We start from the raw sequence: 56,080 nt of genomic DNA, 5'->3' as shown, positions 1-56,080 counted from the left end.
GCACCGGAGTGCTGGCCTGCCTGGAGGCCATCCGGGCCGGCGAGGTCTACCAGGCCTGCGTGTGCACCCAGTTCACCGGCACGATCGCCGGCGACCCGCTGGACTTCTTCCTCGACGGCGTCGCGCGCACGGATCCGGCCCGGGCGGCCTACGTCGCCGGCCCCTGGGGCGCGGTCGCGTCGCTGTCACCGGAGTTGTTCCTCTGCCGCCGAGGTGATCTGGTGACGTCGAGCCCGATCAAGGGCACGCTGCCGCTGTACGCTCCCCCGTCGGCATTGCGGGCGTCGAGCAAGGACGTCGCCGAGAACGTGATGATCGTCGACCTGGTCCGCAACGACCTGGGGCGGGTTGCGGTCACCGGTTCGGTCACGGTGCCCGAGCTGCTGGTCGTCAGGCCCGCGCCGGGCGTGTGGCATCTGGTGTCGACGGTGTCGGCGCAGATTCCCGTGCAGCTGCCCACCGCGACCCTGCTCGATGCGACCTTTCCACCGGCGTCCATCACCGGAACACCCAAACTGCGTGCCCGAGAGCTGATTTCGCAGTGGGAGCACAACAGCCGTGGAATATACTGCGGCACAGTTGGATTGGCGTCACCGGTAGCCGGCTGCGAACTGAACGTCGCGATCCGCACGGTGGAGTTCGACGCGGTCGGCAACGCGGTGCTGGGCTCCGGCGGCGGAATCACCGCCGATTCCGACCCCGATGCCGAATGGGAGGAGTGCCTGCACAAGGCCGCCCCGATCATCGGGCGCGCAACACCGCGTCGTAGAGCTCACGCCGTGACGTCGCACCTGGTGTAGCCGAGATCACCTGCGCGCACGCGTCTTTGACGCCCATGCCGCCGTCGGCCAGCGCGATCACCTGGGTCACCAGCGTGGGCAGGTCAGCCTGCAACACCGCGCCGGCCAGTACCACGGTGATCTCGCCGAGCACGCCGTCGGCGGCCCAGGTGGCCAGCTCGTCCAGCGACCCGCGCAGCACTTCCTCGTGCACCTTGGTCAGCTCGCGGCAGACCGCGGCCCGCCGGTCTCCGCCCAGCTGCTGGACCGCGTCGAGCAGGCAGGCGTGCAGGCGGCGCGGCGATTCGAAGAACACCGTCGTGCGCGACTCGGCTGCCAGTGACGACAGCCAGTTGCGGCGCGCGCCCTGTTTGCGCGGCGCGAATCCCTCGAAACAGAACCGCTCCGAAGGCAGGCCCGAGACGGCCAGCGCGGTCGTCACCGCAGACGGTCCGGGCAGACACTGCACCGGAATGCCGGCTTCCACGCACGCCGCCACCAGCCGGTGGCCCGGGTCGCTGATCAACGGCATTCCGGCATCGCTGACCACCAGAGCGGTGGCCCCGGCGGTGAGCTGCTCGATCAGAGCGGGCACCCGGGCCGCCTCGTTGTGGTCGAAGAGGCTGACCACCTTCCCGGCAACCACGACGTCGAGGGCCTTGGCCAGCATCCGCAACCTGCGGGTGTCCTCGGCGGCAACGATGTCGGCGGTGGCCAGTGCCGCGACCAGCCGTGGCGACGCATCGGACGGCTGGCCCAGCGGGGTGGCGCCCAGCAGCAGTCGGCCCGAGCTCACGTGCCGCTCCTCCTCATCGCTTCGCTCTGCATCGTCGACGGCACGGCCCGAGCTCACGTGCCGCTCCTCCTCATCGCTTCGCTCTGCATCGTCGACGGCACGGTCCGAGCTCACGTGCCGCTCCTCCTCATCGCTTCGCTCTGCATCGTCGACGGCACGTCGTCATGGGCGACAGCCTACGATCAGTTCTGATGACCGCCTTGACCGACGACGTCGTCGCCGATGACGAAGCACCGGTGATCAGCCCCGGACCCCTGGTGCCCGCACCCGATTTCGGTCCGGTGGACCGGCTCGAAGGATGGGTGGTCACCGGCGTCATCACGGCGCTGGCGGCGCTGACCAGAACGGTGAACCTGGGTTCGCCCACCGATGCCGGAACACCGATCTTCGACGAGAAGCACTACGCGCCGCAGGCCTGGCAGATGCTGCACAACCACGGAGTGGAGGACAACCCCGGCTACGGCCTGGTCGTGCACCCGCCGGTGGGCAAGCAGTTGATCGCGACCGGCGAGGCGTTGTTCGGCTACACCGGACTGGGTTGGCGCTTCACCGGCGCGATCCTCGGCACGATCATGGTGGCGCTGGTCGTCCGGATCGTGCGGCGGATCAGCCGTTCGACGCTTGTCGGGGCGATCGCGGGACTGCTGGTGATCGCCGACGGGGTCAGCTTCGTGGTGGCCCGCACCGCGTTGCTCGACGGTTTCCTGGCGTTCCTGGTGCTTGCCGCGTTCGGCGCCCTGATCGTCGACCGCGACCAGGTCCGCGAACGTATGTATGTGGCCTTCACCGAGGATCGCATCGCCGAGACGGTCTGGGGACCGCGGCTGGGCGTGCGGTGGTGGCGGTTCGGCGCGGGCGTGCTTCTCGGATTGGCTTGCGGGACAAAGTGGTCCGGGCTGTACTTCGTCGTGTTCTTCGGGTTGATGTCGTTGGCGTTCGACGTGGCGGCCCGCAGGCAGTACCGGGTGCTGCGGCCGTGGCTGGGCACGGTACGGCGCGACCTGTTCCCAACGGCGTACGCGCTGTTGCTGATTCCGTTCGGGGTCTACCTGGCCAGCTATGCGCCGTGGTTCGCGTCCGAGACGGCGATCGACCGCCACGAGGTAGGTCAGTCGATCGGTAGACACTCGAATGTCCCACTGCCCGATGCCATCCGCTCGCTGTGGCATTACACCGCGAACGCGTATCACTTCCACGCCGGGTTGACGAATTCCGCAGGTAACTACCACCCGTGGGAATCCAAGCCGTGGGCCTGGCCGATGTCGTTACGGCCCGTGCTCTATGCGATCGATCAGCAGAACGTGCCGGGTTGCGGTGCGCAGTCGTGCGTCAAAGCGGTGATGCTGGTGGGCACACCGGCGCTGTGGTGGATTTCGGTGCCCGTGCTGTTGTACGCCTGCTGGCGGATGCTGGTGCGCCGCGACTGGCGCTACGCCGCGGTGCTCGTCGGGTACTGCGCGGGTTGGCTGCCGTGGTTCGGTGACATCGATCGGCAGATGTACTTCTTCTACGCGGCGACCATGGCGCCGTTTCTGGCGATGGCGATCGCCCTCATCCTCGGCGACATCCTCTACAAACCCAATCAGGGACCGGAGCGGCGCAGCCTCGGGCTGATCGCGGTGTCCTGTTACGTCGCAATGGTTTTGACGAACTTCGCCTGGCTGTTCCCCATTCTGACCGGTCAGCCGATTTCGCAGAACACCTGGAACATGGAGATCTGGCTACCCAGCTGGCGCTAGCGCCCTCCCGCGAAACAGAATCCAGGGCTGTCGATGCCGCTTATCCACAGCCCTGGCTTCTGCCTGGAGCCGCAGCTGATCACCAACCAGCATCATCGCGCCCATGGAAGCTCCGACTGTCGGCAGCGAAGCGATCGCCCGCGGCGCGCTCACCCGCGGACAACTGCGCTGGAACTACCGGCCGATATTTCCGGATGTCTACATTGCCAAAGGCGGCGAACAGACATTGGCGGCGATGACCGTCGGGGCATTCCTGTGGTCCCAGCGTCGGGCAACCATCACCGGCCGAGCCGCCGCAGCACTGCACGGCGCGACGTGGGTTCGCGAGACCTCACCGATCGAGATGCTCTGGCGGAACAACCACTACCCGCCGGGCATCATTGCGCGTAACGAGCGGATCGCACCCGACGAAGTGACCGTCATTCGCGGTGTGAGGGTGGCGACGGCGGCGCGCACCGGTTTCGATCTCGCGCGACACCTACCGACTACGACGGCCGTGGCACACCTCGGCGATCTCGCTCGCGCAACACGAATAACGAAGCACGACTTGACTTATCTCGTCGACCGCTACCCGGGAGCTCGAGGAAACAACCTCGCGCGTTCGGCGATCGACCTGATGGATGCCGGAGCGGAGTCACCAAAGGAAACCTGGTTGCGACTCGTCCTGATCAAGGCCGGCCTTCCGCGGCCGAGTACACAGATCCGGGTCAGCGACGGCGAATTCGTCGCCTACCTGGATATGGGTTGGGAGGCTCCGATGGTCGGCCTCGAGTACGACGGCGAACACCATCGCCTCGATCGACGCCAATACGTGAAAGACATCCGGCGAGCGGAACTGCTCGACGATCTCGGTTGGCACGTAAACAAAGTGGTCAACGAGGACCGTCCCCGCGACGTCCTCGCGCGCACCGTCCGCGCCCTTGCCCAACGAGGCTATGCACCCTCACCTGTAACGCGAAACAGAATCCTCGGTCGCGGAGCCGCCTGATCACCTGCCCTGACTGCTGTTTCGTGCTTCCGGGTCAACCCAGTGCGCAGGCTTCGCGCAGCTTCGGCGAGTAGGTGACATCGCCGCACTCGCATTCCCAGGTCGTGTGCCGACCTCGACTGCAGGTGCACCCCCTGGTGGCGACGATCATGTGCCCGGGCAGCAGCCAGTGTCCGTTCGCGCAGCGGTAGGGCCTCTTGTCCGTGTACAGAGCCAACTCGTCGTCCACATCCATAGTCACGCCTACGACAGTGACAGGTCGGGTCCGGCAGCGGCAGGTCGGCGACCGGATCGTGATCGTTCGGTGTCCGGCCCGGGGCGTGTCGGTGACCTTCTCCGGACGCCTCGGCCTTCGTCGCCACACGTGAAAATCGAACAAGCGTGCGATAGAATCGCCCGCGTGGCGATGGAGGTACAGCAGTCGTTGTTCGAGTGCAACGAACGCCGGTCGCTGGATCACGGTGCCTGGATCGACGTTCGCTCCGGGTGGTTGACCGGGGCCGACGAGACGTTGGGCGAGCTCCTGGAAACCATCCCCTGGCGCGCCGAGCGCCGACAAATGTACGACCGGGTGCTGGATGTGCCTCGCCTGGTGAGCTTCCACGACCTCTCCGTCGACGAAGCGCCGCATCCGCTACTGGCCCGAATCCGTCGACGGCTCAACGACATCTACGCCGGCGAACTCGGTGAACCGTTCACCACCGTCGGCCTGTGCTGGTACCGCGACGGATCCGACAGTGTGGCGTGGCACGGCGACACCATCGGACGCAGCAGCACGCAGGACACCATGGTGGCGATCGTCAGTCTCGGCGCCACCCGCACCCTCGCGTTGCGGCCCCGGGGCGGCGGTGCATCACTGCGACTGCCACAGGCACACGGCGACCTGTTGGTGATGGGTGGCTCCTGCCAGCGCACCTGGGAGCACTCGGTGCCGAAAACGTCGGCCAGCACCGGGCCGCGGGTCAGTATCCAATTCCGGCCGAGAGACGTCCGCTAGCGATCAGTTCTTGATCGCGGCCACCGACTTAACCAGCAGATCGCGAGCCTGTTTGGTGTCGACCGGCTTCGGCGGCTGACCCGGAATGGGCATCGGGTTGGCAGTGACGATCACCTGGTAGTCGCCGAAATGCGCGGTGTAGTTGTACAACTCGCCGCTGCGCGGCTTGCCCTGCACCACGGTTTGCAACAGCCGGTGCACGCCGAGCGTCTGGGTGCCGTCGATGTGCGGCGTCTCGACCACCTCGATCAGCCCCCGCACCCGACCGCCCTGGAACGCCACCTTGGCGCAGTTTCGCGGGGGTTCTTTGAACGGCACCGACGCCGACGTCTGGACGGCCATCGCGATGAAGCGCCCGCCCTCACCCTCGGCGGCCACCGCGGCCATGTTTCCCTGCAGTCCCGCCGGCATGTCGTCACCGATGACGAACTCCGCGCAGTCGGGCGGATCGAAAGTCAGCCCCGGTGGCAGCTTGTGCGTCGCCAGCACCTTGGGATCGATTGCGGTTTTGGCGGTTTCCTTGACTTTGTAGCCAGGCCCGAAGTCGGACTTGACCTGCGTGATCTTCGAGATATCCGCCGACGGTGGCGCCTCCGAGGAACCATGGGAGCACGCTGCCAACACGCAGACCGTCCCAAGGGCAACAGCAATCCGCATCATTGAGGCCAATCTAACGCACCGCCGTCACCCGCGTACGGCTGATACCGTTTTCACCAGCAGGTCCGCCGCGAATTGCGGCGTCAACGCCGGATGCGGCGAGCCGGGATCGCTGATCAGCGTGGTGAAGGCATAGTAGTCACCGAGGTACGCGGTGAAGGTGCTTGCCTGCGAGGCGATTTCATTGCCGCCCTCGACGGAGGTCGCTATTCTCGCCGCCATTCCCAGCGTCTCGGCGGAGTCGATGTGGGGCGCGTCGACGATGCTGATACGAGCGCGGGCGCGGCCATCGGTCATGCTCCACTGCCGGCACTGGTCCACCACGGCGTGATCCAGTGCCACCGTGCCGGATGCAGCGAGGACGACCACCGCATACACCGTGCCACCGGCACCCGACCCGGAAATGCCCTGGGCCCGCTGGCCATGACCACCGGCCGGGTCGGCCAGCTGCGCGCAGCGCTCCGGGCTGGCCGCGCCGGCACCCGCTAGCCCCCAAATACGTTGCGGTGAAGCCAGATCCGCTATCGGAGCCACTTCGTAGCCCGGCGGCAGGTCGCGCCGCACCCGTCTGATGTTGCCCGGGTCGACGTGGCGCGCCGATGCGCCGGCCGACGGCGCCGCTGGGAGCTCCGCCGGTTGGGCACACCCGGCGAGCAGTAGCAGTATCGCCGCTCCGGCAAACCGCCGCATGTCAGCTGACGGCCCGAATGACCTGACGGGCAACATGTTTGATGCTGGTGATCATGTCGCGATCCAGTGACAGGTGCGCGGAATCAGGAACGTCGACGACGGTGGTGACCACCCCGACGTCATCGCGCTGCCAGAACGCGCCATAGTGATCCATCAGTGTGCGCATCGCCACGTTGTCGGCAAGCATTCGCCCCGAGAACTTCTCCACCCCGGCCACCCGCGCGGCAACGGCGAGGGCGTCGATCAGAAACGACCCGATCCCCCGACCCTGGTAAGCGTCGGCGACCGTGAACGCGATCTCGGCGACGTCGGGATCGTGGTTGTCGCGCACGAATCGCGCATCGGCGATCGGATTGCCGTCCCGGTCGGTCATCACCCAGACGAAGTGGTCGACGTAGTCGACCTCAGCCAGATAATCCATCAGCGCCGGACTCGGCACCCGCGCCGACATGAACCGCCGGTACAAGGTGTCGGCGGAGAACCGGACATGCCCCTGCAGGGTGCGGGCGCTGTCTCCGGGCAGCACCGGACGCAGCAGCAGCTCGGTGCCGTCGCGGGTGCGGACCGGGATCGGCGTGAGAAACGCCGCGAGCCGCTGGCGAACCGTGCGCACCAGCCGGGTCATGATCCCGGGAATGTGCACCAGCCGCGCGAAAGCGTCGCTGTCGCCGACCCAGCCGGTCAGCACGTTGGTGGTGGTCACCGTCGCGGTCCGCGGGATGTTGCGCAGCAGCGCGATCTCGCCGACGATCGTGCCGGCCGCGACGTGCTCGACGGTCACCACGTGGTCCTCCGCGACGTGCTGGATCTCGGCCGCGCCCGACGCGATGAGCAGGAACGACACCGCCCTCTCGCCCTGGCGCATCAGGACCTGTCCCGCCGCGGCCTGCAGCGGTTGCAGGCTGGCCGCCAGCGGCATGAGGTCCTCGGCGGCGCGCCCCTTGAAGATGTCCAGCGCCGCGAGTTCATCGGCGCGCAGCGTGGTCAACTCGCTCACCATGCCGCCCCCGTCGCCGTTGAAGATGTTGCCAGGCTATGGGTTGTGCGCGTGTTGCAGCAAGAACACGCGCCCCGGCAGACTCACTGTCATGACCCGCACCGATGATCCGCTGCAGACCACCCGTGCCTTGCTCAACCGTGAGGCGAGCCTGCGGCACGGCTTTCTCGACGTGCTCGGCGAGTCGGTGGCCAGTGAAACCCCGACGCTGGCCCAGGCCGCGATGAACAGCCCGCTGGTGGCGGGAGTGTACGAACGGCTGTGGCGGCCGGTGGCATTTTATGTCGCCAGCGGCGTCACCACCGGCTCCGAACAACGTCGCGCGGCCGAGACTCTCGGCCTGTCAGGCGCCTCTCGCTTACTCGACATCGCCTGTGGCCCAGGCAATTTCACCAGCAAGCTGGTTGAACAGCTGCCGCCGGACGGGCTGGCGGTCGGACTCGACATTTCGGTGCCGATGCTCAGCCGCGCCGTGCAGGACAACAGTGGACCGCGTACCTGCTATGTGCGCGGTGACGCGGGATCGCTGCCGTTCGACGACGAAACCTTCGACGCCGTTTGCTGTTTCGGCGCGCTGTATCTGATGCCTGAGCCTTTCAAGGTCGCCCGCGAAATGGTCCGCGTGCTGCGGCCCGGCGGTCGGGTGGCGATCTTGACCAGCTACGCCACTCAGCTGCCAGGCGTCCGGCAGGCGACGCAGGCAAGCGCAAAAGTGATCGGGCTGCGCCTGTTTGACCGTGACGTCTTCGTCGACTTGTTCTCCGACGCCGGCCTGACCGACATCGATCAGCAGATCCAGCGCAACCTGCAGTTCGTCTCGGCCGGCAAGCCGGCCTGACGCTCACGCCATCGAATAAAAGCCCTCGTCGGCGCGCTGGGACGCCTGCATCCCGCCGGCCATCAGGGCCTGGGATTTGAAGACCTGGGCGGCCGCACTCGGCTGATGCCGGGCGGCGACGAAGGTGCGGCCGAAGGTCGTCGGGTGATGCCGGCCCCAGAGCAGCACGGCGGTCTCGCCACCTTTGCCGACCTCGAGCACACGACGGCGCACCGCATCGCTGCGGACCATGAGGTCGGTCGCGACAGCGAGCAGGTTCGGACGGTCGTCGTCTGCGTCCGGCGACCGGGTGACCACCCGCGCGCCCAGAATCTTGATCGGGCGGTGGTCCACCCCGCGATCAGGCTCACCGTCGACCACGACGCTGACGTCCCAGCCCGCCATCGCGCGGTCGAAGATCAGTCCACCGATCGACATCACCGCGTCGGCGATGCCGGCGGCCATCACCTGAAATCGATACGTTCCAGTCACTTTGGGCGCCTCGCGCGGCGACGCCTGCGACCGGGATAGCGGGCGGTGCAGTTGATCGAGCGTGCTGGCGGGAGCGGCCACGTGTTGTCCGTTCGACGGGTAAATCAATTCGACGCTAACACTACGAATATAGAGTAGCGCCGATCCCGGCCAAAACCTGGCTCGTCCGGGACGTCAAAGCCGCGGGTGAATCGCCGCTACACTGCCGGGATACCTAGACGACGCAAGCCCAACCCCGATCAACGCCGGCGCGAACTGTGCGATGCGGCGATACAGCTGCTCGCCGACGACGGCTCCAAGGGGCTGAGCCATCTGAAAGTCGACGGCCGTGCCGGTGTGCCCGACGGCACGACGTCGTTCTATTTCCGCACCCGGTCGGCGTTGCTGCACGCCGTCGCCGAGCGGATGGTCGAACTCGACCTGGCGACGTTGCAGACGGTCGCCGACGGCGCCGCCCTCGAAGACGGGTCGTCGGCGTCCACACTGGCCAAGGTGGTCATCCAGAGCGGCGAAGAACCCCAGCTCAGCCGTACCCGGGCGCGTTATGAGCTGACGATCCACGCCACCCGCGATCCGGCAATCGGTGCCACCCTGCAGCGTGCCGTCGACGCTTTCACCAAGCTGCACCACGACATCCTGGTCCAGCTGCTGCCGCACGGCGCCGAGCTGGCCCCCGACGTGGTCGACGACCTCAGCAATGTCACGCTGACTTTCATCAACGGTCTGATGCTGCGGTTTGTCCATGGCGACCGGATCATCGACACTCCGGAGCAACTCGACGGCGTGCTGTCGGCGATCGTGGCCGGAGTGTTGGGCAGCGAGCGCCAAGGTCAACTCACCCACGACGGCGCCGCCCTGCAACCGCGGGCACATTAGCCGCCGAATCCGGCCCGTTTACTTCTCTACGGCAATAGAGTTGCCGGTGGCGGGTAAGCGCGCGCCCGGTCCGGTTAAGCGAAAAGTACAAATCGCCCAAACCGCCCGAGACGCTGACACACTGGCGGCATCGACTCGGTGTGCGGCCCATCCGGATCACCGAAGTTGAGGCGAAAGGCAAGATTTCGTGACGATCAGCACCGACGCGAATGTTCAAGACGTCAATTACGACCCCTACGACGTCGTCGTCAACGCGGACCCCTATCCCACCTTCGCGCGACTGCGTGAACGGGCGCCGCTGTACTACAACACCGAGCACGACTTCTACGCGCTGAGCCGATTCGACGACGTCGACAAGGCGCTGGTGAATCACGCGACTTTCAGCTCGGCGCGCGGCATCATCGTCGAGCTGATCAAGGCCAACCTCGACATCCCGCCGGGGCTGCTCATCATGGAAGACCCGCCGGTCCACGACATCCACCGCAAGCTGCTCTCCCGGATGTTCACCCCGCGCAAGATCGCGGCGCTCGAACAGCAGATCCGCGACTTCTGCGCCCAGTCGCTGGACCCGCTGATCGGGACGGGACACCTCGACTTCGTCGCCGACCTGGGCGCTCAGATGCCGATGAAGGTGATCAGCATGCTGCTCGGCATTCCCGAGGACGACCAGGAATTCATCCGCGACCACACCAACGCGCAGATGCGCACCGAGGCCGGCAAGCCGATGAACGCCGACCACGGTCTGGTCACCGGGGAGATCTTCGCCGCCTACATCGACTGGCGCGCGGAACATCCCTCCGATGACATCATGACCGAGCTGCTCAACGTCGAGTTCGTCGACGAGACCGGCACCACCCGCCGGCTGTCCCGCGACGAGTTGCTGATCTATCTCAACGTCGTCGCCGGCGCCGGCAACGAGACCACCACCCGGCTGATCGGTTGGGCCGGAAAGGTTCTCGCCGAACATCCAGACCAGCGCCGGCAACTCGCCGACGACCCCACCTTGATCCCGCAGGCGATCGAGGAGTTACTGCGCTTCGAGCCTCCGGCGCCGCATGCGGCCCGCTATGTGACGCGCGACATCACTTACTACGGCCAGACCGTCCCCGAGGGCGCGGTGATGATGATGCTGATCGGCGCCGCCAACCGCGACCCCCGCCAATTCGGTTCGAACAGTGAAGAATTCGATATCCACCGGCAAACCCGACAGCACCTGACCTTCGGCGTCGGGACCCATTTCTGCCTGGGGTCGGCGCTGGCCCGGCTGGAGGGGCGCATCGCGTTGGAGGAGATCCTCCGGCGCTTCCCGGAATGGGAGGTCGACCTGACCAGAGCCAAACTCAGCCCGACGTCGACGGTGCGGGGATGGGAGACCATGCCGGCCTCGACCTCATGAGCGGTCGCGACATCTCGAGCATCTCCACCCCTGGTGTTACATCACAGGCGTTTCGCTTCCCGCCCACGCTGGCGGCCAGTTCAAATAATCAACGACACACATTGGAGACGGCCCATGGTTGAGTACGACTACGAAAAGCTGAAGAAGGAAGCCGAGCAGTTCATCAAGTTCGAAAAGGACAATAAGAACCGCATCGCCTACATCACCTTCGACCGGCCGGAGGCGCAGAACGCCACCAGCCTGGGCATGCGGCAGAATTACGCCGACCTGATCCACAAGTGCAACGTCGACGACGATGTCAAGGTCGTCGTGATACGCGGCGAGGGCGACGATTTCGGCAGCGGTGGTGATCTGCCCGAGCAGCGACCGATGCTCGAAAATCCCGGTCTGCCGTTGCACCACGAACTCGCGATCAACGACGACGACGTCAAGTACCCGCCCGGTGGCTCCTACCGCTATCTGTCCACGGTGACCGATTTCTACGCGAAGGCCAGGGCCGGAAACCGCCCGCTGCAAGAACTTCGGAAGATCAGCATCATCGAGGCCAAGGGTTACTGCTACGGCTGGCACTTCTACCAGGCCGGGGACGCCGACCTGGTGATCTCCTCCGACGACGCCCTGTTCGGGCACCCGGCGTTCCGGTACGTGGGCTGGGGACCGCGGCTGTGGTGGTGGGCCGAGACGATGGGCCTGCGCAAGTTCTCCGAAATGCTCTTCACCGGAAGGCCGTTCAGCGCAAAGGAGATGTACGACTGCGGCTTCATCAACAGCGTGGTGCCGCGCGACAAGCTGGAAGCCGAGACCGAGAAGTATGCGCTGGCCTGCTCGCGGTCCCGGCCTACCGACACCGTCGCCGTGCAGAAGACGTTCCTGGAGTTGTACAAGCAGCACAAGGGCGAGTACTTCGGCAGCCTGCTCACCGGCATGGTCGAGGGCATGCTGCCGCTGATCAAGAACGACGCCGAAGAGGTCGACCTCACCGGTGGCACTTTCGAAAAGGGCCTCAACAACGTCGTCAAGGACAACGACCTGAACTTCCCGCCCGAGTGGCGGCTGAGCCGCTCAGGGCGCGCCAAGCCCTGACGTCTCGAGGTCGCGCATGTCGGCACTGACGGGGATGCGGATCGTCGAATTGGCCGAATCGGTTGCCGGCGAATACTGCGGAAAGTTGCTCGCGGACTTCGGCGCCGACGTGATCAAGGTCGAACGCCCGGGTGGCAGCCCCACCCGGGCGATGGGCCCGATCATCGGCGACGGCGGCCCGGAGCGCAGCGCGGTGTTCGCCTACCTCAACACCGGCAAGCGATCGGTGATTCTCGATCGCGACCGGGTAGACACCCTCGTAGCGTCGTCTGACGCCGTCATCGACGACCATGTGCCGCCCCGGGTCGATCCGGGCCGGCACCCGGGGGTGGTGTTCTGCTCGGTCACCCCGTACGGGGTCGACGCACCGCCCGAGCTCCAGAATGCGCAGAGCCTCAACGTCTTTCACAGCAGCGGCTGGGGTTTCCACACCCCGAGCCACGCCGACCCGGCCAAACCCCCGTTGAAGGGTCCCGGCCGCTTCCTCGCCGACTACGAGGCCGGCCTGGACGCGGCGCTGTGCGTTGCGTCGTCGTTGTTCCGACGTCTGCACACCGGTGCCGGTGAGACCATCGACGTATCGGCGCACGCGGTGTTGACGTCACGCGCGGACTGCGTCCTGGGCCGCTACATCACCGGCGAGATCTCTGCGGAGAACAGCCGCGACGATTACGACCAGCAGGGTCCCGCGTGCTTCTCCGCCTGCGCGGACGGCTTCGTCTACCTGTACATGACCAGCCGTAGCCACTGGGCCGCGGTCAAAAAGCTGATGGGACAGCCGGACTGGCTCGACCAATTCGAGGACGACTGGCTCGAATTCTCGGTCACCCGGCAGAAGGTCGCGCGGTTCCGGCACGGATTCGCCGACTGGGTACGCGGCCTGAACAAGGACGCGGTGTCCGAAGATGCTCAGCGGCTTGGTGTTCCGTTGGTGCCCGTCGTCAGTGCCGCGGACCTCGAGGACTCGCCGCAGTACCGGCACCGTGGGTTCTTCTGCGACGTCACCCATCCGGTGCTGGGCACCGCGACCTACCCCGGTGTCCCCTACCTGCTGAGTGCGTCACCGGCCCGGATCACCGGCGCGGCGCCCATCCTCGGCGAGCACACCACTGCAGTGCTCGACGACGTCGCGACGACACGTCCGGCGCTCAAAGTAGTTCAGGCACAACTCAAGCCACCGAAGATCCCCCGCGGCGGACCACTGGAAGGGGTCCGCGTCGTCGAACTCACCAAGGTGTGGGCGGGCCCCTACGCGGGCAAGCTGCTGGCGTTGCTGGGCGCCGAGGTGATCAAGGTGGAGAGCTCCGGCCACCCCGACGAGATGCGCGCTTACGGCGGCACGGACATCGACCACGCCCCATTCTTTCTCAGCATCAATCCCGAGGTGCTCAGCGTCGAGCTCGACCTGAAGTCGGCGGCCGATCTGGACCGGCTCCGCGCGCTGATCGCGCGTAGCGACATCGTGGTCAACAATCTCCGGCCCGGCGCGATGGAGCGGATGGGCCTGGGCTACCAACAGCTGAAAGACGTCAAGCAGGACATCATTTCGGTGTCCATCAAGATGTGGGGCAACGACGGACCGCTTGGTTATCAAACCGGCTACGCGCCGTCCTTCGCCGCACTGGCCGGGGTCGCATCCCTGGTCGGATACCCCGGCGGGCCGCCGCTGGGCACCAGCATGCGATACGGCGACTCCACCGTGGGCGCGGCGGCCGCGTTGTCCGCGGTCGCAGCGCTGCTGCATCGCGAGCTGACCGGCGAGGGGCAATTCGTGGATGTCTCGGCGGTCGAGACGCTGACGTCGATGATCGGCGATTGCCTGCTCGCCCGGGAGCTGACCGGCGACGAGCTTGCGCCCGACGGCAACCGGCACGCCGACATGGCGCCGCACGGTTGCTACCCCTGCACCGGGGGTGACTGGATCAGCATCGCCACCGCCGACGACGCGCAGTGGCGTCAGCTGTGTGACGTGCTGGGCGCAACCGCGCTGGTCGACGACAAGCGGTACACCACAGCGAGATGCCGGCTCGATCACACCGACGCCCTCGACTCCGACCTGGCCCACTTCACCCGCCGGCACGACGCCGTCCGGCTGGGCGAACAACTGCGGGCGGCCGGGGTGCCGGCCAGCAAGAGTGCCACCACAGCGGACATCATCAGTGACCAACGGCTGTGGGACCGCGGGCTCTATCGCTTCGTCAGCGATCACCGCGAGGGCCAGCGACCGATACTGGCGGCGCCATGGCGGATGTCGGCCGCTGAGGCCGAGATCGCACGGGGCGCACCCACTCTCGGCGAGCACGACGACTATGTTCTCAACGAGATCCTGACGGGGGGCAGATGACCGCGAACACCACGATCCTGGCCGGCACCACCGCGCTGGTCACCGGCGCCAGCAGCGGCATCGGCGCCGCGACCGCGCGCGCCCTGGCATCGCAGGGCGCGGCCGTGGCGTTGCTGGCCCGCCGTGCCGACCGACTGGAGCAACTGAGGCACGACATCGAGTCGGCGGGTGGCACAGCGCTGGCGGTGGCCGCCGACGTCACCGACGCCGACCAGGTCGCCGCGGCGGTCCAGCGCACGGTCGGGGAGCTGGGCCGGCTCGACACGGTGGTCAACAACGCGGGGCTGATGCGAATGGCACCGGCTTCCGAAGCCCGCCTGCAGGATTGGGACGACCTGGTCCGGGTCAACATTCAGGGCGTCCTGTACGTCACCCGGGCCGCGATCCCCCATCTGATCGACGCGGCCGCAGATTCACCCCGCGGTGTCGCCGACGTGGTCACGATCAGCTCGACGGCCGGCTGGGTGGCCCGGCCCAACACCGCCGTCTACTCGCTGACCAAGTTCGGCGTCAACGCTTTCAGCGAGGGCATCCGTCAGGAACTGATCGGCAAGCGGGTCCGGGTCGGGGTGGTGGGCCCGGGCACGGTTGACACCGAGATCAGCGACCACCTGCCCGCCGAGACGCGCGCCGCATTCGACCGCCAGACCGCCGACATGGTCAAGCTGGCTTCCGAGGACATCGCCGACGCGGTGCTCTACGTCGTCACCCGCAATCGCCGGGTCGCGGTCAACCACATGCTGGTGCGCGCCGCCGAACAGACCTGGTGATGTCGGGCGATCGCTGGGTCACCGGAGACCACCTCGGCCTTTCGATGCCCGCCGACCCCGCGGCGTTGCGATCAGGTGGCACAAACTTTCTCACCCAGGCCTTTCGCCGCTACGGAACCGCTGACACCGTCACCCGGATCGCCCATTTCGAAGAAGTTGCCGGCGGGAGCACCGGCCGTAAAGCCTTGCTGCGAGTCGAGTACGAGCAGCCCGGCACCGCGCCGACCGACTTGTTCGTGAAGTTCTCCCGCGACTTCGACGACCCGATCCGCGACCGTGGCAGAACACAGATGGAATCCGAGGTGGCGTTCGCCGCGCTGACGGGCGATCCCGGATTCCCGGTCACGGTGCCGGCCACCCAGTTCGCCGACTACCACCGCGAAAGCGGCACCGGTCTGCTGATCTCGGAGCGAATCCCGTTTGGATTCAATGGAATAGAACGCCAATATCACAAATGCCTCGACTACCAGATGCCCGATCCGCTAGAGCACTACCGGGTGCTGATCGCGACGCTGGGCCGGCTGGTCGGCGGTCACCTATCGGGACGCATACCGGTCGGCGATCGGTTTCCGGTCGACATGCAGGCCGCGCAGGTGGGCGAACGGGTCCCGGTCAGCGCGGAGAAGCTGAACCGTCGGCTGGACCAGCTCGCCGAGTTCGCCGCCGCAAGCCCCGCGCTGTTGCCGCCCAATATTCGCTCCCCCCAATTTCTTTCACGTCTGCGCGACGATGCGCCGCGCTTCCTGGAAGAGGATCATGACGGTGGCCTGGCTACTCGACATTCCCGCACTGATCCAGAGACGTTTCGGCGATGCCGCCGCGACGATGACCCGCAAAGACCCCGGCATCAGGGATGACGAGAGCGTGCGAGCACCCCTGCAGATGCTGACCAACGCGCTGAATCTCTGGGAGACACAGCGATTCGGTGCGCTACTGCCATGACGGGCTGGCCGTCAACACCTGCGGGCCGTCGTCGGTGATCACCACGCTGTCGCGGCGCAGCACGCCACCGATTCCTTCCTGCCAGACGTAACCGGTGAGCGAGAGCACCATCCCGGGATCCAGGCGCTCGGCGTCGGCGGTGGCCGGCAACCGCCGGGAGATCACCGGCGGGTCGAAGCCGAGGCCCAGCCCGTGCGCGACCGCCATCGGGGGTGCCGGTTCTCCGGCCGCCTCGTAAGCGGCCAGCAGGTCTGCTGCCCGCGATCCGGGCCGGCACGCGGCAATCAGCTTCTCCCACAGGTCGTTCGAACGTTGGTAGAGCTCCCGCGTCGGTTCTGTGACCTCCCCCACCGGCCAGGTCCGGGCCACCTCGGCGACATACCCGTCGGCCAGCGCCCCGGCACTGAACACGATCAGGTCACCGGAGCGCACTTGCCCGTCGCCGGATGCGCGGCGCCACGGGTGTTCGCGCGAGGTCACCCACGCGGCGTCCTGGGTTGCGGGGGTGCTCACCCCGCCGGCGGCCATCGCCTCCAGCACCGCGCCCGCCAGAGTCTGCTCGGTCAGGCCGGGCCGCAGTTCCGCGACCGCGGCGGCGACCCCGGCTTCGGCGATCCGCATCGCAGCGGACATCGCCTCGATCTCGTCGGCGGTCTTGGTCCGTCGCGCGGCCAGCATCGGCAGTTCGCCGTCGACGAATTCGGCGCTCGGGAACGCGATCGGTAGCAGCGTGGCGAAAGTCGGTGTGAGGGCGTCTGTTCCGACTCGCTTCGCCGTCGACGACCCATCGATGTTCTTCAGCACATCGATGAATGTCATCGGATTCCAGGCCAGACCGTAGAGCCGGTCGCGGCCGATCTCCTCGGGGACCCCCTCGTCGTCGGTGCTCATCAGGAAAATCTCGCCACTGCCGCGCAGCATCACACAGACAGGTCCGAAAGGCCTTGTGCCACCGATCCACAACTGCGGCGCCCCGCTGACGTAACGGACGTTGGCCTGTCGGCCCAGCACCAGCACGTCGATGTCGTGGGCTTCCATCTGCTCCAGCGCGCGTTGCCGGCGACCGACCCGAAGATCGAGGGCGTCGGGCACGACGTCGACGGCCATCAGCGCGGCCCGTACGGCGTGTAGGGGTAGTCGGTGATCCGGGTGGCGCCCTCTTCGTTGATGACCACGATCTCCTCACTGCGGTAGCCACCGGTGCCGTCTTCCCACACCACCGGCTCCAGCACCAGCGTCATCCCGACCGGAAACACGAAGTTGTCGTCGAACTCCTCACCGAGGTCGGTGCCGATCATCGGCGCCTCGGCGGGGTAGAGGCCGATGCCGTGTCCGAGGTAGAAGTGCGGGAGCCACGGCTTGACGCCACCATTGGCCGCGATCGCGGCGCGGGCCAGATCCCCTGATGTGGCACCGGCTTTGGTGACGTCGAGCACCACGTCGAGAATGTGTCGCCACTGTTCGTACTGAGCCTGTTGGTGGGCCGACGGCTGGTCGCCGACGATCCAGGTGCGGCCGAAGTCGGAACAGTAACCCGCATAGCTGATGCTGATGTCGGTCCACAGCACGTCGCCCTTGGCCAGCTCGCGTTCGTTGGTCAGCAGCGGCAGCGCGAGGTCGCCGTGCGTGGTCCACACGCCTTCGGCGCGGGAGCGCGGCATCACCTGCCAGATCGCCTCGAGCATGTTGGCGGTCGCGCCGAGCTCGAAGACCCGGCGCACCAGCTTGGCCGACAGGTCGGTCTGTCTTACACCGGGTGCGAGTTGCTGCTGGACGTCGACCATCGCGGTCTCGGTGATGCGCATGGCTGCGCGCAGGCACGCGACCTGGTCGGGCGTCTTGACCAGGTTCGATGCCCCGATCACGACGGCGGCCTCTGAGGGCGGGCCGCCGGGGAAGATCCGGTCGGCGGCCCGGCGCATCGCCCCGGTCATCTCGTCGACTGCGACGCTGGCGCCCGGCGGTATCAGGCCGGCAAGCACCCGGGCGAATTGGTCGACGCCTTCGTCGAGTTCCAGGTAGAGCGCGTCATGCAGATGACTCTGCGGCACTTGACTTTCCGATGCGGCGCCACCCCGAAACGGAAGGAACAGGTGCGGATGCGGATCGTCGGCGAGCACGATCGCCACCGGCCGCTCGACGTGTGACAACCCGGCGTCGAGCACCGGCCAACTGGCGCCGGTGGAGTACACGACGTTGTCGTTCATCAGCAGGATCAGCGCGTCGACCCCGTGGTCTGCCATCGCGTCGCGCAGCCGACCGCTGATGTCGCGGTGCATCCGGGCGAAGTCGGGTTCGTCGGGAATGACGAAGCTCTGAACCGACGCTGTCATCAGATACCCAGGAATCTCTTGATGTTGCCGCTGACGATCTTGGCGGCGTCGTCCGGGCCGACGGCATCGACGACGGCGGCCAGCGACTTTTCCGAGTAGCCGTAACTACTTTCGTTGTGCGGGTAGTCGCTTGACCACATCACCTTGTCCACGCCGATCTCACCGATCTGCTTCAGCCCGAGCGGGTCGACAATGAACGACGCACTCATGTGGGTGTCCCAGTAGTAGCGGATGTCGTGCGCCAGCCGATGATCGAGCATGTGCTGATACGACGCGAGCACATGCTCGGCGTCCTGCAGGGCCGGCGGGATCCAGGCGATGCCGCCTTCGAACCAGCCGATCCGCAGGCTCGGGTGGCGGTCGAGGATACCGCCGAAGATGTACTTGGAGAACATCTCCCGGAATCCGTCGATGTTGACCATGATCGCCACCGCGACGTTGTTGACTTCGCACGGCGCCTTCGGCGGCGTCTCGCCGATGTGATGCGTGATCGGCAGGCCCGAGTCCTCGATGGCCTCCCAGACCGGGCGCATGGCACCGCACGCGTAGTCCATCATCACGCCGTCGTCACCGCTGCCCGGGTTCAGCGGCAGCAGGAATGTCTTCAGCCCAAGCGATTTCAGCTCGGCCAGAGTGCGTCGAGCCCCGTCGGCGTCCCACCAGTTGATCAGCCCGACACCCAGGAAGTGTCCGCCGGAGCGTTCCTGAAGGTCGGCGATGTATTCGTTGTAGATCCGGAAAACCCGCTCGCGCATCGGTTTGTCGGGAAAGCCGAACATCGCCAGCAACGCGTTGGGGAAGGCAAGCTCGCGGTCGACGCCGTCCTCGCGCAATTCGCGGATACGCGCGTCGATGTCGTTGGTGGCAGCGCCGGCGAGGTCGTCGTATTGCATCAGCACCGCGCTGAACACCTCGGGCAGAAACGACTGACCCTGATGACCGATCTGGTAAGCGCCGTCTTCGTACCAGATGCGCGGCGCCGCGTCTTTCAGATCGTCGGGCAGGCGCTCGTAGAAGATGTCGGCGGCCAGCGAGATGTGGGTGTCGGCGGAGAACACCTCGGTGCCGGCGGGGAGGCCGAGATTTCGCTGTGCCTGGCCGTGCCGGTTCTTCGGAGCGCCGAAGCCCCCGGGTGGATAGAGCGTGTTGGCTTGGGTCATTGTCCAGCGCACCAATCCGATTCGGAACCGTCAGATATTTTGCAGGTTAACTCGTCAGCAGCCTCGATATCGGCAGTCGAGATTTCTCTCAGGGGGGACCGAGCAGGCCAGGTCGGTGAGCCCATGCCGGTCAGTTCTCCACAGAGCCGCCACACCTGGCCGAGGTCCCCGCGGCTGTGCACCAACTCCGGCGCTGTCGCGAAATCGACTCCGGCGCCTGATGTTTCGCAGAGCCCGCGCGGGCCGACAGACCCGGCACGGCCAGTGCGAGGTCACCGGCACTCACCATCTGACGGGCAGCTCGTACAAACCGTAGGCCAATGCGTCGTGCTTGAACGGCAAATCCTCGACCGGGGCGGCCAACGTCAGGTTCGGGATGCGGCGCAGCAGCGTGTGCAGCACGATCTGGAGCTCCATCCTGGCCAGCTGCTGCCCGACGCACTGGTGCCGGCCGTAGCCGAAGCCGACGTGCGCGTTGTCCTCGCGCCGCAAATCCAACTGGTCCGGGTTGGCATAGCGCCGCTCGTCCCAGTTCGCCGGTGGCACGTCGAGGATGATGCCCTCGCCGGCCCGGATCACCTCGTCACCGATCTCGATGTCCTCGGTGGCGATCCGGCGCTGACCGGTCTGGATGATGCTGAGGTAACGCATCAATTCCTCGACGGCCCCCGCGATGACTTTCGGATCGTCGCTGTCGCGCAACAGCTTCAGCTGATCAGGGTGTTCCAGTAGCGCGACGATGGCCAGGCTGATCATGTTTGCGGTGGTCTCGTGTCCGGCGATCAGCACACCGGTGGCCAGCTGGGCCGCTTCCCGGACGCTGAGCTCGTCGGCGTTGACCCGCTCGGCGAGGTCGCCGACCAGATCTTCGGTCGGACTCTCCATCCGGGAGCGGACCAGTTTGGCGATGTAGCGGGCCAGCTGAGTCGCGCCCTCGGCGGATTCCTCGGCACTGGCGTAGCGGCCCATCCCCCGGCCGGCCTGCTCCTGGAAGAACTCCGCGTCCGCATAGGGCACACCCAGAAGCTGACTGATCACCAGCGACGGAACCGGCAGCGCCAGGGTCTCGACCAGATCAGCCGGTTGCGGCCCGGCCAGAATCGCGTCGATGTGGTCGTCGGTGATCTGCTGCACGGCCGGCCGCAGGCCCTCGACCCGCTTGAACGTAAACGGTTTGGACAGCATGCGCCGAAACCTGGTGTGCTCCTCGGCATCTGCGGTGAACACCGATCGTGGCCGCTTGTCCACGGTGGCCTGCATGCCCTCGTTCCAATGCGGGTAGCCCGGCTTGCGGTCGTCGACGCTGGCCCGGGAGTCGGTGAACAACGAGCGGATCGCGTCGTATCCGGTGATCAGCCAGGGCGTGCTCCCGTCCCAGATCCGCACCCGACTCAGCGGCTTGACTGCGTTGAGCTCCAAGGCGATTGGCGCCGGCGCCAACGGGCAGCCCGCTGACCGAACCATCGGGTAGTCCGGAATGTGGGTGGCCACAGACATGGTGCTCCTTTGTCTCGAGGTGTCAGTGCTGCGGCGCGGCCTGCGCTCGGTGGACCGGTGCCCGCCACAGTCCGACGATCGCGTCGATCAGACCCTCGGCCGCGACGGGCCAGCTCGATCGCGACCGGGGCCCGTGTTCGGCGAGCTCACCTTCGTGTTCGGCGCAGGTGTGCATCAACAGGTTTCGGGCCATCACCATCCGCTCGAAGCGAACCCGCTTGGGCAGATCGGGCAGGCAGCGGTTGATCCCGTCGATGGCCTGCACCAGCATCGTCGAGCCGAGGGCGTCCTTGGTCACGACCTGTCGGTAGGTGGGATCGGCCATCGCCTGCGCGGCGAACCGCGCATACCAGCTCGGGTTGCCCAGAGCGGTCAGGTGGTCGGTGAGCGGACGCACCAGTGTGCCCACCCAATCCCGCAGTTCGGTCGACGCCGCGACGTCGGCGAGCATCTGCGCGCGTAGTTCCTCGATCGGGACGCGGTGCTTGCTTTCGATCGCGCGCAACAGGTCGGTTCGGGTGCCGAAGTGGTAACAGGCCGCAGCGTTGTTGCCCTGCCCCGCCGCCTCGCTGATCTGCCGATTGGACACCGCGTGCATACCGCGCTCGGCGAACAGCCGCTCGGCGGCCGACAGGATCACTTCCCGGGTGCCCGTCGATCGGTCGTTGCGCAGGACTCTGGCCGCGGTCACCGAATCAGTGAACACCGGCACTTGAGTTAAATCAAGCCATTTACTTAATCATCAATAAGCTTGACTAAGCTCCTAGCCCGGCGGCACCCACGGTGGGCGTATATAGTCAAGCGACCTGCCGCGCTCCGACTTCGAAACCGAATCGCCAAGACGTCCAATAACTTATCGCGGATAACTAAGCCGGCACCCCGAGTTCGCTTTTCGCATCGGAGGAGACGTTGCCGCGCAATCTGGTCACCCGCGTCGCCACCCGGCTGATGGAGACGACGGCGTCGACGGTTGCCGAGGTCAACGAACAGGTGCTTGCCGAACTGGTCGAGCACCTCGACCTGGATTGCGCGTTCCTGCGCCACAACGACCACAAGATCCGGGTGTCCAAACTCGTTGCGGTGTGGCCGCCCCCGCTCGACCGTTCGATTCCCGACCCCACGGCGGTGGCCCACTTCACCACCGCCGACCCGGTGCTGTCGTTGTGTGAGCACGGCAAAAATCTGACCGTGGTTCGACCGGAACCGTCCGATCCCACGTCAGCCCGCTGGATCGCCGCCGCCCGCGAGCGATGGGGTGGAGACCCACGCAGATTCACCGCACCATCGGCGGTCGCGGCGCCACTCGTCACCGGCGGCCTCACCACCGGTCAGCTGATCTGCGGGAAATTCAAGAAGAAGAAGTGGCGCACCGACGAGCTCAACGCCATCCAGACGGTCGCGTCCCTGCTGGCTCAACTCCAGGCCCGCATCACCGCCGAAGAGAAGCTCCGCAACCTGGCCGAGCACGACGATCTGACCGGACTGCACAACCGCCGCGCCCTGATGGCTCACCTGTCCAAGCGACTGGCCGCGGGGCAGCCGGGTCCCGTGCCGGTGCTCTATCTCGACCTGGACCGGCTGAAGTCGATCAACGACTACCTCGGCCATACCGCCGGCGACTGGTACATCCGGACATTCGCCGAGCAGCTCCGGATGAAAGCCGGCCCGAAGAGCATGACCGCCCGCCTCGGTGGCGACGAGTTCGTCATCGTGCCGGACCAGGCGATGTCGATCGAGACAGCGGAGAAGACCGGTGAAGATCTGTGTGCGGCGCTGCGCGATCGAATGTCGCTCGGCGGCCACATGATCACCCGCACGGTCAGTGTCGGCGTGGCGGTCGGCACGCCTGGTCGCGACAACACCAGCGATCTGCTGCACCGCGCCGACGAGGCCGTCCTGACCGCCAAGCGGGCCGGCGGCAACAACGTGATGGTGTCCAGCGACGACATGTCGATGCAGCGCCTCTTTCGCAACGACATCGAGCTCCACCTGCGCGGCGAGATCGAAAACGACACGTTGCTGCTGCATTACCTCCCCGAGGTGGACCTGTGGACGGGCGCCATCGTCGCGGTCGAAGCGCTGGTTCGGTGGCGACACCCGACGTGGGGGTTGCTACTTCCGGAGGCGTTCATCGGTGTGGCCGAATCCGCCAATCTGGGCAATGACCTGGGCCGCTGGGTGATGCGGACCGCGCTCGCGGAGTTGAGCCGCTGGCGCTCTCGCGGCGTAGGGCAGAACACCACGCTGCGCCTCAACGTATCGCCCGCTCAGCTGGCCAACCGGGGCTTCGTCAATGACGTAGCCCAGGCCATCGACGAATTCGGCATCGACGGTGGCTCGGTGTGCCTGGAGATCACCGAGCGCGCCGTCGTCCGCGACATCGACAGCACCCGCAAGACGCTCGAGGCGCTGAAGGAAGTCGGAGTCCAGATCGCCATCGACGACTTCGGCACCGGTTACGCCGTGCTGTCACACCTGAAATCGCTGCCGGTCGACATTCTCAAGATCGACACTTCTTTTGTCCGCGATCTGGGTACCAGCAGCCGCGATTTGGCCATTGTGCGCGCCATCATCGGCCTCGCCGAGGCCTTTGACCTGCAATTAGTCGCTGAGGGCGTGGAGACGCCGGCTGCTGCATTAACCTTGATGCGGCACGGGTGCCACCAAGCTCAAGGATATTTATTATCGCGTCCTCTCCCCGGTAACGCGATGGAATCGCTACTCTCATCTCGGTGGATGCCAATGCCATTCCTGGCTGACAGCCAGGCGCTATCCTCGACAACGATCTGAAAAACACGATCTGACGAATATGAGCGATGTAACCGATAAGCGATCCGATACGACGCGCGAGCAGATTCTGCGAGCCGCGGCGCACCAATTCGCCCAGCGACCCTATTATGCGGTCGGCCTGGATGACATTTTGGCTGAGGCGCAGCTGACAAAGGGCGCGATGTATTTCCACTTTCGCTCGAAGCACGCGTTGGCCCTGGCCATCGTCGATGAGCAGACCGTGAAGTCCGGCGCGGCGGTCCAGGAGTTGCTGACCCGGAAGTTGTCCGGCCTGGAGACCCTGATCGACGTCACCTTCCTGATCGCGATGGCGGACATCACCGACAATGTCACCCGCGCGGCGTTCAACCTGCTCGAGTCGGTCGGCCGGACAGAGAAGCTGCAGGAACGCCTGCTGGGCGGGTGGATCGAACTGCTCGGCGAGATCGCGGGCCGCGGGGTTCGCGAGGGCGACATCATCGACCGCGGTGATCCCGAGGACATCGGGCGGCTGCTGGTCTCGATCTATATGGGGATGCGACAGGCCAGCCACCTCGACGACCCGGTAGTGCTGCTCGGCGACTACGAAAAGGCCCTGTCAACCGTGCTGCGGGGAATTGTGCAGCCGGACAAGATCGGATACTTCGGGCAGTTCCTCAAGCGTCGCACCGCCCTTGCGATCAAAGCAGTCTCGCCGCCCGCCTGAGGCGGACTACAGCTCGTCGACCCAGAGTCGCTCGGTCAAGTCCTGGAACGTGGCAAGCGCGATGTCGTCGTCGGCGCGGATCAGTGCCGACCTGCTCATCAGCGCGCGCACACTCGAGCCGTCCTGGTGCGCGAGTTCGACCACCTCATTGGCCAGCGACTGCACCAACGCGACCGGTGAATCCGCGGTGAGCGGCAGATAGAAGATCTCATCGAATTTCATCGCGACGACGTCGTCGCGGGTCCGGCCGACCATCTCCGAGAATGCCGAATTGGCGAAAACCAGCGCGCCGTCGTTGGAGATCGCCAGCACCGGAATGGGAATGCGCTCCAGCACGACGAGGGCGGGCAGCTGTCCGAGAGTGTCCATTGGCGATAGCCCCGCCTGGCTCTTGCGTCGTCGCTCCACGGGCTAATTATGGTTCATCCGGCGCAAAGGTTTGTGCACTTGAAGTCAGTAGGCAAAAGCTATGAGTTTTCTGTGATGAATTTGTAGCATTGCGCACCCTCCGGGTATCGGTAACCGGGCCGATTACGGCTCCGGGAAACCGGGCGGCTCGGTGGAGCCATCGTCCCGCCCTCGACTCTGGTCCCGCGAAAAGCCCAAGGCAACGCGTGTTTTCATCCGGAAAGATAGAGTTCATGATGAGTTCATCGACGCGGGACGCGCTGGCCGCATCCCGGTAAGGGTGAGGCGATGCGGACGGCCTTTCAGGAGCAACTCGAGTCGCTGACGGACACGCTCAGCACCATGTGCGGTCTCGCCGGTGTCGCGATGGACCGCGCCACCCACGCCCTGCTGGAGGCCGACCTCACGGTGGCTGAGCAGGTGATCGGCGACCACGGCCGCCTCGTCGAGCTGCAGACCAAAGCGGAGGAATCGGCTTTCACCCTGCTGGCGCTGCAGTCGCCCGTCGCCGGCGACCTGCGGCTGGTCGTCGGCTCGCTGCAGAACGTCGCCGACGCAGAGCGGATGGGCGGGCTGGCACTGCACGTTGCGAAGATTGCGCGGCGGCGCCACCCCAACCCCGTCCTTCCCGACGAGGTCCGCAGCCATTTCGCCGAGATGGGCCGGATCGCGGTCGAGTTGGGCAACAGCGCGAAAGATGTTGTGATTTCTCGTGATTCGAAGCAGGCCGCAGAAATCAGCCGCGAGGACGACGCAATGGACCGGCTCCACGAGCAACTGTTCAACGTCCTGATGGATACGGAGTGGAGGCACGGCGTCTCGGCGGCTGTCGACATCACCCTGCTAGGTCGGTTCTACGAGCGCTTCGCCGACCACGCCGTCGAAATCGGTCGTCGTGTTGTCTTCGAGGCCACGGGTGGAACCGCCGAGAGATAGCCCTACCTGAACCGCGAGCGCAGGGCCAGCGAGACGTAGACCAGCGCGACCAGGGCCGGTACTTCGATGAGTGGGCCGACGACACCGGCGAGCGCCTGGCCCGAAGTGGCGCCGAAGGTGGCGATGGCGACGGCGATGGCCAGCTCGAAGTTGTTGCCGGCGGCCGTGAACGCCAACGTGGTAGCGCGCTGGTAGCCAAGGCCGAGCTTCGCGCCCAGCGCGAGACCACCGCACCACATCACGGCGAAATACGCCAGAAGAGGTAGCGCTATCCGAGCGACATCGATTGGGCTGCTGGTGATCTGGCGGCCCTGGAGTGCGAACAGTATGACGATCGTGAAGAGCAGCCCGTATAACGCCCACGGCCCGATCCTGGGTAGGAATGCAGACTCGTACCAGCTGCGGTCGCGCACTTTTTCTCCGATGCGCCGCGAAAGGTAGCCTGCAACAAGCGGAACGCCCAGGAAGATCAGCACTGAGCGGGCGATACGCCATGGCGATGCGTCGAAGTTGCTCTGCGCCAACCCGAGCCAGCCGGGTAGCACCGATAGATAAAACCAGCCGAGCGCGCCGAACATGACGACCTGGAACACCGAGTTCAACGCGACCAGCACCGCGGCGGCCTCGCGATCGCCACCGGCGAGATCGTTCCAGATGATCACCATCGCAATGCACCGGGCCAGGCCGACGATGATCAGCCCGGTGCGGTACGCGGGTTGGTCCGGCAACAACAGCCAGGCCAAGGTGAACATCAACGCGGGCCCCAGCACCCAATTCAACAGCAGCGAACTCAGCAGCAGCTTGCGATCGGCAGTCACGGCCTCCAGGCGGTCGTAACGCACCTTGGCCAGAACCGGGTACATCATCACCAGCAGACCCAACGCGATCGGTAACGAAATACCGCTTATCTGAACATGATTGAGGATCGAGCCCAATCCTGGTGTCCACCGACCCAACAGCAGCCCGGATGCCATCGCAACGCCGATCCAGACCGGCAGGAACCGGTCGAGCAGCGAGAGCCGCTCGATCACACTCGACGGTTCCACCGGTGTCACGCGCTGACGCCGGCTTCGGCGCAGCAGTCGGCGTCACCGGAACATCCGCAGCATCGGCAACCAGGTTCGTCGGAATCGACGGCACGACCGAAGGACTCCGAATCAGCCAGGACCGTGTATACCTCCCAGCGTTCGCCGCCGGGTCCGGTCACCCACACCTTGTCCTGAGTCGCAAAGCAGCACGTGGCCCCGAGTTCCTCATCCGTGAACAGGCCCCCGCCAGTGAGACGGGCTATCTCGGCGTGGACAGCGGCACTGGATTCGACTTCGACACCGAGGTGGTTGAGAGTGCCGCCGTGGCCTGGGTTTTCGATGAGAACCAGCTTCAGCGGCGGGTCGGCCACGACGAAGTTCGCATAGCCGGGCTTCACCTTGGCGGGCACAGTGTTGAGGAATGTGGAGTAAAACGTGATCGCCTTGTCGAGGTCATCGACATTGAGGGCGAGTTGGGTCCGCGACATGATGGTCTCCTACCCCTTCGATGTATGTCGAACTACTTGGTGGCGTCGATGCTGCCGACCTTTTCGATATATGTCAAGACACTATGGCAAGATGGCCGGCATGCCCAAGGCGCTACCCCTCATCGATATGTCGTCTCCAGTGTGCTGCTCACCCGTTGCGGCCGGGCCGCTCGATGACGAAGCGGCACTCGACATCGCGTTACGCCTCAAGGCTCTCGCCGACCCGGTTCGGGTACGGCTCGTATCGCTGTTGTTCAGCGCCGAGGCAGGCGAAGTATGCAGCAGCGACCTCGCAGCGTGCGTCGGCCTGAGCGAATCAACGGTGAGCCACCACCTTTCGCAGCTTCGCCGCGCCGGAATAGTCGAGTCGGAGCGTCGTGGCATGAACGTCTATCACCGGCCCCGTCGCGAGTCGTTGACGGCGCTGTGCGCTGTGCTGGACCCGAACTGCTGCCGCTGACCTCCCAATAGTCTATTATCTGCGTATGAACGCAGATAATGACGTTCCGGCGGCGATACCCGACGACGACGTCACCCTGATCGTCGAAGTGTTTCGGATGTTGGCCGATCCGACCCGCATTCGCGTGCTGTGGGCGTTGACCGGCGGCGAATTGTCGGTGACCGAGCTGGCCGACCAGGTGAGCAAGCCGGCCCCATCGGTCTCCCAACACCTGGCCAAGTTGCGGATGGCCCGCCTGGTGAGCACCCGCCGGGAGGGCACCACGATCTTCTACAGCCTGGAAAACGAACACGTCGGACAGCTCGTCGCCGACGCGGTGTTCAACGCCGAACACGCCGGACCCGGAGTGCCCGCCCACCACCGCGGCGACAACACCGTGGCCGTCATGCCCCGAGACCGTCACCAGCGCAAGGTAACCCGACGATGACCTGCAAAGAACCAGAAGCACCTAGCGAGCGTCACCACCACGAGCATTCCGGTGGGCTGCGGGGTGTGCTCGGCGAGATTTTCACGCCGCACTCGCACGACTCGGCCACTCACGTCGACGGTGCGCTGGAATCCAGTGCGGCGGGTATCCGCGCAGTCAAAACCAGTCTGCTGGTGTTGGGCGCCACGGCGATAGTCCAGATCGTGGTGGTGGTGGTCTCGGGATCGATCGCGCTCGCCGCGGACACCATCCACAACTTCTCCGATGCGCTGACCGCGGTACCGCTCTGGATTGCATTCGCGCTCAGCAGGAAAGCCGCAACCCGCCGCTACACCTACGGGTTCGGCCGCGTCGAAGACCTGGCCGGCCTGTTCGTCGTCGCGATGATCACCTTGTCGGCGATTGTCGCCGGCTACGAAGCCATCGGCCGGCTCATCCATCCGCAGCCCATTGCCGGCCTCGGCTGGGTCGGACTGGCCGGCGCGGCCGGCTTCGTCGGCAACGAATGGGTGGCGCTCTATCGCATCAGAGTCGGAAGACGTATCGGCTCAGCGGCTTTGGTGGCCGACGGGTTGCACGCCCGCACCGACGGGTTCACCTCACTGGCGGTGCTCATCGGAGCCGGCGGCGTGGCGCTGGGCTTCCCGCTCGCGGACCCGATCGTCGGTCTGTTGATCACAGTGGCCATCCTGGCCGTGTTGCGAACCGCCGTACGCGACGTGTTCCGCCGTCTGATCGACGGTGTGGATCCTGAGTTGGTGGACACCGCCGAGGCCGTGCTGGCCGACCGCGAAGGCGTGCGATCGGTACACAGCGTCCGGTTGCGTTGGATAGGCCATCGCCTACATGCCGATGCCGAACTCGACATCGACCCGGCGTTGACGTTGGCTGCGGCACATCGCATTGCGCACGACAGCGAACACGCCCTGACGCATGCCCTGCCGCGGCTCACGACCGCGCTGATCCACGCCTACCCGGCTCACTCACCGGGATCGACGAAAACCGGCTGCTCCCCCGACATTCCGGCCATCACCGCAGCGAGCTGATTGGGTTTGCCGATCAGCCCGACCTGCAGTTCGGATTCGCGTTTCAGGGCGGCGGCGGCGTCGTCGCTGACCCATGTCTCGTCGTAGAGGCGCTTGGCAGCGCGGACGGCATCGGGGGACTTCTGCGCGATCTCCTCGGCGAGTGCCAGCGCCGCGGCCAGCGGGTCATCGCTGGTTCGGGTGACCAATCCGAGTGGGAGAGCGTCGCTGCCGGAAACGATGCGCCCGCTGAATGTCAGCTCCTTCGCGACGTCGATGCGAACCAGTCGCGGCAGTGTCTGGGTGATGGCCATGTCCGGAACCAGGCCCCACTTGACCTCCATGATCGACAGCTTGGCGTCCGGCGCGGCGATCCTGATGTCGGCGCCCAACGCGATCTGCATGCCACCGCCGAAGCAGTTCCCGTGAATCGCGGCGATCACCGGCGCCGGGACCAAGGACCAGTCGTAGGCGACTCGCTGCGCGACGTTGGCCAGCTGGTCGTCGTCGCGCTCCATCAGCACCCCGGTGCCACCGCGACCGGACATGAAGCTGGCAACGTCCAGACCCGAGCAGAAGCTCTTCCCCTCGCCGTGCAGGACGACCGCGCGCACTGACGCATCGCCCTTCAGCTGCTCCGCGGCCTTTGTCAGGCCCTCGAACATGGCCTGGTCCAACGCGTTGTGCTTGTCGCTGCGCACCATCGTCACCGTCGCCACACCGCCGGCGCCGATCTCGACCCGAACTCTGTCTTCACTCATTCGTGGAACTTACCGCGACGGCTTCGCGGGTGGATGAGGTACCGGAGCGGCCGGGAATTGTTGCTCCGCTGCCTCCGTTAGGTGACTGCCAATCTCAGGTGGTCGAGCCGGCGGACGAGGATGCTGGGGAGCCAGCGGCCGATATCGTCGGCGCGTATCCACTCCGTCTGCTCCAGCAGCATTCGCAGGACGATCTGGGCCTCCAGCCGTGCCAGTGCGGCTCCGACGCAGAAGTGGGCGCCCTTGCCAAATGTGATGTGTCCCTTGGCACCGCTGCGGTCGAGCCGGAATTCGTTCGGTGCGTCGAACTGCCGCGGATCACGGTTGGCGGCTCCCCACATCAGTAACAGGTGTGAATTGGCCGGCACGTCGACACCGGCCAGCGTGGTGTCTCTGACTACGTGGCGGTAGTGGCCGCGGAACGGTGACTCGTAGCGCAGCGTCTCTTCGATGAAGGCGCCCAGCAGTTCGGGGTTGGCGCGGACCTGTTCTTGAATGTGGCTGTGGCTGACCAGAATCCACGCGGCGCTGCCCAGAAGCGATGCGGTCGACTCTCCTGCCGCGCTGAACAATGTCAGCATGATCGTCAAAGCCGGCATCTGCTCTACTTCGCCGGACGCGTAGCGGGCAGCAAGGTCGCCCATCAGTCCGGGCGCGGGGTGCTCACCCGCCATCGCGAAATGGCGCATGACGTACTCGGACAGCTCCATCGCGGCCATGCCGGCGGCGTTGAGCTGGGCCGGACTGACGACACCGTCGAGCAGGGTCGTAGTGGCATAGCCCAGCCGGATCAGCATGTCGACGTCCTGCTCCGGTAGCCCGAGCAGACGGGCGACAACCATCATCGGAAGCCGATTCGCCACGGCGCTCATCCACTCGATCCGACCGTCGACCAATCCTTGCGACCACAGCGTGACCGCGGTTGCCTCGGCGAACTCTTCGATGACACGTATTCGCCTGGCAGACAAGTGCGGCAGCAACAACTTTCGGTGTGCGCCGTGCACCGGGTCGTCGGCGGTGGCCAGCGCGTTCTGCGGGCCACCCGGCGGCCCCATGTCGAACGGGGACACAGTCCCGTCGTCGTGAAACACCATGGTCGCGGTGAGGTTGGACGAAAAGTCCTCGACACGACTGACGGCCTCGACGGCGGCGTCCCAACCGCACACCGCCCAGAACTCGGAATCTCCGATGCGATGCACCGGCGCTCGGTCGCGCATCCGGTCGTAGAGCGGATACGGGTTCTGTAAGGCGTCGGCGCCGAAGAAGTCGGTGGCATCGGCCAGCACAGTCATGCCCCTCAGGCTGAACGCGGCCGGCACCGGCGTCAACGGTTCACGGTGAAGGTGAAAACCTGCTCGACCTGATCAAGCCTCCCGTCTTCTCAGTACGGTCGGCTCGCCAGGCCATTCGCTGAGAAAACAGCCGCCAGAATTCTCACTGTGATAAAAATCCAAAATGGGCTCGCAGCACGGGATCGGCTGACCGATGACGCAAGCGGACTGGCTGGTTGGGCGCAATCGCCACAGTGAGGCTGCCGAACGGATCCTCGTCGCAGCGGCCGATTTGATCTCCCGTCGGGGCTACGACGAATTCAGCATCGACGAGTTGGCAAACGCCGTTCACTGTTCACCGGCGACGATCTACCGCCATGCCGGGGGCAAGACGGCGATTCGGGATGCCGTGACGGGTATGCACGCCGAACGTATTCTTCAATCGGTCCGCGAAGCCATCGCGGGCTTGGTCGGCTCAGAACGGATCGTCACTGCGACGACGGTCGCCTTGAAGAACCTGCGAGCCGACCCGCTCGCGCAGCTACCTCAGCTGCACGCACTGCCCGGCGACAGTTGGCTCACCGCTTCGCCCGTCGTCACCCGCTTCGCCACCGAGATGGTCGGACTGACGACACCCGATCCTCTTGCCGCCCAATGGCTTATCCGGGTGTTCCTCGCCCTCTGGCAATGGCCCTTGGCAGACGCCGCAGCCGAAGAGGAGATGGTGCGCCGATTCCTCGGGCCGCCCTACGCGAGTCCGGCGTCGTGACGGTGGAGAGCTCGCTGCGACGACCGCGAGAAATTGAGGCTGCTTTTAGAGAGCGCGCAGAGCCGCGCGCAGGTACGCTCTGCGAACAACTATCCGGACGGACAGGGGACGGTTATGGTTTGCGACGCCAAGGCAGTTGCCCTCATCGGCGCGGCCCTCGTCACGGGGGCTGGATGGCTGGGCATCGCGAGATCCCCAGTCGCGCTTGCGATTCCGCCGCTACCCGCGATCTTCACCTGCCCGGTGAACAGCGGGACGCAGTTCCTGGCGGACCCCGAGGATCCAAACGCTTTCTACAGATGCGACGACGGCGCGCAAACAAATCACGAGCAGTGCCCGGTGGACACGAAATTGATGCTGTCGACGCGGCCTGAATGCCGCATGCCGGATGCCGCCGACGACATTCACTGACGGCCGCTCGTTGCCGTAGGTGGAGCAGCCCGACCCCCGGAGCTTGACGCTGCACGAATGCCGGATTCGGTTGTGGCCGCACGCATTCAGGTTTATCCGGATGCGGAACCTGATTCCCGTCGCTAGCCCTGACCATGGCGCCCATCAGTCGCGTGAACGAATGGGCCACGCTTGTCTTCGCCGGCAACTTCGACGAAATCGACGCCAAACCAACGTCGTTGCCGGAACATTCGTAGCTCGGGCCTCGCGCAAGCGCAGGAGTCGTTGGGGCTCGTCGCGGATGGGTGTTACAGCAACCTCGCCAGTCTTGGCCGCGTGACGAGCCCGCCTGCAACCCGGATAACCGCCTGCCTGCCGTCCCCTTGCCTTGGCCGACTCGACTCGGCTCGGCTTCGCGGCTTGGGCCGAAACCCGTGTCGGCCAGCAAAGGTGCTAGATATGATCTCGGCGGTTCAGCGGCAGGAGTAGACCGCAGATCGGACGGAGCGTTCCGCTGTACCGGGCTTTGACGGCATTACGTGAATTGAGAAGGAGCCAGCACTTGGCCGGAACCCGCCGCGGTTTACGAACCAGAACCGTTGTCGCGCTTATCGCCGCTACTGCATTAAGCGCTACTCCCGGATGTTCGTCGCCCAAACAGGCCCACCAGTCGCCTTCTGGCAGCGGCACCGCAGCAGCGACGTCCGCCGCACCGCAGAACCCCACCGCCGCGGCGATACCTCAGACCGTGCGCCTACCGCGAGGGGCGCGCACCGTGGGGCCCGGCACCGTCTTCACTCAGTGCAATGGCATCGTCCGCAACACCGACAAATTCGACACCACGGGCGAGGTGTTCGATCCCAAGACGGGACAGATCAGCCCGATCCCCGTCCCCAAGATTCCACCGGGGCAACAGCTCACCGGCTACGGATGTACCGTCGGCGGAGATCAAGACCATCTGCGCGTCTACTACGTTGTCCGGACGCTGACTCCTTCCAACGGCCTCAACCCAGAATCGAAATCCTCATCGATATTTTCGTTTGAGCCTTTTGGGTCTGCGGCGCCCCGCATCGCCCGCCTGCCGGAGAGCAATTCCTCTTTTTCGATAATTCCGACTGCGTACGGATTCGTCCTGCAGTCGAACAGTGAAATCGCCGGCTTCGACCAAGAGACCTTGCAATCGAAGTTTGCCTCACCCATATTGTCGGCCTGCGGGACCAACTTCTTCGGCTTCTGCACCGCGAGACCAAACGGAGGATTTTCTCTCCTCAGTTTCAAGGACGGATCAGAACTCGCCAGCTTGCAGCCAGGCTCGTCGGTTCCGGTGACCTTTTCGGACGGGTTTGTCGTCGAAAATGCCGGGAATTTCCGTTATCTCGATCTTCCGTCCAACAAGTTCATCGATTTCGCCGAGGCGCACAACGCAAAGTTATCTGTGGACGTATGGAGTCATGTGATCGCAGATTGGGTCGCCGGCGACGACAGCGCCACGAAGATACAGGTTCGGGATGCGAGCGATAACAAACAGCTTTTTCTGCGCCAAGGCGCTGACGTTGCCGGCCTACGCATTCATGAGATATTTTTCGCCGGCAAATATCTGTACATAACAAACGAATCCGACAACCCGGTAATCGATATCACGAATTCGCAGAAAGTATCGTCAGGGTGGCAGGTACGACCGGTTCAGATGGTGGGCCGGGACTGGGTGGGCGTGGTCAAGAAGAGCGACCTCAGCGAACTCGCACGGAGTTCACCCTGCGGCAACCTGGATACACCCGGACAGGGCATCGATCTTTGCGCCAGCGGATTTTCGCTTGTGCATGCCCCCAACGGCAACTATTCGGGCCCGTGGTTCTGACCCGAACCGGCGGAACGGGGCTCCTCAGGCTGTAAGCGCGTCCGCACCCGCCGATGAACATCACGACGACTGCGCAACCCGCATGGGCCGACGACGCATTTCTTCGCGGTTTCTGGGTCGCCACCAGCGAGACCCCCGAGTGGATCGCCGATCGGACTGATGCGCTGCTCGAAGCTCTGGGGGTGGCATGCGGGATTCGCGCGTGGGTGACGTACGAGGGCGATCGTTGGGAAGGCGGACCACACGAGCTCGCCGACATCGTCCGCCGCTTCCCGGCACGCGACCGGCCGACCGCCGCCGACCCGGATGGCGAATCGCTACCCGGCGAGGGTTATTCCTTCATCGTGTCCGGCCCCGGTGCCGGCGTGGATGTGGAAGTCAGGGTCGCTGCGGGATCGGTCGCTCTCGCGAGCCGGTTGCCCATGCATACTCTCTCGATCAAGTTACGCCAGAAGACTCCCGGCGCCGTGACCGGCGAGTTGGGGGATTCCGTCTGCGCGGCGACCGTGTCGGCGTGGCAGCCCGCGACCATGAAGCTGACTGACTCCGCGGTCAACCGGACGGCCCGGCGCGGCAACTGGAAGATCGGTGTCGGTTACCGCACCTGGATCAGCGCAGAGGTCGGCTCGATCAGCCAGGTCGCGGACGGGTTGACGGCATCGGAACTCGCCGGCGGCACTTTGATCTCCGCGCCGGACGACTGGCCGGCCGAACAGGTGGTCGCGGCGATGACCGAGACCTTGAGCGCCAACGGTCTCGACGAAGTCCCACACTGACGCGAGACCACGGAAGAAGTGCGCTAGCGGGCGTTAAATGCCCCTGAACTGCCCAAACTCTGTGGAGCTAAGGGGAATCGAACCCCTGACCTTCTCGATGCGAACGAGACGCGCTACCAACTGCGCTATAGCCCCTGATCGTTAAGCAGGCTACCAGTCGCGAGCGAGGTGGCCGAAACGCTACTGACCAACCGCCCGCGGCAGGTCCCAGTGGTACTCCCGCGCGTACGGCGCGTAGTCGAGGTGCTCGAAGATCGGGTCTTCGTCGTCGATCTCCAGGACCACCGCGCCGGGACGCCGCAGCCGGGACGGCACCACGTCGTACTCGCGGTCGTAGGTGTTCTCGACACCCAGTTGCGAGCGCGCCATCCGCTGCATCCGCCGACGTCGCACCCGCTCCTCGATCCGGGTCTGCTTACGCAGATAGCCCAGGTAGATCACCGTCACTGTGGACGCCACACCAAAGAACCACCACGCCGAGGCGGTCAGCAGGAAGGCCGTCATCGCCGACAGGACCAACGTCAGCGCCATCACCATCAACACCCGCCTGCGGGCGGCGTACTTGCGGGCCGTCACCGCGGCGGCCTTGTCGGCGTCGAACCTGTGACGCCGGTCGAACCCCGAGGACGCCGCCGCCTGCGATACCTCGGCGACCGAAATCCCCGACGTGTCGTCGATGTACTCGTACTGCTTTTCGTCGTCGAACGCTTCGCCCTGGTCGTCGAACTCCACTGCGAGATTGACGTCGGTGTCGGTGTCATCGGCGTCGTCGACGCTCGTCTGGCCGACTGGGAGCGCGGCCGAGTCGGGATCGATCACATCGACGTCCAGGTAATCCGGCCCGGTCTGCTCGGCGGTCAGCGGGGCGGCAACGGTGGCCATCACGCGCGACGGCGGAGCGTCGTCCAGCTCCCCCTCGTCGGCATCGTCGAGCTCCTCGTCGTATTCGTCCTCTTCGGGCCGCCAGTCGGGGTCGCTGCGATGCCCGGCCGCCGGCTTGCCGCGCTTGATCAGCCGCGCGGCCGTGCTGTTGTTGAGCACTCGGGTCGCCAGGGCGACGTCGCTGGTGCGCCGCACGGCGTCGCGCTTACTGACCAACATGGGAACCAGCACAAACAGCCAGAGCACCACGAGTGAGATCCAAAGCAATGATTGCGGGATGCTTGGCATGACCCGCTCCTTTCCCCGCCGAGTGTGACGCTCTCTGGCATGCATCATTAGTCACAAAAGTCACGTTTGTAACACGACACGCCGCGCGTTGTTGACGGGATAAAACAGCCGAGCCCAGCGACAACGACCGACCGGTCCTCCCGCGCGCCCCAACGACGCGCAACCTGACCGGGCTAAGCCCAGCCGGCGTGACCCGCGCGCACCAGAGCCGAGACCACCGACCCGTAAACCTCTTCGATCGTCAACCCCACCAGCAGGTGATCGCGCCAGCCGCCGTCGACCTGAAGGTAGCGCTTCAGCAGGCCTTCCTCGCGGAAACCGACCTTCGCCAGCACCGCGCGACTCGCCGCATTCTCCGGTCGCACAGTGGCCTCCACCCGATGCAGCCGGACCGGGCCGAAGCAGTGGTCGAGGCCGAGCGCCAGGGCGCCGGTCGCAACGCCGCGGCCCGTCATCGAGCTGCACACCCAGTAACCGATCCAGGCCGACCGCAGCGCCCCGTGGGTGACATTGCCGATGGTCAACTGTCCGCAGAACCGGCCGTCCAGCTCGATGACGTAGGGCAGCATGCGACCCCGCCGAGCTTCGCCCCGCAAACTCGAGCAGACCGCCGGCCAAGCCGAAATCGAGTGTCGTGCAATCCAATCCGCCTCGGTGCTGGGCTCGTAGGGCTCGAGAAAGGCCCGGTCGGCCAGCCTGGCACGACTCCACTGCGCGGCATCACGCAAACGCACCGGACGCAGCCGGATCACACCAGCCGCCACCCGCAGCGGTCCCACCGCAGTCGGCCAGCCGGGGTGCTGAGCGCTGGGACCCCACATGCTCACCGGCCGGGTCGCTCAGCCACGCTGGGCCAAAAACGCGACGTCGACGACTTCGCCGGTCCGAATCTGCTCAGCCTCACGAGGCACCACGACCAGACAGTTCGCCTCCGCCAACGTCGCGAGCAGGTGCGACGAGGCGCCCGGGGCGCCACCCAACGCCTGCACCAGGTAGTCGCCGGTGTCCTGGTCGCGCATCAGCTGACCGCGCAGGAAACCCTTACGGCCGGCCACCGAGGTGATCGGTGACAGCGTGCGCGCCTGCACGACCCGGCGCATCGGCTGCCGCTTGCCCAGCGACAACCGGATCAGCGGCCGGACCATCACCTCGAACACCACCAGGGCGCTCACCGGGTTGGCGGGCAGCAGAAAGGTCGGCACCCCGTCGCGGCCCAACTGTCCGAAGCCCTGCACCGACCCGGGGTGCATCGCGACGCGGGTCACCTCCATCTCACCCAGCTGCGAGAGCACCGAACGCACCGCCTCGGCCGCCGCACCACCGACCGCCCCGGCGATCACCACGATCTCGGCACGATTCACTTGTCCCTCAACGACTTCCCCGAGTTCGCGGGCGTCGTTGCCGACGATCCCGACCCGGTTGACCTCGGCGCCGGCATCCCGTGCGGCGGCCGCCAGCGCGTAGGAGTTGACGTCGTAGACCTGGCCGTTGCCGGGCGTGCGGGAGATGTCGACCAGCTCGCCGCCCACCGCCAGGATCGACACCCGTGGCCGGGGGTGCACCAGCACCCGGTCCCGGCCCACCGCGGCCAACAGCCCGACCTGCGCGGCGCCGATGATCGTCCCGGCCCGCACCGCGACATCACCGGGCTGCACGTCGTCACCGGTCCGCCGCACATAAGCACCCGAGCGGACCCCGCGCAGCACCCGTACCCGCGACTGGCCACCGTCGGTCCACCGCAGCGGCAGCACCGCGTCGGCCAACGTCGGCAATGGTGCGCCGGTCTGCACGCGGGCAGCCTGCCCGGGCTGCAACCTGCTGGGCGTCCGCGCGCCCGCCGCCACGTTGCCCATCACCGGCAGGGTCACACCTTCACGAGATGACGCTCCGGGCTCCTCGCCGTCGTCGTCGATCGAATCCGGTCCCGCGACACCGAGCACGTCGACGCTGCGCACGGCGTAGCCGTCGATTGCCGCCTGGTCGAAACCCGGCAACGGGCGCTCGGTGACCACTTCCTCGGCACACAACAGGCCCTGCGCCTCGGCGATGGCGACCCGCATCGGCCTGGGCGCCACTGCGGCGGCCGTCACCCGGGCTTGTTGCTCTTCCACCGAACGCACTGAGCGCCTTTCTCGTTTCCCGGGCGCCTTGCCGGCTAGTCCGCGGCCAGACCCAATCGAGTCACCAACCAACGCCTGAGATCTGGCCCGTAGTCGTCACGGTCCAAGGCAAAGTCAACCGCAGCCTTGAGGTAGCCGCCGGGATTTCCCAAGTCGTGTCGGGAGCCGCGGTGCACCACCACGTGCACCGGGTGCCCCTCGGTGATCAGCAGCGCGATCGCGTCGGTCAACTGCATCTCACCGCCGACGCCACGCTGAATCCGTTGCAACGCTGGGAAGATGGCACGGTCGAGGACATACCGCCCGGCGGCGGCATACAACGACGGCGCGTCCTCGGTCCTCGGCTTCTCCACCATGCCGTTGACCTTCAACACGTTCTTGTCGGCGCCCGGCACCGGCTCGACGTCGAAAACGCCGTAGGAGCTGATCTCCTCGGGCGTTACCTCGATAGCACACAGCACCGAGCCGCCGTACTCGGCGCGCACCTTCGACATCGTCTCGAGCACGCCGGTCGGCAACACCAGGTCGTCCGGAAGAAGGATCGCGACGGCGTCCTCGTCCTCCCACAGCACCGGTTCCACGCAGCTGATCGCGTGTCCCAACCCCAGCGGTTCAGACTGCACGACCGATTCGACCTTGATCAGGCCCGGCGCCCGGCGGACCTTGGCCAACATCGCTTTCTTGCCGCGTGCCTCCAGGGTGCTCTCCAGCACGAGGTCCTGGACGAAGTGCGCGACGACGCCGTCCTTGCCCTCGGAGGTGATGATCACCAACCGTTCGGCGCCGGCCCCGGCCGCCTCGGCGGCCACCAACTCGATGCCCGGGGTGTCGACGACAGGCAACAGTTCTTTGGGCACGGTCTTGGTCGCCGGCAGGAAGCGGGTGCCCAAACCAGCCGCGGGCACGATCGCCGTGCGCGGAACCGAAATGGGTGAGGTTGCCATCGTTGAAACCATATCGTTGACCTTGTGGCGACCGTGGGCAAGGCCGCGTTGCGCGAACAGCTGCTAGCTGCACGTCGATCAGTGTCCGAGGACGACCGCGCCAGGGCAGACTCCGCGCTGCTCGACCATGTCGGCGCGCTGGGAATCGACGGCGGCATCGTCTGCGCGTACGTGCCCGTCGGAACAGAGCCGGGATCCGTTGAGCTGCTGAATTTACTGCTGTGCCACGCCGAGCGGGTGCTGCTGCCGGTCGCGCGCACGGCCGCCGACGACGACGCGCTGGCGCTGCAGTGGGGTGAGTACCGCCCGGGCCAGTTGGTGCCGGCCAAATTCGGGCTGCTCGAACCGGCCGGGCCGTGGTTGCCTGCCGCCGCGGTCGCCGAGGCCGAGGTGGTGATCGTTCCCGCCTTGGCCGTCGACCGTGGCGGGGCGCGGCTGGGCCGCGGCCGCGGCTTCTACGACCGGACGCTGGTGTTGCGTGATCCACATGCGCGGCTGATCGCCGTGGTCCGCGACGAGGAGTTGCTCGACGAGGTGCCGCACGAGCCGCACGATGTGCCGGTAACGCACGCCCTGACCCCGGGGCAGGGCCTGGTTGAGCTGGCGAACTAGCGATCTCGCCGTCATGGATCGTGGCCGTTTTACCCAGTTGATCGGTTTGGCGACGACCTTGCCGTATTAACGCCAGCTGAGGTAAACCTGAGCGCAACATAAATCTATGCAGGGGTGAGGTTCGAGATGAGGCAGCGTCTTTTCACCGGTTCCGGCGTGGTCGCCGGATTCCTGCTCTGCACCGCCGCTCTGCTCCCCGCAGCCGCTTACGCCGATGCGACCGGCGTCGACGCGACGTTGGTGTCGCCGGCCGGCGCCCTGTCGGACAGCACCACCGCGATGTTCCTCGGTGGCACCTTTCAACCGACGCCGTCGCTCGCCTTCGTCGAAAATGCGCAACGGCTATTCCTCGAGCCGCTCGATTTCGCTGGCGTCGCGGCAAACTCCGCAACCGTGTGCAACATCATGGGAATCCTGCCGTGCGACGATCCGCTTCAAGTGCTGACCACGCCCAACTTGCTGCAGTTCGGCCCGAGCGCCCTGCTGGGCAAGGCGATCTTCGTCGACGCCGTCCAGCTTCAATACGAGCAGGGGCTGTTCGACGAAGACAATCCACTGACGGTCTTCGCGTATTCGCAAAGCGCGATGGCTATTTCGGCGGCTGAGCAAGAGCTCTATGACTCCGGCATTCCCACCGACGCGTTGAAGTTGGTGTTCATTGGCGACCCGAGCACTGCGGCGGGTATCGCCCCCAACATCTACGCTGACCTCGTCCAGCTATTCGGTGGCGGGGAGGCCGGCGAAGAATTCACCACCTCCCTCTTCACAGCCACCGGCCAGACCCAGTTCCTCCCCGGCGGCGAGCTCACCGCTCTGACCCCGAACGATCTGTACGAGACCACCATCTACACGATCGAGGGCGATGGTGTCGCCGCCTGGCAAGACGTCTGGGACGAGACCCTCGCCGCCCAACCGGGCAACTACCTCGGCGCCCTCGCCAACGGCCTCTTCAATTTCTTCACGACCCACGTGCAGTACCTGGGGATGACGCCCGAGGACATCGCCGGCGGCATCGCGACGGTCGACGGCTTGACCACGACCATCACGCTTGAAAGCGATCCGGATGCGCTGCTGAGCCTCTTCATGAACGGGAACGCCGACAGCGGTGTCTTCACGGCGCTGCTGGGGACAATTCAGGCTCTCTTCGACCCCGACTTCTACTGAGTCAGCCGTCCCCGTCGACATTGCACTCCTGAGCGATTCGCCCGAGGAGGTCCCCCAACTGTGACACTTCTTTTTTCGTCAGGTTGCCGAAGACGTGCCGGCGCACCGCGGCGACGTGCCCCGGGGCGGCCGCCTGGACGGTCCGTAAACCCTTGGCCGTCAACTCCGCTCGGGTGAGACGCCCGTCGCGCGGGTCGGTCTGCCGTCGCAGACAGCCGGCGGCCTCCAGCCGCTTCACGACGTGCGAGAGTCGCGACAGCGAGCCATTCGTTACTGCCGCAAGCGCTTTCATGCCCAGCCGGCGATCTGGTTGCTCGGCGAGGACGCCCATCACGATGTACTCGTACTGCGTCAGTTTCGAATCCCGCCGCAACTGAGCGTCGAGCGCGGCCGGCAGTCGCGTCATCACGCGCACCAACTCGAGCCAGGTGTGGCTTTCGGAGTCGTCTAACCACTGCGGTTGGTCGCGCACCACCCAACGCTAACTTACTTGACGCTTCAAGTCACGGCTGTTAGCTTCAGTTGAAGCATCAACTCAACCGGAACGAAAGGCATGCCGTGAACGTAGCGTTGTGGATCTGTCAGGGCGTGCTCGCGCTGGCCTTTGCCGGGGCAGGTCTGATGAAGCTGTCGTTCGACGGCAAGACCCTGGCCGACAAGGGCATGGGCTTCGCGTCGGAGGTCTCGCCGGCGTTCCTCAAATTCCTTGGCGCGGCCGAAGTGGCCGGCGCGATCGGAGTTGTCGTCCCGGCATTGGTGCACATCGCGCCGGTTCTCGTTCCCGTCGCTGCAGCATGTCTCGCGGTCGTGATGGTCGGTGCGATCGGCGTGCATGTGCAGCGCCGCGAATGGTCCGGGCTGGCCGCGCCCGTCGTGTTGTTTGCCACGGCGGTGTTCGTCGCGTGGGAACGGTTCGGTCTGTACGCGTTCTGACCGGAGATATGAAAAGCCTATGAGCTTTAGAAATCCTGATCGGGGGCATCGCGCCGGGTTTTCACTGGCACCATGGGCGGATTCGAAAACCTGAGGCGCGTCGCGGCGGTGGCTTTGCTGCCGGCCGTCGGCGGCGTCGCCGCGTTGTGGATATTCGGCCTGGCAACCGGTGAGGCACACGCCGACGTGCGATGCGACCCGGTCTGTCACGGCAACTGGTGCCCCGGCGATCCGGTGTACTCCCAGATTCGGGATCTGGCGAATACCTGGGACAACAACGTCTGCCACGAGTTCCACCAGATCTCGGTGCTCGACGGCGGCGGCTACCGCGAGGGACCCCTGCCTCCCGGCACCTTCGTGTGCCAGCCGTGGCAGTTCATGTGCCCCTGAGACACCCCTGGGTAGCATCCGGTCGGTGGCCATCAGACTGGAGAACGTCGGGATCGCCGTGGTCGACCTCGACGCGGCGATCGCCTTCTTCACCGACCTCGGGCTGACGCTCGTCGGTCGCGACACGGTCAGTGGCGAGTGGACCGACACGGCCGTCGGCCTCGACGGCAATCACGCCGACATCGCGATGCTGCTAACTCCGGACGGGCACGGCCGCATCGAGCTGTTCGAGTACATCCACCCCGCCGCGATCGAGTCTGACCCCACTGTTCCCAACGAGATTGGCATGCACCGCATCGCTTTCTCGGTCGACGACATCGACGATGCCCTCGCCATCGCCGCGCGGCACGGCTGCTATCCGCTGCGCGGCGTCGCGACGTATCAAGGCGTCTACAAGCTGACGTACCTGCGCGGTCCGAGCGGCATCCTCGTGATGCTTGCCGAGGAGCTCAAGAAGCCGTAGCTAACCGTGCGGGCCCTGCCCGCCGTCGGCGCCGTCGTTGCCTGGGACGCCGGGCGGCGTGCCGTCGCCGTAGTCGCCGCCGGTGCCACCAACACCACCGGTACCGCCCACGCCCCCGGGCCCGTGGGCCCCGGAGCCCGTATCGGGAACGCCCTTGAAGCCCCCAGCGCCACCCTTGCCCCCGATGCCGCCATCGGCGGCGGTACCGCCGTTGCCACCGGCACCCGAGCCGGCGCCGTCACCGCCGTCGCCGCCGCTGCCACCCAGTCCGCCGGTACCACCAGTGCCGCCACTGCCACCCAATCCGCCAGTACCCAGAACTGTTCCCTGGCCGCCGTGGCCGCCTTCGCCGCCGACGCCAGCCGTGCCGGCACCGCCGCCGGCACCACCTGCACCGCCGTTGCCCGAACCCAGAGCGCTGCCGCCGTCGCCGCCGGTTCCGCCAGCGCCGGCGGTCCCACCGGTCCCGCCCGGGCCGCCATTACCGGGGTCGCCGAAGAAGAAGGGGGTGCCGCCGGTGCCGCCGCCACCACCGAAACCACCGGGCCCGCCGTGCCCACCGGCGCCGCCCGCCCCACCGTCACCCGATATCGAGCCGCCGTCACCGCCCGCACCGCCGAATCCGCCGGCCCCGCCGGCCCCGCCGATGGCGCCGGGTCCGCCGTCGCCGCCGAATTCACCGCCGAAGCTGCCGCCTGGGCCGTTCGCTCCCAGGCCGCCGTTGCCGCCGACCCCACCGGTACCGCCGTTGCCGTGCGACCCCCCGTTGCCGCCGCCACCACCGCTGCCGCCGGACCCGCCGGCTGTGCTGTCGCCGGCGCAGCCGGAGCCCACGCAGCTGGTGCCAGTGCCGGATGCGCCGTCACCGCCGTGCCCACCGGCCCCGCCGTTGCCGCCCGAATCACCGTTGCCACCGTCACCACCGGCGCCACCGGTCCCGCCCGCACCGCCGGGACCCACCCCGGCAGCGCCGGTGCCTCCGGCGCCGCCGTTACCCGCCGAGCCGGTTGCCGCGACACCCGCGCCGCCATCGCCGCCGTCACCACCGTCGCCACCGGCACCTGGGGTGCCTCCTGCGCCGGCCGCGCCGCCACCGTCTCCACCTGCGCCGCCGAGGCCGGCTGTACCGCCCGTACCGGCGGCTGCGCCGTTGCCGCCGTGACCGCCCGCACCGAGCGCGGAGTTGCCACCGGCACCGCCAGTGCCACCGACGCCACCTGTACCACCGGCGCCACCCGTGCCACCTGCGCCCGCGGCACTGCTGCCGCCCTCGGCCCCGCCTCCGCCGCCGGCGCCGGCGTTGCCACCGTGGGCGGCGATCGCGCTGCCACCGGCCCCGCCATTGCCGCCGTTTCCTGACCCGGCGGCCGCACCGCCCGCTCCCCCTAGCCCACCAACGCCACTGGCACCGCCGTTGCCGCCACTGCCGCCGACGCCTCCATAGGCGCCATCGAGGCCGCCCTGTCCGCCGTGGCCGCCGACACCTCCGTCGCCACCACTGGCAGTACTGCCACCGGCTCCACCGGTCCCGCCGTTACCCGAGCCGAGCGCGGCACCACCGGCGCCGCCGGCGCCGCCATCACCTCCGTCACCACCGTTGCCGGCAGTTCCGCCGGGGTCGCCCGCGCCGAACAAGCCGCCTGACTCGCCATTGCCGCCGCCACCTCCGGCACCGCCGACACCGGCGTTTCCGCCGGCCCCACCGGTTCCGCCGTTGCCGGATATCGCTCCACCCGTGCCACCGGCCCCACCAGCCCCGCCGTCGCCGCCGGAGGTGCCGCTGATGCCGGGAGTGCCTTCCCCCTCGACACCGTGCGCGCCAGGTGAGCCGGCCGCGCCGTTGCCGCCGGCACCGCCGGTCCCGCCGTTGCCAAGCAGCCCGCCGTCGCCCCCGGCGCCGCCCGCCGCTCCGTTCGCGCCGGCCGTGGTCGCACCGAGGCCGCTGCCGCCGTTGCCCCCGCTGCCGGACACGACAGTGGGCAGGCCGCCGTTCCCGCCGGTCGCACCGGTTGTTCCCTGACCACCGACGGTGTTGCCGCCCGCCCCGCCGGTGCCACCGAAGCCGCCCGCGCCGGGGTTACCGCCGTCGCCGCCGTCACCACCGATCGGGTTGGTGGCGTCACCGGTCCCGCCGCTGCCACCGTCGTTACCGAACCCGCTGGTGCCACCCGTGCCGCCGGCCCCGCCGTTACCGTTCACACCGACCGTGCCGTTCAGCGCTGTGCCGGCGTTGCCGCCGCTGCCACCCGTGCCGCCGGTACCACCTTGTCCGCCGTCGCCGCCGTCGCCGCCATCGGCACCCCCGCCGGTCTGGTTGAAGCCGTGGCCGCCGGTGCCGCCCGTGCCGCCAGTGCCGCCAGTGCCGCCGGTGCCGCCGTTTCCGCCACTACCGGCGTGATTGGCGGCCAGCCCGCCGCCCGTGCCGCCGTTGCCGCCGGTGCCGCCGCTGCCACCGATGTTGCCGGTGCCGCCGTCGGTGCCGTTCAGGTGGGTGTTCGTACCCGCCAGGCCGTTGATGCCGGTCGTACCGGTTCCGCCGCTACCGCCGTCGCCGCCGTTGCCGCCGTTACCGATTGCTCCGCCGTTGCCACCGTCTCCGCCGGCCCCGCCAGAGCCCCCCGGCGTGTTGGTGTCGAAGCCCGCCCCACCGGCACCGCCGTTGCCGGCCGGGCCGGTCACGGCGGTGCCTTGGATGCCGTCGCCGCCTACGTGGCCGCCGACACCACCGTGGCCCGCCGAGCCGCCCGCACCGCCTGCGCCGGCGGTGCCGGGGTCACCCCCGTTGCCGCCGGCTCCGCCGTCTGGGTTGCCGGCAACGCCGGCCGCGCCGATGCCCCCGTTGCCGGGTGTGCCCGCGTTGCCACCAGTCCCGCCGGCACCGCCGTCTCCGTTGGCCCCGACACTTCCGTGCAGAGATGCGCCACCGTTTCCGCCGTTTCCGCCGGCTCCGCCGCCCGCGCCGTCGCCGCCCGATCCACCGTCTTGCCCGGCCCCCTCGTTAACGCCGACCACACCTGGACCCCCGTTGGCACCGGTTCCGCCGTTTCCGCCGGTTCCGCCGACGCCGCCTGAACCACCAGCCCCCCCGTTGCCGGAAACCTCGCCGCCGGCACCTCCGTTACCACCGTCACCACCGGCGCCACCGATGGTGCCGTCGGTACCTGCGGAACCCAGGGTGCCGCCGTTGTTGCCGGTGGCACCGTTGCCACCGGCCCCGCCTGCGCCACCATTGCCGACAGCGCCACCATCGCCACCATTACCGCCGGTGCCGCCGGGGGTGCCGGCAGTAGTGGCGGTGAAGCCGGCCCCGCCGGCGCCGCCGTCGCCACCGCCGGTCGGTGTGCCGCCCGCAGCGCCGTGAGCGCCGACGCTGGAACCGGTTCCACCGATACCGCCATGACCGCCGGCGCCAGGGTCGCCGCCGTTGCCGCCAGCCCCGCCGTCGGGGGCACCAAGGCCGCCAGCGGCGCCATTACCACCGTCGCCGGGTGCGCCACCGGCACCGCCATCGCCGGCGGCGCCGCCCGCCCCACTGGTGCCGGCCAGACCGTGCAGAGATGCGCCGCCGGCCCCGCCGTTGCCACCGTCACCACCATTTGCACCGCCGCCGCCATTACCGCCGGCACCACCGCTGCCGCCGGCATCCGAGGCGGTCATGCCGTTGGCACCGGCTCCACCGGCACCTCCATCGGCGCCGTTACCACCGGCACCACCGCTACCGCCGTTGCCCGAGTTCGAACCGCCGGCGCCACCGCTACCACCTGCGCCGCCGGCCCCGCCGGTCTGTCCACTCCCGCCGTCGCCGCCGAACGTGGTTGCATCCGAACCGGTGTAGCCGGCTGCGCCGTTGCCCCCGGCTCCGCCGGTCCCGCCGTTGCCCAGCGATCCGCCGGCGCCGCCGTTACCACCGTCGCCGCCGTTTTCACCGGGGGCGACGCCGTTGAAGCCCGCTCCTCCGTTGCCGCCGTTGCCCACCGGGCCGCTGGCCGAAGCTCCGTTGACGCCGTCCAACCCGGTGCTGGCGCCGCTACCGCCGGCCGCACCGCCGCTTCCACCGGCGCCGATCGCGCCGGCGTCGCCGCCCACTCCACCGGCGCCGCCGTCGAGGTCCGAGGCGCTCCCAGAGCCGCCGTTCCCGCCGCTACCAGGTAAGCCGGCGTCGCCGCCGTTGCCGGCGTTTCCACCGTCTCCGTTGGCGCCCGCATTGCCCAACGCGCCGCCGGTTCCACCGGTACCGCCGGCGCCTCCGTTGCCACCACTCCCGCCGTTGCCGCCGTTGCCGCCGTTGCCGCCGACCTCGCCCCCGAATGCTCCGGCGGCACCGTTGATACCGCCACCGCCGTCGCCGCCCAACCCGCCGGCGCCACCGAAGCCGGCATTACCACCGTTGCCTATCAACTGCGCGCCGCTACCACCGTCGCCACCCGACCCTCCGGCCCCGCCGGCAAAACCGTTACCCCCGGAATCGCCGAAAGCGGGGCCTTCGGCGCCGTCGTTGCCAGCCAAGCCGAACCCACCGTCACCGCCGTCGCCGCCGTTGCCGAAGAACCATCCGGTCGCGTCGCCACCGGCCCCACCGTCACCGCCGGCGCCACCGTCACCACCGTTGCCGGCGATGCCGTAGGCGGTGTCACCGCCCAGGCCGCCATCGGCACCGGCTCCACCCGCGCCGGCATCCCCTCCGTTGCCGAAGTACGCAATACCGCCCGCACCGCCAGTAAGCCCGGCATCGCCGGAATCGGTTGCGCTGTAACTGAATCCGGCTCCGCCATCGCCGAACCACAGTCCACCCGCGCCACCGTTGGGATCGAGCGCCGTTCCCGGATCACCGTTGCCGATGAGGATGCCCTGGCCACCGATGTCTTGCCAGAAATCGTTGAGTGACGTGTCGAATTGCATGCCGAAATCGCTGGTGATCCAGGCTTGATGCAGGTCGTGAACCGGCTGGTAGAACCAGGCGTCGTACAGATCGGCAAATGAGGGACTCGTTGTCGTGGCCGCCGAGGTGGCAGCACTCACGTCGAATACGCCTGGCTCCAGCCCGAAGAACGCGGCGGTGCCATCCATTCCCAGAAAGGAATCAAGCCCGGCGAACAACCCGAGACCGGCGCTGGGATCCATCGCGGCGAACGCGTCAGTCAACGCCTCCTGCAGCGGGCTGATCCACGGGTCGATGATCGTGTCGAATACGTCCGCCTTGACCGGCGGAGCAGCCGCAAGCGGGGCCATCGTCGCCGCGAGCATCGCTCCCGCAGTCGACGAGATCCCGACGATACGTCGGCGCGTCTTACCGCTGGATAATCGACCCTTGCGCTTGGTCCGGCGAGCAGCCATCTGCCTGGCCCTTCAGGGTCGAGCCCGGAAGGGCACTTGGAATTTTCTAAGGCAACGTTAATGTAAGACTCAGCTTCTGTTTTGGGAGCCGGAAACGGAAAACTGAGTCGAGGGCCGACCAAACACAAGCCCGAATATCGGAGCAGTGCAGAGGCTGTCGAAGGCCGAGGACGGGATCAGCACCCGACACCGTCCTGCTGATGCCGCCTACTCGGGAATGACACCCGCCACGTGGCGGTTTTAGCACTTGAGACTGTAGAGTGCTAAGCGTTTAGACCATCCTGGAGGTTTGTGTGCCGACTTACAGCTACGCGTGTACCGAGTGCGATAACCGCTTCGATGTGGTGCAAGCTTTCAGCGACGACGCACTGACCACGTGCGAGAAGTGCTCGGGCCGGTTGCGCAAACTGTTCGGCAACGTGGGCGTGGTGTTCAAGGGCAGCGGCTTCTACCGCAACGACAGTCGCGAGGCATCGAAGAGTTCCAGCGGTGGCTCGTCGAACTCGAGTTCGTCGTCGAATTCCGAGAGCTCCAGCTCCAGTTCCGGCGAGAAATCGAGCTCGAGTGACTCGTCGAGCTCGTCGAACGACACCTCGAAGTCCTCGTCCTCGTCCGACTCGAAGTCCTCGTCTGACTCCTCGTCGTCGTCCTCCTCGAAGTCACCGGCGACAACCTCCAACTGACGGTTATCCACAGCCGGCGTCGCCTGCGGCACACCTAACGCGCCGCGCCGCCTACCGTCACACCGTGGGCGCCCCCCGGAATCCGCTGAATCCGACTCTGGCGAACCGTCTTTCGCAATGGTTGCGTCCTGACTGGTCGCGGACGCTACTGGCCCGACGCATCGCCGCGGGCGGGCTGGTACTGCTTGCCGCCATCGCGGCGCTACGGCCCGATCCCGACAATGCCCGCGCGCAGGTAGTGGTGGCCGCGCGCGACGTCGGGCCCGGTGCCGAATTGACCGCCGACGATGTGCACCTCGAGTTGCGTTCCGCGACAACGGTTCCCGACGGAGCCAGATCCGACCTGAACGCCGTCATCGGCTCCACGCTGGCCGGCCCGGCGCGCCGCGGCGAAGTACTGACCGACGTGCGGGTGCTGGGCCGTCGCCTCGCTGAGTCCGCGGCAGGACCCGACGCCCGCATCGTGCCGGTTCATCCGTCCGACAGCGCGCTGATCGATCTGGTGCGCCCGGGCGACGTTGTCGACGTCGTTGCGGCGACCGAGGGCAATGCCCAGGCCGGCGCGCCGCGCGTAGTGGCCACCGACGCGGTCGTGGTCTCGGTGTCGGCCAAACCCAGAGCGCAGAGCGCAAGTGGTGAGCGGGTGGTGCTGGTCGCGCTGCCGGCCGCGTCGGCCAACGCCGTTGCCGGGGCCGCGTTGGTCTCGACCGTGACACTCACCCTGCACTGACAGCCAGATAACCGGCAAAGTCTCGCTTGGCCAGCCCGACTCGGATAGCTTTTGATTGCGCTCATTCATGGCTTACCACTGTGGAAAGGACATCGGAGATGTTGAAGGGCTTCAAAGAGTTTCTCGCGCGCGGCAACATCATCGATTTGTCTGTTGCGGTGGTGATCGGTACCGCATTCACCGGCCTGGTCACCAAATTCACCGAAAGCGTCATCCAGCCGCTGATCGACCGGATCGGCGCCGGCGGACAGGCCGATGTCGGTTTGTTGAAAATCGGCATCGGTGACGGCAAATACATCGACTTCAACATCGCATTATCTGCAGCGATCAATTTCATCATCATCGCGGCGGTGGTGTATTTCCTGGTCGTTCTGCCCTACAACACGCTGCGCAAGCGCGGTGAGGTCAAGCAGGCCGAGGACACCGAGCTCAGCCTGCTCACCCAGATCCGGGACCTGCTTGCCGAATCCGGCAGCGGCTCAGCCGGAGGTCACCATTCGGCCAATGCACCGCAGAGTCCCACCATCGAAGACAGGTAGTCGCCCGGGCAGTTCAGAGGTGATGCGGCGGCGCGTTGTCCCGCAACCACTGCTCGTGGGCTTCGTCGTCTCGACTCGCGTCCGGATCACGCTCGTCGGCCGACGTCTGCGGGAACACGTCGCGGTCGTCACCGGACCGCTTGGTCATACCCGGCTTCAGATCTCCAGGCTGGACAGCTGACCGATGATCTGGGCCGCCAGCGGATTCAGCGTCGCCATGCCGTCGCGGACTGCCGAGCGCGAGCCCGCCAGGTTGACCACCAGCGTGCTTCCGGAGACACCGGCCAGACCGCGCGACAGGCCTGCGTCGACGATGCCCGCGGACAGCCCCGATGCGCGGATGGCCTCGGCGATGCCGGCGACCAGGCGGTCGAGAATGTCCAGCGTCGCTTCCGGCGTGACGTCGCGGGGCGTGACCCCGGTGCCACCGACCGAGACGACCAGGTCCACTCCGCCGATGACCGCGGTGTTGAGCGCGTTGCGGATCTCGACCTCGTCGGCCGCGACGGCGATCACGCCGTCCACCACGAATCCCGCTTCGGTGAGCAGCTCGGTGACCAAGGGACCGCTGTGGTCCTCATCCCCGTGATCGTCAACGACGATGACGAGTGCCCTTCCGATCAAGTCAGCGCCCTGTTCCATGGGTGTCACCGTATATCTGACGTCCGACCTCGGCGCGGTGGCTCTGGTCACTGCTGAGCCTTGCCGAGGGTGACCTGGATTTTCTTCGTCTCGCCGGACGGATCCTTGATCGTCAGCATCACCTTGTCGCCGGGAGCCTTTGATCGGACGGCGGCCACCAGCGCGTCGGCGCTGTTGACCGTGCGGTCGTCGACCTTGGTGACGACGACCCCTCCGGGCAGGCCGGCGGCCGCGGCCGCCCCGTTGGGAACGACCTCCACGACCTTGGCACCGGGGGTGTCCTTGTCGTTGGTGACCTGCACACCGAGCGAGGCGTGCGCCGCGGTGCCGGAGCTGATCAGCTCGTCGGCGATGCGCTTGGCCTGGTCGACGGGGATCGCGAAACCCAGCCCGATGGAACCGCTTTGCGCGTCCGGCGAGTCTCCACCGAGGGTGGCGATCGCCGAGTTCACGCCGACCAGCTGCCCGCTCATGTTGACCAGCGCGCCACCGGAGTTACCCGGGTTGATCGCCGCGTCGGTCTGGATCGCGTCCAGCACGGTGTTCTGGTTGCCGGTTTCTCCGGTGGTCGACACCGGCCGGTTGAGCGCACTGACGATGCCGGTGGTGACCGTGCCGGACAGGCCCAGCGGCGAGCCGACCGCCATTACCGGCTGGCCGACGTGCAGGTTGGCCGACGACCCGAGGCTGATCGGGGTCAGGCCCGAAATACCTTGCACGCGAACGACAGCGATGTCCGTCGTGGGGTCCGTACCGACGACGGTGAACTCCGCGGTGCGGCCGTCGGAGAAGGTGACCGTGGTCTTCGGCTTACCGCCGTTGGGGCCGCCGGGAGGCGCGGGCTGGTCGGGGTCCAGGCCCGGACCGCCGCCGCCGTCGTCGTCGGGGCCGTTCTGGTGCTCGGGGTTGGGCCGACCGCGCGGGCCTGGTGGTGGCTTGCCGGCGGCGGTGGCGACGACGTGGTTGTTGGTCAGGATCAGGCCATCGGCGGACAGGATGATGCCGGAGCCCTCTTCGGAGGCGCGGCCCAGGTTGGTCTCGAGCATGACGACGCTGGGCACCACCTTGGCGGCCACCTGCTCGACGCTGCCGAGCGGTGCGTTCGACGCGGGCATGCCGGGCGTGGCGCCACCGGGCATCGCGCCGTCGGCGACCGACGCGAGCGTGCCGTGGTGAGCGATCACCGAGGCCGCGGCACCGCCGATGCCGGCCGAGACCACTGCGACAGCCAACGCACCGACTGTCAAAGCGCCTGCGCGAGAACGCTTTCGCGGCGCGGGCAACTGCGGCGGCGGGCCACCGGCGGAGTGGCCGCTCTGGCCCGCGAACGGACCGTAGGGCTGGCGGTACTGAGGCTGCTGGGGCTGCTGACCCTGCCGCCATTCGTATCCCTGCGGATAGGTTTGCGGCTGTCCGTAGCCGGAATGGCTTGTGGCGCCACGCTGATCGGACGCCGGACGGTATCCGTGTTGCTGCGGCGGTGGCGAATACCTCGGGTGATTCGTCATGTCGCTAGGTCACTCTTTTCTCGTCCAAGTGCGGCCGTTCAGACCCACACAGTAACTGGATGACTACCTTGCCCGTGTGGTCTGAGATTCGACTGAGATAACGTTCGCCGGTCCTGCAGAGTTCCCCGAAGTCGCCGGATCATTGATATTCGGCGCCGCCGGATCATCGGATGGGTATTCGGCCTCCGCAATCGGCTGACCGGGGAGCAGGACGTATATCGACGTGCCCGGAGGCTGGCCACCCGGCACGGTTTCCTCGACCCGGAGCGCGCCACCGTGGGTCAGCACGACCTGCTTGACGATCGCCAGCCCCAGCCCCGACCCGGGCATCGAGCGTGACGTGGTGGAGCGGAAGAACCGCTCGAAGACCAGGTCTCGCTCGTGTTCCGGAATGCCGGGCCCGCGGTCGGACACCACCAGCTCGGCGTGCGTCGGGTTGAGCTGGCGCAACCGCACCCCGACACGCTCGCCGGAGGGGCTCCACTTGGCCGCGTTGTCCATCAGGTTCAGCACTGCCCGCGACAGACCGGCGGAGTCGCCGTAGACCTGCCAGGGCGTCACCTCGACATCGAACTCGACATCGATGCGGCGCCGACGGACCCGCTCGAGTGACCGCTCGATGACCTCGCTCATGTCGACCGGCTCGTGCACCACTTCGCCGGCGTCACCGCGGGTGAGGTCAACCAAATCGCCGACCAGAGTGGACAATTCCTCGATCTGCGCGATCACGTCAGCACGCAGATCGACCATTTCCTGCTCTGGGATGGGCGGGGCGCCCGGCGCGCTCGAAGCCATCAGCAGCTCGATGTTGGTGCGCAACGACGTCAGCGGGGTCCGCAGCTCGTGGCCGGCATCGGCGACCAGACGCGTCTGGCGATCCCTGGATTCGGCCAGGGCCCGCAGCATCATGTTGAAAGCCTCTGTCAGCCTTGCCAATTCGTCGCTGCCGTAGACCGGGATGGAGTGCAGGTCGTCGGTGCGCGCCACCCGCTCGGCAGCGCGGGTCAGTCGGCCCACCGGCCGCAGGCCCGCCTGGGTGACCATGCCACCGGCGATCGCGGCGACGGACATGCCGACGCCACCGACGATCAGCAGCACCCACCGCAGCTTCGTCATGACCGCGTCGGTGGGCGCCAAACTCTTGGAGATCAGCAGCGAACTGCCGTTCGGCAGATGCACGGCCAGCACCCGCTGGTTGGCGGCGGTGCGGCGCGACATGAACAGGTCACCACGGATGACGGCCTTCTCCTGCTGACCGACCGGCAGGGTCTGACCCTCCTGGTTGGCGGTGAAGATCGACCGGCCGGGAGTCACCAGCATCGCGTTGACGTCCGAATATGCCGTGCCCTCAATGGCTTTCGCCGGATCGGCGGCCAGCGATCCGCTGGCGATCAACAGCTGGGCCCGGCTTTGCAGCTGGTTGTCGATGTCCTTGTACAGCGCGGCGGAGATCACCGCGTACACCGCGACCGCCATCAGGATGACCACCATGGCGACCATCGACATGGCCAGCAGCATGACCCGCCACCGTAGCGACAGGGAGGTGCTGGCCCGCAGCGGAACTCTGCTTCGGCGGCGGAACAGGTTTTTCAGGGGCATCAGGGAGGCGTTTCGCGAAGCACGTAACCCACCCCGCGAACGGTGTGGATCAATCGTGGTTCGCCGTTGGCCTCGGTCTTGCGGCGTAGGTATCCGACGTACACCTCGAGCGCATTACCCGACGTGGGGAAGTCGAAACCCCACACCTCCTCGAGAATGCGACTGCGCGTCAATACCCGTCGCGGATTGGCGATCAGCATCTCCAGCAAAGCGAATTCGGTACGCGTCAGGCTGATCTGGCGTAGCCCGCGGGTGACTTCGCGCGTCACCGAATCAAGCGTGAGATCGGCGAAGGTCATCGCCACGGATTCGGTCGTGTCGTCGATCCGCGTCCGGCGCAGCAGGGCCCGCATCCGGGCCAGCAGTTCCTCCAGGGCGAACGGCTTGGGCAGGTAGTCGTCGGCACCGGCGTCGAGTCCGGCGACCCGCTCGGAGATGGTGTCGCGCGCCGTCAGCACGAGGATCGGCAAATCATCGCCGGTGCTACGCAGCTGCCGACATACTTCGAGGCCGTCCAGCCGGGGCATCATGACGTCGAGCACGACCCCATCGGGCCGGTCGGCGGCGATCATCTCGAGCGCTTCCACGCCGTCTTCGGCCAACGCCACCGAGTAGCCATTGAAGGACAGGGAGCGGCGCAGCGACTCGCGCACCGCACGATCGTCATCGACGACAAGAATTCGCACGGCCACCAGTTTTATCCAATCGCCTGAGAACGCGCTGAGAGGTCGTCAGAAATGCCGTTCCGCAAATTGCTGACGGGAATGCCGGAGGCAATGCTCACGGCAAATAAGTTAGCGCCGGTCGAGGTCGATCAGACCGAGGCGCGCCGCCTTGAGCAGCCGGCGCGGCACCTTGTGCTGCTTGCCGGCGACGGTCACGCCGACCAGTTCGGGCTTCTCAGCCTTCCACTGCGCGCGCCGGCTACGGGTGTTCGAGCGCGACATCCGCCGCTTTGGCACAGCCATGATCAGGACTCCTGGTTGGGGGGTCGCCGCGGAAACAGCCTCGGCAGCGACGATTGAGGTCAATAGTAATGGCTGACCTGCCAAGGGCAAAAATCAGACGTCGAGTTCGTCGGCAGCCTTGACGCGGCACCGCCGGTACCGGCTAACCTACCGTTTTCCCGAGTCCTGGATCTGGGCCGCCGCCGTCGGGGTCGCTTGGCCGTTCGGTGTCGAACCACCACCACAGCGGTGTTCCGCTCATAGCCTTGACGCGCCTGGCGATCACGCGCATGTCTTTGACGCGGTTGCGGTCAGCTTCCCACGCCATGTAAGTCGATGCGTTGACCTGCAGCCGCTCGGCGAACTCTTCTTGGCTGAGCCGCAGGTGGCGTCGGACTTTGCGGAGCTTGTCGCCGTCAGTCCATTCGGGTACGAATTCACCCACGGGATCTGTAGTCATGCCATAAGTATTCATACACGGTCAACCGCTGTCAATCGGTAGCAAAAATACGGAATCTTACGTGTTGCCCTTGACCACGTGTGTATCCGTATGCAATCGTCTTCGGCATGCCATCGGATACGGATACACACGATCCGGACGACCTCGTAACATCGGCTGAAGCTGCTCGGCTTGGTCGAGTATCCAAAATCACGATTCACCGCGCGGTCAAGGCCGGCAAGCTCACTCCCCTGCGCACCCCTGGTGGGCATTTTCGTTTCCGGCGCTCTGACATTGAAGCGCTGCTGACCGAGCAGGCGTCGGCGTGAGCGCGGCGGCCAGCAGCTTGCGGCGGATCGAGAATCTGCTCGCCCTGCAGATCCGCCTACACGCCCTCAGCCTCGGACTCGAACGCGATGGGAAACGTCTTGCTGACAC

Annotated in this window: 57 protein-coding genes, 1 tRNA gene and 2 pseudogenes (1 of these 60 cut by a window edge); 30 read left to right on the top strand and 30 right to left on the bottom strand. The window is 66.6% G+C overall.

The annotated features are described in order from the left end of the window. Positions 1–800, top strand: the 3' portion of a protein-coding gene (locus CYU59_RS22250; RefSeq protein WP_293002773.1) for an aminodeoxychorismate synthase component I. Its footprint begins 457 nt before the window's first position; only the last 800 of its 1,257 coding nucleotides appear in the window; its start codon lies off the left edge, out of view; it ends in the stop codon at positions 798–800. On the opposite strand, the gene rsmI is transcribed toward CYU59_RS22250, so the two are convergent. Further along, positions 742–1,575, bottom strand: a complete 834-nt coding sequence (gene rsmI / locus CYU59_RS22245) for a 16S rRNA (cytidine(1402)-2'-O)-methyltransferase (RefSeq protein ID WP_293002825.1) — start codon at positions 1,573–1,575, stop codon at positions 742–744. The two genes, CYU59_RS22250 and rsmI, sit on opposite strands and share 59 nt — an antisense overlap. 191 nt (positions 1,576–1,766) lie before the next feature. Here rsmI and CYU59_RS22240 point away from each other — a divergent pair, with 191 nt between their 5' ends. After that, positions 1,767–3,314: a dolichyl-phosphate-mannose--protein mannosyltransferase gene (locus CYU59_RS22240; protein WP_293002771.1), complete on the top strand. Its 1,548-nt coding sequence runs from the start codon at positions 1,767–1,769 to the stop codon at positions 3,312–3,314. Between the two features lie 103 nt (positions 3,315–3,417). After that, complete coding sequence (locus CYU59_RS22235) at positions 3,418–4,302, top strand: hypothetical protein (protein WP_293002769.1); 885 nt, start codon at positions 3,418–3,420, stop codon at positions 4,300–4,302. A gap of 34 nt (positions 4,303–4,336) precedes the next feature. Here CYU59_RS22235 and CYU59_RS22230 read toward each other — a convergent pair whose 3' ends face one another. Continuing rightward, positions 4,337–4,543: a hypothetical protein gene (locus CYU59_RS22230; RefSeq protein ID WP_293002767.1), complete on the bottom strand. Its 207-nt coding sequence runs from the start codon at positions 4,541–4,543 to the stop codon at positions 4,337–4,339. Between the two features lie 159 nt (positions 4,544–4,702). Between CYU59_RS22230 and CYU59_RS22225 the strand changes: the two genes are divergently transcribed. Then, a complete protein-coding gene (locus CYU59_RS22225; RefSeq protein WP_293002765.1) occupies positions 4,703–5,299 on the top strand; it encodes an alpha-ketoglutarate-dependent dioxygenase AlkB in 597 nt (198 codons plus the stop codon). Between the two features lie 3 nt (positions 5,300–5,302). Here CYU59_RS22225 and CYU59_RS22220 read toward each other — a convergent pair whose 3' ends face one another. From CYU59_RS22220 to CYU59_RS22210, 3 genes are read right to left on the bottom strand one after another with little or no spacing between them, the layout of a single operon-like run. Then, positions 5,303–5,959 carry a DUF5642 family protein gene (locus tag CYU59_RS22220; protein WP_293002762.1) on the bottom strand — a complete coding sequence of 219 codons (657 nt, stop codon included), beginning with the start codon at positions 5,957–5,959 and terminating at the stop codon, positions 5,303–5,305. 24 nt (positions 5,960–5,983) lie between these two features. Continuing rightward, positions 5,984–6,646 (bottom strand): DUF5642 family protein, encoded by a 663-nt coding sequence (locus CYU59_RS22215; RefSeq protein ID WP_293002760.1) that lies wholly within the window; start codon positions 6,644–6,646, stop codon positions 5,984–5,986. A gap of 1 nt (position 6,647) precedes the next feature. Continuing rightward, positions 6,648–7,643, bottom strand: coding sequence for a GNAT family N-acetyltransferase (locus CYU59_RS22210; RefSeq protein WP_293002823.1), 996 nt, complete (start codon positions 7,641–7,643; stop codon positions 6,648–6,650). A 91-nt stretch (positions 7,644–7,734) separates the two neighbouring features. On the opposite strand from CYU59_RS22210, the gene CYU59_RS22205 reads away from it, so the two are divergent. Further along, positions 7,735–8,481, top strand: coding sequence for a methyltransferase domain-containing protein (locus CYU59_RS22205; RefSeq protein WP_293002758.1), 747 nt, complete (start codon positions 7,735–7,737; stop codon positions 8,479–8,481). A gap of 3 nt (positions 8,482–8,484) precedes the next feature. Here the strand turns inward: CYU59_RS22205 and CYU59_RS22200 are convergent, their stop codons facing one another. Next, positions 8,485–8,952, bottom strand: coding sequence for a hypothetical protein (locus tag CYU59_RS22200; RefSeq protein ID WP_293002756.1), 468 nt, complete (start codon positions 8,950–8,952; stop codon positions 8,485–8,487). Positions 8,953–9,162: 210 nt separating this feature from the next. Here CYU59_RS22200 and CYU59_RS22195 point away from each other — a divergent pair, with 210 nt between their 5' ends. The 6 genes and pseudogenes from CYU59_RS22195 (at position 9,163) to CYU59_RS22170 (ending at position 16,363) form a co-directional block, all read left to right on the top strand. Next, positions 9,163–9,828 carry a TetR/AcrR family transcriptional regulator gene (locus CYU59_RS22195; RefSeq protein ID WP_293002821.1) on the top strand — a complete coding sequence of 222 codons (666 nt, stop codon included), beginning with the start codon at positions 9,163–9,165 and terminating at the stop codon, positions 9,826–9,828. Between the two features lie 187 nt (positions 9,829–10,015). Next, positions 10,016–11,224, top strand: coding sequence for a cytochrome P450 (locus tag CYU59_RS22190; RefSeq protein ID WP_293002754.1), 1,209 nt, complete (start codon positions 10,016–10,018; stop codon positions 11,222–11,224). 114 nt (positions 11,225–11,338) lie between these two features. Continuing rightward, complete coding sequence (locus tag CYU59_RS22185; protein ID WP_293002752.1) at positions 11,339–12,307, top strand: enoyl-CoA hydratase/isomerase family protein; 969 nt, start codon at positions 11,339–11,341, stop codon at positions 12,305–12,307. Positions 12,308–12,323: 16 nt separating this feature from the next. After that, complete coding sequence (locus CYU59_RS22180) at positions 12,324–14,651, top strand: CoA transferase (RefSeq protein ID WP_293002750.1); 2,328 nt, start codon at positions 12,324–12,326, stop codon at positions 14,649–14,651. Continuing rightward, positions 14,648–15,421 (top strand): SDR family NAD(P)-dependent oxidoreductase, encoded by a 774-nt coding sequence (locus tag CYU59_RS22175; protein WP_293002747.1) that lies wholly within the window; start codon positions 14,648–14,650, stop codon positions 15,419–15,421. Before CYU59_RS22180 ends, CYU59_RS22175 begins: the two co-directional genes overlap by 4 nt. Further along, a pseudogene (locus tag CYU59_RS22170) lies at positions 15,421–16,363 on the top strand (hypothetical protein). The gene CYU59_RS22175 and the pseudogene CYU59_RS22170 overlap by 1 nt, the downstream one beginning before the upstream one ends. On the opposite strand, the gene CYU59_RS22165 reads toward CYU59_RS22170, so the two are convergent. From CYU59_RS22165 to CYU59_RS22145, 5 genes are all read right to left on the bottom strand, one after another. After that, positions 16,352–17,470 (bottom strand): Xaa-Pro peptidase family protein, encoded by a 1,119-nt coding sequence (locus CYU59_RS22165; protein WP_293002745.1) that lies wholly within the window; start codon positions 17,468–17,470, stop codon positions 16,352–16,354. The pseudogene CYU59_RS22170 and the gene CYU59_RS22165 sit on opposite strands and share 12 nt — an antisense overlap. Further along, positions 17,470–18,696 carry a M24 family metallopeptidase gene (locus CYU59_RS22160; RefSeq protein WP_293002742.1) on the bottom strand — a complete coding sequence of 409 codons (1,227 nt, stop codon included), beginning with the start codon at positions 18,694–18,696 and terminating at the stop codon, positions 17,470–17,472. Before CYU59_RS22160 ends, CYU59_RS22165 begins: the two co-directional genes overlap by 1 nt. Further along, complete coding sequence (locus CYU59_RS22155) at positions 18,696–19,856, bottom strand: amidohydrolase family protein (protein WP_293002740.1); 1,161 nt, start codon at positions 19,854–19,856, stop codon at positions 18,696–18,698. The genes CYU59_RS22160 and CYU59_RS22155 overlap by 1 nt, the downstream gene beginning before the upstream one ends. Before the next feature lie 282 nt (positions 19,857–20,138). Further along, a complete protein-coding gene (locus tag CYU59_RS22150) occupies positions 20,139–21,353 on the bottom strand; it encodes a cytochrome P450 (protein ID WP_293002738.1) in 1,215 nt (404 codons plus the stop codon). Between the two features lie 22 nt (positions 21,354–21,375). Then, positions 21,376–22,059, bottom strand: a complete 684-nt coding sequence (locus CYU59_RS22145; protein ID WP_293002736.1) for a TetR family transcriptional regulator — start codon at positions 22,057–22,059, stop codon at positions 21,376–21,378. Between the two features lie 203 nt (positions 22,060–22,262). Here CYU59_RS22145 and CYU59_RS22140 point away from each other — a divergent pair, with 203 nt between their 5' ends. Beyond that, the gene (locus tag CYU59_RS22140; protein WP_293002734.1) at positions 22,263–24,143 is read left to right on the top strand and encodes a GGDEF and EAL domain-containing protein; all 1,881 of its coding nucleotides are present in this window, start codon (positions 22,263–22,265) and stop codon (positions 24,141–24,143) included. A 19-nt stretch (positions 24,144–24,162) separates the two neighbouring features. Further along, a complete protein-coding gene (locus CYU59_RS22135) occupies positions 24,163–24,828 on the top strand; it encodes a TetR/AcrR family transcriptional regulator (RefSeq protein WP_293002732.1) in 666 nt (221 codons plus the stop codon). Positions 24,829–24,834: 6 nt separating this feature from the next. Here CYU59_RS22135 and CYU59_RS22130 read toward each other — a convergent pair whose 3' ends face one another. After that, on the bottom strand, positions 24,835–25,197 hold the full coding sequence (locus tag CYU59_RS22130; RefSeq protein ID WP_293002730.1) for a PAS domain-containing protein: 363 nt from the start codon (positions 25,195–25,197) through the stop codon (positions 24,835–24,837). Between the two features lie 327 nt (positions 25,198–25,524). On the opposite strand from CYU59_RS22130, the gene phoU reads away from it, so the two are divergent. Continuing rightward, complete coding sequence (phoU, locus tag CYU59_RS22125; RefSeq protein WP_293002728.1) at positions 25,525–26,172, top strand: phosphate signaling complex protein PhoU; 648 nt, start codon at positions 25,525–25,527, stop codon at positions 26,170–26,172. 11 nt (positions 26,173–26,183) lie between these two features. On the opposite strand, the pseudogene arsB reads toward phoU, so the two are convergent. After that, positions 26,184–27,227 (bottom strand): annotated as a pseudogene (gene arsB / locus CYU59_RS22120) (ACR3 family arsenite efflux transporter); the annotation flags it as partial. Then, positions 27,224–27,688 carry an ArsI/CadI family heavy metal resistance metalloenzyme gene (locus tag CYU59_RS22115; protein WP_293002726.1) on the bottom strand — a complete coding sequence of 155 codons (465 nt, stop codon included), beginning with the start codon at positions 27,686–27,688 and terminating at the stop codon, positions 27,224–27,226. The pseudogene arsB and the gene CYU59_RS22115, both read right to left, overlap by 4 nt. Before the next feature lie 100 nt (positions 27,689–27,788). Between CYU59_RS22115 and CYU59_RS22110 the strand changes: the two genes are divergently transcribed. From CYU59_RS22110 to CYU59_RS22100, 3 genes are read left to right on the top strand one after another with little or no spacing between them, the layout of a single operon-like run. Beyond that, entirely contained in the window at positions 27,789–28,148 is a 360-nt protein-coding gene (locus tag CYU59_RS22110) for an Rv2640c family ArsR-like transcriptional regulator (RefSeq protein WP_293002819.1), read from the top strand. Positions 28,149–28,173: 25 nt separating this feature from the next. Continuing rightward, positions 28,174–28,575, top strand: coding sequence for a metalloregulator ArsR/SmtB family transcription factor (locus tag CYU59_RS22105; RefSeq protein ID WP_293002724.1), 402 nt, complete (start codon positions 28,174–28,176; stop codon positions 28,573–28,575). Then, positions 28,572–29,621 carry a cation diffusion facilitator family transporter gene (locus CYU59_RS22100; RefSeq protein ID WP_293002721.1) on the top strand — a complete coding sequence of 350 codons (1,050 nt, stop codon included), beginning with the start codon at positions 28,572–28,574 and terminating at the stop codon, positions 29,619–29,621. Before CYU59_RS22105 ends, CYU59_RS22100 begins: the two co-directional genes overlap by 4 nt. Here CYU59_RS22100 and CYU59_RS22095 read toward each other — a convergent pair. After that, positions 29,555–30,361, bottom strand: coding sequence for a crotonase/enoyl-CoA hydratase family protein (locus CYU59_RS22095; protein ID WP_293002719.1), 807 nt, complete (start codon positions 30,359–30,361; stop codon positions 29,555–29,557). The genes CYU59_RS22100 and CYU59_RS22095 overlap by 67 nt on opposite strands. A 77-nt stretch (positions 30,362–30,438) precedes the next feature. Continuing rightward, positions 30,439–31,653, bottom strand: coding sequence for a cytochrome P450 (locus CYU59_RS22090; RefSeq protein ID WP_293002717.1), 1,215 nt, complete (start codon positions 31,651–31,653; stop codon positions 30,439–30,441). A gap of 193 nt (positions 31,654–31,846) precedes the next feature. On the opposite strand from CYU59_RS22090, the gene CYU59_RS22085 reads away from it, so the two are divergent. The 4 genes from CYU59_RS22085 to CYU59_RS22070 all read left to right on the top strand — a co-directional run bounded on the left by CYU59_RS22085 (position 31,847) and on the right by CYU59_RS22070 (position 35,425). Beyond that, on the top strand, positions 31,847–32,401 hold the full coding sequence (locus tag CYU59_RS22085; protein WP_293002715.1) for a helix-turn-helix domain-containing protein: 555 nt from the start codon (positions 31,847–31,849) through the stop codon (positions 32,399–32,401). 114 nt (positions 32,402–32,515) lie between these two features. Further along, the gene (locus tag CYU59_RS22080; RefSeq protein WP_293002713.1) at positions 32,516–32,812 is read left to right on the top strand and encodes a hypothetical protein; all 297 of its coding nucleotides are present in this window, start codon (positions 32,516–32,518) and stop codon (positions 32,810–32,812) included. A 541-nt stretch (positions 32,813–33,353) separates the two neighbouring features. Beyond that, positions 33,354–34,649 (top strand): hypothetical protein, encoded by a 1,296-nt coding sequence (locus tag CYU59_RS22075; protein WP_293002711.1) that lies wholly within the window; start codon positions 33,354–33,356, stop codon positions 34,647–34,649. A gap of 53 nt (positions 34,650–34,702) precedes the next feature. After that, positions 34,703–35,425: a hypothetical protein gene (locus CYU59_RS22070; protein ID WP_293002709.1), complete on the top strand. Its 723-nt coding sequence runs from the start codon at positions 34,703–34,705 to the stop codon at positions 35,423–35,425. Between the two features lie 62 nt (positions 35,426–35,487). Here the strand turns inward: CYU59_RS22070 and CYU59_RS22065 are convergent. The 5 genes from CYU59_RS22065 to CYU59_RS22045 all read right to left on the bottom strand — a co-directional run bounded on the left by CYU59_RS22065 (position 35,488) and on the right by CYU59_RS22045 (position 39,659). Continuing rightward, a tRNA-Ala gene (locus CYU59_RS22065) sits at positions 35,488–35,560 on the bottom strand. 45 nt (positions 35,561–35,605) lie between these two features. Next, positions 35,606–36,595: a gephyrin-like molybdotransferase receptor GlpR gene (gene glpR, locus CYU59_RS22060; protein ID WP_293002707.1), complete on the bottom strand. Its 990-nt coding sequence runs from the start codon at positions 36,593–36,595 to the stop codon at positions 35,606–35,608. A 173-nt stretch (positions 36,596–36,768) separates the two neighbouring features. Then, positions 36,769–37,422, bottom strand: coding sequence for a GNAT family protein (locus tag CYU59_RS22055; protein ID WP_293002705.1), 654 nt, complete (start codon positions 37,420–37,422; stop codon positions 36,769–36,771). 12 nt (positions 37,423–37,434) lie between these two features. Beyond that, positions 37,435–38,715 (bottom strand): gephyrin-like molybdotransferase Glp, encoded by a 1,281-nt coding sequence (gene glp / locus CYU59_RS22050; RefSeq protein WP_293002703.1) that lies wholly within the window; start codon positions 38,713–38,715, stop codon positions 37,435–37,437. Between the two features lie 35 nt (positions 38,716–38,750). Further along, positions 38,751–39,659, bottom strand: a complete 909-nt coding sequence (locus CYU59_RS22045; RefSeq protein WP_293002701.1) for a UTP--glucose-1-phosphate uridylyltransferase — start codon at positions 39,657–39,659, stop codon at positions 38,751–38,753. A 24-nt stretch (positions 39,660–39,683) separates the two neighbouring features. Here CYU59_RS22045 and CYU59_RS22040 point away from each other — a divergent pair, with 24 nt between their 5' ends. Both CYU59_RS22040 and CYU59_RS22035 read left to right on the top strand, forming a co-directional pair. After that, a complete protein-coding gene (locus tag CYU59_RS22040) occupies positions 39,684–40,271 on the top strand; it encodes a 5-formyltetrahydrofolate cyclo-ligase (RefSeq protein ID WP_293002699.1) in 588 nt (195 codons plus the stop codon). 126 nt (positions 40,272–40,397) lie between these two features. After that, positions 40,398–41,435, top strand: a complete 1,038-nt coding sequence (locus CYU59_RS22035; RefSeq protein WP_293002697.1) for a PE-PPE domain-containing protein — start codon at positions 40,398–40,400, stop codon at positions 41,433–41,435. A 1-nt stretch (position 41,436) separates the two neighbouring features. Here the strand turns inward: CYU59_RS22035 and CYU59_RS22030 are convergent, their stop codons facing one another. Continuing rightward, positions 41,437–41,907 carry a MarR family winged helix-turn-helix transcriptional regulator gene (locus tag CYU59_RS22030; protein WP_293002695.1) on the bottom strand — a complete coding sequence of 157 codons (471 nt, stop codon included), beginning with the start codon at positions 41,905–41,907 and terminating at the stop codon, positions 41,437–41,439. A gap of 116 nt (positions 41,908–42,023) precedes the next feature. Between CYU59_RS22030 and CYU59_RS22025 the strand changes: the two genes are divergently transcribed. The 3 genes from CYU59_RS22025 (at position 42,024) to CYU59_RS22015 (ending at position 43,221) form a co-directional block, all read left to right on the top strand. Next, the gene (locus CYU59_RS22025) at positions 42,024–42,368 is read left to right on the top strand and encodes a DoxX family protein (protein ID WP_293002692.1); all 345 of its coding nucleotides are present in this window, start codon (positions 42,024–42,026) and stop codon (positions 42,366–42,368) included. A 72-nt stretch (positions 42,369–42,440) separates the two neighbouring features. Further along, positions 42,441–42,758: a hypothetical protein gene (locus tag CYU59_RS22020; RefSeq protein WP_293002690.1), complete on the top strand. Its 318-nt coding sequence runs from the start codon at positions 42,441–42,443 to the stop codon at positions 42,756–42,758. 25 nt (positions 42,759–42,783) lie between these two features. Further along, positions 42,784–43,221, top strand: a complete 438-nt coding sequence (locus CYU59_RS22015; RefSeq protein ID WP_293002688.1) for a VOC family protein — start codon at positions 42,784–42,786, stop codon at positions 43,219–43,221. Here CYU59_RS22015 and CYU59_RS22010 read toward each other — a convergent pair whose 3' ends face one another. Further along, on the bottom strand, positions 43,222–48,555 hold the full coding sequence (locus CYU59_RS22010; protein ID WP_293002686.1) for a PE family protein: 5,334 nt from the start codon (positions 48,553–48,555) through the stop codon (positions 43,222–43,224). A gap of 293 nt (positions 48,556–48,848) precedes the next feature. Between CYU59_RS22010 and CYU59_RS22005 the strand changes: the two genes are divergently transcribed. The 3 genes from CYU59_RS22005 (at position 48,849) to mscL (ending at position 50,507) form a co-directional block, all read left to right on the top strand. After that, complete coding sequence (locus CYU59_RS22005) at positions 48,849–49,238, top strand: FmdB family zinc ribbon protein (protein ID WP_293002684.1); 390 nt, start codon at positions 48,849–48,851, stop codon at positions 49,236–49,238. Between the two features lie 64 nt (positions 49,239–49,302). Then, positions 49,303–49,968, top strand: a complete 666-nt coding sequence (locus CYU59_RS22000) for an SAF domain-containing protein (protein WP_293002682.1) — start codon at positions 49,303–49,305, stop codon at positions 49,966–49,968. 98 nt (positions 49,969–50,066) lie between these two features. After that, complete coding sequence (gene mscL, locus CYU59_RS21995) at positions 50,067–50,507, top strand: large-conductance mechanosensitive channel protein MscL (RefSeq protein WP_293002681.1); 441 nt, start codon at positions 50,067–50,069, stop codon at positions 50,505–50,507. 13 nt (positions 50,508–50,520) lie between these two features. Here mscL and CYU59_RS21990 read toward each other — a convergent pair whose 3' ends face one another. From CYU59_RS21990 to CYU59_RS21960, 7 genes are all read right to left on the bottom strand, one after another. Next, positions 50,521–50,655, bottom strand: a complete 135-nt coding sequence (locus CYU59_RS21990) for a hypothetical protein (RefSeq protein ID WP_293002680.1) — start codon at positions 50,653–50,655, stop codon at positions 50,521–50,523. 8 nt (positions 50,656–50,663) lie between these two features. Further along, positions 50,664–51,149 (bottom strand): MogA/MoaB family molybdenum cofactor biosynthesis protein, encoded by a 486-nt coding sequence (locus CYU59_RS21985; RefSeq protein WP_293002678.1) that lies wholly within the window; start codon positions 51,147–51,149, stop codon positions 50,664–50,666. A 47-nt stretch (positions 51,150–51,196) separates the two neighbouring features. Further along, positions 51,197–52,657: a trypsin-like peptidase domain-containing protein gene (locus CYU59_RS21980; RefSeq protein ID WP_293002676.1), complete on the bottom strand. Its 1,461-nt coding sequence runs from the start codon at positions 52,655–52,657 to the stop codon at positions 51,197–51,199. A 63-nt stretch (positions 52,658–52,720) separates the two neighbouring features. Continuing rightward, complete coding sequence (locus CYU59_RS21975) at positions 52,721–54,256, bottom strand: HAMP domain-containing sensor histidine kinase (RefSeq protein WP_293002674.1); 1,536 nt, start codon at positions 54,254–54,256, stop codon at positions 52,721–52,723. After that, positions 54,256–54,942: a response regulator transcription factor gene (locus CYU59_RS21970; protein WP_293002672.1), complete on the bottom strand. Its 687-nt coding sequence runs from the start codon at positions 54,940–54,942 to the stop codon at positions 54,256–54,258. Before CYU59_RS21970 ends, CYU59_RS21975 begins: the two co-directional genes overlap by 1 nt. A gap of 108 nt (positions 54,943–55,050) precedes the next feature. Continuing rightward, the gene (gene rpmF / locus CYU59_RS21965) at positions 55,051–55,224 is read right to left on the bottom strand and encodes a 50S ribosomal protein L32 (RefSeq protein ID WP_285184875.1); all 174 of its coding nucleotides are present in this window, start codon (positions 55,222–55,224) and stop codon (positions 55,051–55,053) included. A 142-nt stretch (positions 55,225–55,366) separates the two neighbouring features. Further along, complete coding sequence (locus tag CYU59_RS21960) at positions 55,367–55,663, bottom strand: helix-turn-helix transcriptional regulator (RefSeq protein WP_293002667.1); 297 nt, start codon at positions 55,661–55,663, stop codon at positions 55,367–55,369. A gap of 107 nt (positions 55,664–55,770) precedes the next feature. On the opposite strand from CYU59_RS21960, the gene CYU59_RS21955 reads away from it, so the two are divergent. Continuing rightward, the gene (locus tag CYU59_RS21955; protein ID WP_293002665.1) at positions 55,771–55,971 is read left to right on the top strand and encodes a helix-turn-helix domain-containing protein; all 201 of its coding nucleotides are present in this window, start codon (positions 55,771–55,773) and stop codon (positions 55,969–55,971) included. The last annotated feature ends 109 nt before the right edge of the window (positions 55,972–56,080 follow it).

Origin of the sequence: Mycobacterium sp. (assembly GCF_002863225.1) — a bacterium.
Classification (GTDB): Bacteria; Actinomycetota; Actinomycetes; order Mycobacteriales; family Mycobacteriaceae; genus Mycobacterium.
Note: the sequence above shows the minus strand (reverse complement) of the source record. Positions and strands in the feature narration are given on the sequence as shown.

Excerpts from the sequence above, each read along its gene's own strand:
- CYU59_RS22240 (WP_293002771.1), top strand. The coding sequence starts at position 1,767 with ATGACCGCCTTGACCGACGACGTCGTCGCCGATGACGAAGCACCGGTG.
- CYU59_RS22235 (WP_293002769.1), top strand. The coding sequence starts at position 3,418 with ATGGAAGCTCCGACTGTCGGCAGCGAAGCGATCGCCCGCGGCGCGCTC.
- CYU59_RS22220 (WP_293002762.1), bottom strand. The coding sequence starts at position 5,959 with ATGATGCGGATTGCTGTTGCCCTTGGGACGGTCTGCGTGTTGGCAGCG.
- CYU59_RS22215 (WP_293002760.1), bottom strand. The coding sequence starts at position 6,646 with ATGCGGCGGTTTGCCGGAGCGGCGATACTGCTACTGCTCGCCGGGTGT.
- CYU59_RS22205 (WP_293002758.1), top strand. The coding sequence starts at position 7,735 with ATGACCCGCACCGATGATCCGCTGCAGACCACCCGTGCCTTGCTCAAC.
- CYU59_RS22185 (WP_293002752.1), top strand. The coding sequence starts at position 11,339 with ATGGTTGAGTACGACTACGAAAAGCTGAAGAAGGAAGCCGAGCAGTTC.
- CYU59_RS22180 (WP_293002750.1), top strand. The coding sequence starts at position 12,324 with ATGTCGGCACTGACGGGGATGCGGATCGTCGAATTGGCCGAATCGGTT.
- CYU59_RS22175 (WP_293002747.1), top strand. The coding sequence starts at position 14,648 with ATGACCGCGAACACCACGATCCTGGCCGGCACCACCGCGCTGGTCACC.
- CYU59_RS22165 (WP_293002745.1), bottom strand. The coding sequence starts at position 17,470 with ATGGCCGTCGACGTCGTGCCCGACGCCCTCGATCTTCGGGTCGGTCGC.
- CYU59_RS22160 (WP_293002742.1), bottom strand. The coding sequence starts at position 18,696 with ATGACAGCGTCGGTTCAGAGCTTCGTCATTCCCGACGAACCCGACTTC.
- CYU59_RS22155 (WP_293002740.1), bottom strand. The coding sequence starts at position 19,856 with ATGACCCAAGCCAACACGCTCTATCCACCCGGGGGCTTCGGCGCTCCG.
- CYU59_RS22150 (WP_293002738.1), bottom strand. The coding sequence starts at position 21,353 with ATGTCTGTGGCCACCCACATTCCGGACTACCCGATGGTTCGGTCAGCG.
- CYU59_RS22135 (WP_293002732.1), top strand. The coding sequence starts at position 24,163 with ATGAGCGATGTAACCGATAAGCGATCCGATACGACGCGCGAGCAGATT.
- CYU59_RS22130 (WP_293002730.1), bottom strand. The coding sequence starts at position 25,197 with ATGGACACTCTCGGACAGCTGCCCGCCCTCGTCGTGCTGGAGCGCATT.
- phoU (WP_293002728.1), top strand. The coding sequence starts at position 25,525 with ATGCGGACGGCCTTTCAGGAGCAACTCGAGTCGCTGACGGACACGCTC.
- CYU59_RS22115 (WP_293002726.1), bottom strand. The coding sequence starts at position 27,688 with ATGTCGCGGACCCAACTCGCCCTCAATGTCGATGACCTCGACAAGGCG.
- CYU59_RS22110 (WP_293002819.1), top strand. The coding sequence starts at position 27,789 with ATGCCCAAGGCGCTACCCCTCATCGATATGTCGTCTCCAGTGTGCTGC.
- CYU59_RS22105 (WP_293002724.1), top strand. The coding sequence starts at position 28,174 with ATGAACGCAGATAATGACGTTCCGGCGGCGATACCCGACGACGACGTC.
- CYU59_RS22100 (WP_293002721.1), top strand. The coding sequence starts at position 28,572 with ATGACCTGCAAAGAACCAGAAGCACCTAGCGAGCGTCACCACCACGAG.
- CYU59_RS22095 (WP_293002719.1), bottom strand. The coding sequence starts at position 30,361 with ATGAGTGAAGACAGAGTTCGGGTCGAGATCGGCGCCGGCGGTGTGGCG.
- CYU59_RS22090 (WP_293002717.1), bottom strand. The coding sequence starts at position 31,653 with ATGACTGTGCTGGCCGATGCCACCGACTTCTTCGGCGCCGACGCCTTA.
- CYU59_RS22085 (WP_293002715.1), top strand. The coding sequence starts at position 31,847 with ATGACGCAAGCGGACTGGCTGGTTGGGCGCAATCGCCACAGTGAGGCT.
- CYU59_RS22080 (WP_293002713.1), top strand. The coding sequence starts at position 32,516 with ATGGTTTGCGACGCCAAGGCAGTTGCCCTCATCGGCGCGGCCCTCGTC.
- CYU59_RS22070 (WP_293002709.1), top strand. The coding sequence starts at position 34,703 with ATGAACATCACGACGACTGCGCAACCCGCATGGGCCGACGACGCATTT.
- glpR (WP_293002707.1), bottom strand. The coding sequence starts at position 36,595 with ATGCCAAGCATCCCGCAATCATTGCTTTGGATCTCACTCGTGGTGCTC.
- CYU59_RS22045 (WP_293002701.1), bottom strand. The coding sequence starts at position 39,659 with ATGGCAACCTCACCCATTTCGGTTCCGCGCACGGCGATCGTGCCCGCG.
- CYU59_RS22035 (WP_293002697.1), top strand. The coding sequence starts at position 40,398 with ATGAGGCAGCGTCTTTTCACCGGTTCCGGCGTGGTCGCCGGATTCCTG.
- CYU59_RS22020 (WP_293002690.1), top strand. The coding sequence starts at position 42,441 with ATGGGCGGATTCGAAAACCTGAGGCGCGTCGCGGCGGTGGCTTTGCTG.
- CYU59_RS22010 (WP_293002686.1), bottom strand. The coding sequence starts at position 48,555 with ATGGCTGCTCGCCGGACCAAGCGCAAGGGTCGATTATCCAGCGGTAAG.
- mscL (WP_293002681.1), top strand. The coding sequence starts at position 50,067 with ATGTTGAAGGGCTTCAAAGAGTTTCTCGCGCGCGGCAACATCATCGAT.
- CYU59_RS21990 (WP_293002680.1), bottom strand. The coding sequence starts at position 50,655 with ATGACCAAGCGGTCCGGTGACGACCGCGACGTGTTCCCGCAGACGTCG.
- CYU59_RS21985 (WP_293002678.1), bottom strand. The coding sequence starts at position 51,149 with ATGGAACAGGGCGCTGACTTGATCGGAAGGGCACTCGTCATCGTCGTT.
- CYU59_RS21980 (WP_293002676.1), bottom strand. The coding sequence starts at position 52,657 with ATGACGAATCACCCGAGGTATTCGCCACCGCCGCAGCAACACGGATAC.
- CYU59_RS21975 (WP_293002674.1), bottom strand. The coding sequence starts at position 54,256 with ATGCCCCTGAAAAACCTGTTCCGCCGCCGAAGCAGAGTTCCGCTGCGG.
- rpmF (WP_285184875.1), bottom strand. The coding sequence starts at position 55,224 with ATGGCTGTGCCAAAGCGGCGGATGTCGCGCTCGAACACCCGTAGCCGG.
- CYU59_RS21960 (WP_293002667.1), bottom strand. The coding sequence starts at position 55,663 with ATGACTACAGATCCCGTGGGTGAATTCGTACCCGAATGGACTGACGGC.
- CYU59_RS21955 (WP_293002665.1), top strand. The coding sequence starts at position 55,771 with ATGCCATCGGATACGGATACACACGATCCGGACGACCTCGTAACATCG.